The sequence below is a fragment of the Thiorhodovibrio winogradskyi genome, from assembly GCF_036208045.1.
Classification (GTDB): domain Bacteria; phylum Pseudomonadota; class Gammaproteobacteria; order Chromatiales; family Chromatiaceae; genus Thiorhodovibrio; species Thiorhodovibrio winogradskyi.
The window spans coordinates 3,615,461-3,668,616 of the sequence record NZ_CP121472.1 but is presented as its reverse complement, the minus strand read 5'-3'; the positions used below and the strand labels follow the sequence as shown (position 1 = coordinate 3,668,616).

Sequence of the window (53,156 nt, the reverse complement as noted above, 5' to 3'; positions counted from 1 at the left end):
CTGGAGGAGCGGCTCTATCCCAAAGCCAAGGCGCTGTGGTTGGCGACCGCCACGCCGATGCAAATCAATCGCGTCGAGGCGTTCGATTTGCTGCGGCTGATGCCTGCCGCCGGGGCGGTGCAATACTCGGAGGATCTTTGCGACCTGTTTTACCGGCTGCCCGACCGCCTGCTCGCCGGGGACAGTCTGCAACCGCATGAGGAGCAATGGTTGCAGCGCTATCTGCGCGAGGCGCGCGAATCAGCGCCAGAGCAGTGGCACTTTGCGCTGGAGCAGGTGTTGGGGCTGTTTGGGCAGATGGGGCTGAATGACTTTGTTGATCGTGGTCAGTCACCGCTCGGCGGATGGGGCGAGCTGCAACCGGCGCTGAGCTTGCTGGCGCCGCTCGGCCGGGCGATGCTGCGGCACAATCGCTCGCTGCTGCGTGCCTATCAACAGCAGGGCCTGCTCAACGCCAATCTGGCCAAGCGCGAGGTGCAGCCGTGCATCATTGCCATGACCGCGGACGAGCGCGAGGTGTATGACCAGCTCCAAGGCTACTGCGCCGAGCTGGCACAGCGCATCGGTGAGAACATGGACGAAGGCCGCCAGCGCGCGGCGATCGGCTTTTATTTGAGCTTTCTGCGCCTGCGCCTGGCATCGTCCTTTCAAGCGCTGCGCTGTTCTATGGAACGGCGGTTGGTCAAGATCGCGCAGACCCTGGCGCACAAGGCCGGATCGCTCGGGGTGGATGAATCCAACCGCGAGCTGCTCGAAGAACTCGACGAGACTCAGATCGAGGCCTTGGTGCTAAAACATCGCACCGAGAGCGATCTGACCTGGGAACAGACGGCGGTCGAGGACTTGCTTGCGGCCATCGCCCGTTTGTCGGGGCTACCGAGCAAGACGCGCCATCTGTTGCGGCAACTCGACGGGCGTCGCCTACCGGACAGCGACCGCCTGCGCCAGGTGGTGATTTTCACGCGCTACACGGATACGCTCGATGCCCTGCATGCCGAGCTGTGTGGCCGCCTGCCGGGTTGTCCCATTGGCACCTTCACTGGCGAGGGCGGGTGCCTGCGCGCGGCTGGCACGGCACGCACCAAGCCGCTGGACCGCACCGCGATTAAGCAGCAATTTGTCGCCGGCGAGATCGATCTGCTGCTGTGCACCGATGCCGCCGCCGAGGGCTTGAATCTGCAAAGCGCCGACTGGCTGATCAACTTCGATCTGCCCTGGAAGCCGATGATGCTGGAACAGCGCATCGGGCGCATTGATCGCATCGGGCAGCATCATACGCGGATTTTCGTGTTCAACTATCTGTATCAGGACAGCGTCGAGGAGGTGGTCTATGCGCGCCTGGTGCGCCGCTTTCGCGATGCGATCAGCGTGGCCGGGGAGTTGCAGTTCTCGCTGCTGCCAATTCAGAGCGAAGATTTCGAGGACTTTGCCAAGTCCGCACAGGAGCCGGGAGGGATCGACGAGGCGGGGCTGCTCGCGCGGGCCGAGGCCCATGCGCGCGAGATCGGCGAGCGCCAGCGGCTGACGGAGCTGCCCGCCGAGGCGCTGAAAGCCGCCTACGATGCGCTGGATAGCGCAGCCGCACTGGAGCCCCAGTCGGCGCGTCTTGAGACTGTCTGGCAGGTGTTGCGCCAGAGCGCTCAGCCGGGTGGCTATCTGCATGCGCTGGGTGTTCGGGTTGAAACCTTTCCGCCAGGCGAAGCGCTCGCGCTGCCGGTCCTGGGCGGCATGGAGGGGCCGGTGCGACTGACGCCGTCGCGACAGCTGTTCGAGCTGGGCATCGGACTGGATGATGGGCGCCGGCTGCATTTCGCGACCCATGGCGATCCGGTCTTCGAACAACTGCTCGATCTGGTGCTCAGGCCGGATCCAACCCTGTTCGACCGCATCCATCGTGCTTGGGAAGCACGCGAACCTCTGGCGGCCGTGCAGTTGGGGGAGCAGCGCCTGACCCGCCTTGACGACGGGCTGGTCGCGGCGTCTCTCAGCGCCGGCCCGCTTGCATTGCAGCCACGAACTGTGCCAGCAAACGCGCCTGCGTCCGACCGCATCGGGCGGGCTCAAGTCCGGGTGCTTGAGCGTGCCGCGGCCTATCTGGCGCAGTCCAAGCTCAAGGCGGAGCCGGCCACGGTTGCGCAACAGATGGCGGAATTTCAGCGTTTTCAGCAGGATGTTAGCCGGCGCGTGCCGCCGCTGGTGCGCTTTGGTTTCGGCGTGCCGGATCGCCAGGACATCCTGGCCTTGGCCGAGCGGCTGTTGTGGCCGCTAGCGGAGGATCCCGCCGGCGTTCGCATCGAGGGTGACCCGCTGCTGCTTGCCGCCATCGCCGACCTGCTCCAGCGCCAACTCAGCGAGATGAAGCCCAATCAGCGCACCGGGCAAGCCGTGGCGCGAGGCCTGCGCGCGGGTGCCGCACGGTTGTGACGCGGGATCTGTCTGGCGTGTTGGCGTTCAGCATCGCCCTCAACCGACCGATGGCGCATCCGCCTCGTCCCGCTGCCTTGCCAATTCCCGCGCCAGCCCCGCGCGCGCTCGGGTGCGCCGTGCGATCAGCCGATAGAGCACCGGCACCAAAAACAGCGTCAGCACCGTTGCGGCCAGGATGCCGCCGACAATGGTCAGGCCGATGATGCGTCGGCTCTCGGCGCCGGGGCCAACCGCGAGTGCCAAGGGCAGGGCGCCGAACAGGGTGGCGATGGAGGTCATCAGGATGGGCCGAAAGCGCACCCGCGCGGCTTGGGTCAGCGCCTGCTCCAGCGCCTCGCCACGGTCGCGCAGCTGATTGACGAACTCCACCAGCAAGATGGCATTCTTCGCCATCAGCCCGATGGCCAGAATGAAACCGATCTGCGCATAGAGATTGATCGAGCCGCCGCCCAGCCACAGCGCCATCAAGGCGCCGAGCAGCGCCAGCGGCACGCCGGCCAGCAACACCACGGGCTGAATGAAGCTCTCGAACTGCGCGGCCAGCACCAGGTAGACGATCCCCAGCGCCAGCGTGAAGGCCAGCAAGAAGGCCTGGGCCGAGCGCTGATAATCCTGACTGACCGACAGCCAGCGAATCTCGACATCGGCGGGCAGCAGCGGCTTGGCCCGGGCTTCCAGTTCATCGAGCACATCACCGAGCGCCGCGCCGCCGGCCAGGGACGCCTTGAGCGTCACCGCCGCGCGTCGGTCGATGCGCATGCGCTCGGCGGCGCGCCCGACCAATTCGGTGTCGATCAACCCGGACAGCCGTACCAGGGTGCCATCCTGCGCGCGCACCTCGATGCGCTCCAGATCCTCGGGCACGGCGCGATCAGCTTCACGCGCGCGCACCATCACCTCGTAGGTCTCGGCATCGATGGAGAAGTCGGTGATGTCCTCGCCGCCCATCAGAATTCGCAGGCTGCGCCCGATATCGGCCAGCGACACCCCCAGCGCGGCGGCGCGCTCGCGATCGACCTCAAGGCGCAACTGTGGATTGCTTGGCTGATAATCCAGGCGCGCCTGGGCGATGCGCGGCATCTCCCGCGCCTCGGCCAGCACCTGTTGGGCCAGGGCATGCACTTCCTCGAGATCTGCCCCGGTCAAGGCCATTTGCACCGGCGGCTCGAAACTGCCGCCCCCCAGACTGGGCGGGTTGATCGCGAAGGCCTGTGCCCCGGCCACGCTCGCCAGCTTGGGCTGCAGTTGCTCGGTGACCTCAAACTGACTGAGCGCGCGCTCATCCCAGTCCTTGAGCTTGAGAATGACAATGCCGGAATTGACCGGCCCCTGACCCTCGCTGCGCGGGGCGACCAGGGAAATCACATGCCGCCCCGGTCCGTCGGGGCCGAGCAGCGGCTGCGTCAATCCTTCGATCTCATCGAGCAGCGCGAGCATCCCGCTCAGGGTCGTCCCCTCGGGCGCGTTGACCGGGATGAAAATCGCCCCACGATCCTCGCGCGGGGACAGCTCGCGCGGCAGTTCGCGATAGAGTCCGACCAGGGCGATAAGCAGCCCGAGCGCCACCGCCAGCACCAGCCAGCGCGTCTTGAGCGTCGCGCCGAGGAGGCGCAGATAACCGTCGCCGAGCCGCTCGATCAGCCCGCCGACGCGCGCGCGCAGCGCACTGTCGGCGATGCGCTCGGCATCGATCAGCCGCGCCGCCACACTGACCCCGGCGGTCAGCGCCACCACGGAGGACAGCGCGAGCGCGCCACCCAATCCAGCGGCGAACTCGCCAAACAGCCGCCCGGCATCGCCGCCGAGAAAGCCGAGCGGGGCGATCACCGCCAGCAGCACCGTGGTGGTGGCGATGACCGCGAAGGCCACCTCGCCCGCGCCCAGATCCGCCGCCAGCAGCCGGGGTTTGCCTTGCTCGGAGAAACGAAACACATTCTCCCCGACCACGATGGCATCATCGACCAGCAGCCCGATGGCCAGAATCAGCGCCAGCAGCGTCAGCACATTGATCGAGAACCCCAGCGCCCACAGCAGGATGAAGGCGCCGACCACCGAGGCCGGCAGGGTCAGCGCCGGCACCAGGGTCGCGCGCCAGGAGCCGAGCGCGACAAAGACCACCGCGATGACCAGGCCGATGGTCAGCGCCAGGGTGTAGAGAATCTGGCGGATGGAGGCCTCGACGAAGGTCGCGGCATCGTAGGGAATATCCAGCGCCGCGGCCTCGGGCAGCCGTGCCTGAAGCTGCTCCAGCTTGGCGCGCACGCCATGGGAGACCGCCACCAGATTGGCGCCCGACTGGCGCACAATCCCCAGCCCAATGCCCGGCTCGCCATCCAGGCGCACGGCGGTGCGCTCGGTCTCGGGGCCGTATTCGATCTCGGCGACCTCGCCGAGGCGAATCAAGGCGCCATCGCGCTCGCTCAGGATCAGCTCGCGGAAGGCCTCTGGGCGTTTCAGTTCGGTGAGGGTGCGCAGGGTCATCTCGCGCCCCTCGGAGACCAGCCGCCCGGCCGGCAGTTCCAGATTGCGCGCGCGCAGGGCGCGTTCCACATCCAGCACCGTCAGCCCATGGGCGCTGAGCTTGGCGACATCCAGGTGAATGCGCAGCGCATAGCGGCGCTCGCCGCCAAAGAGCACCCGCGCCACGCCGGGGACGGTCGAGAGACTCTCGACCAGATGGCGCTCGGCCAGATCCGAGAGCTGCAGGCGATCGAGCGTCTCGCTGGTCAGCACCAGCCACATCACCACCTGGGCGTTCAGCGAGCGCTGGGTGATGCGTGGGGCATCGGCCTGATCGGGCAAGGTGTCGCGCACCGCGCCGACGCGCTCGCGTACATCAACGGCGGCCAAATCCAGGTCGCGATCCAGGGAGAATTCCACCTCGATGCGCGCGCGCCCATCGCGGGAACTGACGCGAATCTGGCGCACCCCATCAATGCCGCTGACCGCTTCCTCGATCGGCTTGCCGACTTCGCGCTCCACCACCGCCGCCGAGGCGCCGGGGTAGCGCACGGCGACGGTCACTGTGGGATCATCGACATTCGGATACTCACGCACCGGCAAATTGAGCACCGCCGCCGTGCCGATGAGCACAATCAGCAGCGACAGCACGCTGGCCGCCACCGGGCGGGTGACGGCGAAGGTGGTCAATCTCATGACTCGCCCTCCGCCGGGTTGGCGTGCTCGACCTCGGCGGACTTGATCCGCACCGCGCGTCCATCGCGCAGGCTTTGCAGCCCGGCAACCACGACACGCTCACCCGCGCTGACGCCGTCGCGGATTTCAACCCAGCCATCACGGCGCAGGCCAGTGCTGAGGGTGCGCCGTTCGACTTGGAAGCGCTGTGCTGAGCGCGATTCCTCGCTCTCTTGATCTGGTGGTGAAACCGAGCGAACAACAAACAGATGCTCGACCGGCCCGCGCGCGACCACCGCCTCCTCGGGGACTCGCAGAATCTCCTGCGTGCCGGTGATCAGCACCGCGCGCATGAACAGCCCCGGCTTCAGGCGCCGCTCGGGATTGGGAAGCCGCGCCTCGAGTCTCAGGGTGCGACTGATGTCGTCCACATGCGGGGCGATGAAGCGCAACTCCCCGTCGAAGTGCGCGTCGGGATAGGCGGGTGTGGTGGCGCGCACCTTGGCGCCGGGCGCGATTCGCCCGAGCGCGGTGCCCGGCACCTGCAACTGCAAGTCGAGCGGATCGAGCTGCTGCAAACGCGCGATGGGGGTGTTGGGCTCCAGTAACTCGCCGGGGCTGACCAGCCGCTCACCGATTACCCCGTCAAAGGGGGCGCTGAGGGTGCGGTCGTGCAGATCCTCGCGCGCCACGCGCAAGGCGGCCCGCGCTTGGGCGGCGGCCGCTGCCGCTTGTTCCAATTCCTGGGTGGAGACAAAATCGCGTCCGCTCAATTCCTGCAAGCGCGCGTGTTCGTTCTCGGCCTGGCTGAGCGCGGCGGCGGCCTCTTGCACCGCCGCCTCGGCGCGATCAGGCTCCAGGCGCAGCAGGGTATCGCCAGCCGCGACCGCCTCGCCTTCGCGAAAGCGCACCTCCGCCACCCGACCGCGTCCGCGCGACTTGAGCATCAGCTGCTCGGGCGCGCGCAGGGTGCCGGTGGCCTCGATGCGGCGTTCGACCCGCGCGCGCTCCACCGGAGCTACTTCAACCAAGGTGCGCGGGCGGTCGTTGGTTGAGTTGTCGCTCTGTTCAGAGGATTCGCTGGCCGGTAAAGCGGCCGGGGCGGTGACCAGGGCGGCGAGTAGGGCGGCGAGCACAACCGCCGGCGGCGCCAGGACCGGGACAAAAGCCGCGGCTTTCATCCAGTTGGTGCGGAAGACGGGTTGGGATTTGAATGACACGAATTTCGGACTCCTGCATGGCGCCGGCTCGGCGATGGCTCTCGGCATTGCCGAATGCAGGGATCGCACCAACTGTAAGAATCCGCGGCGCGGCGCGCACGGACAGGCTCGGGCTTGGCAGTGGCGGTGGATTTGCCCTAATCCTGGGGGAAATCCACCAGCGGGCTCTTTGGCAGAAAACCCAATCCGAAGGCGTTCAGCTGGAAGGAATTGCCCAGGAATACGAGATGCTCAAATGAGTAACAGATTGAGCGCCATGACCGCCATGCCGGCAACCAGTGGCTCCGGCAGTGGCGCTTCGGCTGAGATCAACCCACCGAGGATCATCCAGTGATCACCATGGGAGCCCTGCCGCAAGTGCTGGTCACCTGCCTGCGCTGGCCGGTGCTGGAACGATAGAAATAAACCGATGCGAAGCCCATAAAGCACAATAGTGCAACACCGCGCGGCAAGCACGCAAGCGACTCAATAATATTTCACTGGTTAATAATCCCGACCTATAATCTGCTTGCACGGTACGCTGAAGCCGGTGTCCGATTCATGGGTTTTAGGCCCGAGCTTTTACGCCAAGATAGCTGAAAACAAACCGACCCCGGGCGGCTAGTGGGTGGCTCCGTTCATTCATCGTGTTAGCCTAGACGAAGGTTTGGTCGGCGGAGTGGGTGAGGTGATCGCGAACACCCAAACCCCTAGAGTTGTACCCGTCACATGTTGTCTGCCAGCGGTGCCGGGCTATAACTCAAAATACATAGTAATGAATGCCAGCAATCCCGCCAAAAAACGCTGGAAGGTAAGCGATTCACACTCAGCCACAACCGTGAAAAAATGAACCAAGCCAGCACTTTTTACGACCACGGAGAACAAGTACGAATGGATGGGTCAAACCCTATCCGTGCACAGCTAAGACGAGAACTTCAAGAAATACCGGACGGCAAACTCGCCGAAATCCTGGATCTTCTCCACTATTTTCGATTGGGCCTCGAAACTGAACAGCGCGGTATCGCAACCAGCGAGGAACCACATCCCAAGACCGGGGACCAACCACTCCTCAGCGAACTGCACGCGATCATACGCAAGCCCAATCCTGCCCCGCTCGGGGTGTTTCGACTCAATTTAGAGAGATATCACTTTAATCGCGAGGAGGCAAATGAGCGCTGAATATTTCCTCGATACAAGCAGGCCGAGGCCGAGCAGGCTGTCTTTCATGGTCTCGTCGAACTCATCGGGGCCGCAGAGGTAGACCGGCTTATGGTCGTGCCCGTGCAGTTCGGCTTCCAGTCGGTTCGCGTCGAGGCGCTCACCTTCTTGGCCAGGAGGAGGTTTGCGGCTAAAGGCCAAATGCAGGCCATCACCGATGCTGACCGCCGTGCATCAACGCCTACGCGAGATTGACCAGCGCGTGGCCGAGGCGGCGGAGGAGCATAACGGGTATTTGCAGGAGTTGGGGTTGGCGGGGGTGTGAGAGCCGGAATTATTAAAAACAAACCGACCCTGGCCCCATACCTCACTGGCCTCATACCTCAATGAGTCCCTGCTCGCCTTAAAGACGACGCTTGAAATTTCGGTGTCAACCTGCGAATCTTCAAGCATGGAACGCGAACGATACCTTGCGAAAATTGCCGCCCGCTTCGAAGTCCAGCCGGTCGTCGCGCTGCTCGGCCCGCGTCAGTGTGGTAAGACCACATTAGCGCGCATGTACGCCGATCAATTGGCAGGCACCGAGGTCACGCGGTTCGATCTGGAGGACCCGACCGATCTTGCGGCCTTGGCGGAGCCAAAGCTGATCCTGCAAGACCGAAAAGGGCTTGTCATCATCGACGAGATCCAGCGTGTGCCGGAGCTGTTTCCGATCCTACGGGTGCTGGTGGACCGGCCAGCGAATCCAGCGCGCTTCCTGATTCTCGGTAGCGCCTCCCGCGACCTCATCCGGCAGTCGTCGGAAACCCTCGCGGGCCGCATCGGCCACCTCGAGCTGACACCCTTCCAACTGGGCGAGACGGGCGCCGAATCCATGCAGCGCCTCTGGATGCGAGGCGGCTTCCCGCGCGCCTTCCTTGCCGCGAGCGAGGATGCGAGTCGCCAATGGCGCAAGGACTATGCCGCGACCTTTCTTGACCGTGACCTCCCGGCGCTAGGAATCAGCATTCCACCACAGTCCCTGCGCCGCTTCTGGATGATGCTGGCGCATTATCATGGCCAGCTGCTCAATTTCTCCGAGCTTGGTCGGTCATTCGGCGCCGCGGACACGACCATACGCGGCTATCTCGACATACTCGAGGCGACATTCATGGTGCGCCTGCTGCAGCCTTGGCATGAGAACATCGGCAAACGCCAGGTGAAGGCACCGAAGCTGTTCCTGCGCGATTCCGGACTGCTACACACGATAATCGGCATCAGTGACTACGATGCGCTACTGCATCACCCCAAGCTCGGCGGATCCTGGGAGGGATTCGCACTGGAGGAGACTGTCCGCGGTCTCGAGCTTGACGCGCAAGATGTCTGGTTTTGGGCCACCCACGCAGGCGCGGAGCTGGACCTGCTGGTCATTCACGAGGGGCGTCGGATTGGTTACGAGATCAAATACACCGCAAGCCCACGCACGACCCGCTCAATGCGGGCGGCAATCGATACGCTCAAGCTCGATCAACTCATCGTGGTCTATCCTGGCGAGCGCCGCCTGCCGCTGGCCGAGAATATCGAGGCCATTGGGTTGGCCGAACTGGTCCGGCAAGGCGCGGCGCATTGATCGGTGCCCCCAAAATTGCTCGATACTGAACATTGACATCGAGATAAATGGAGATAAATGGGGCCATATATGGACCCTTTTTTCGTCGCTTTAGCCGTGCGATTCAGTGAAGGGGTTGAACACCCTCACTCCCGTCGGTTCGAAGTGGCAAAGATTTCGCGTGACCACGGTCGCGATAAATGGCGCGATAAATGGGTAGAGTAGAGGGCAGGTTGTCATAAAAAGAATTCGAGCCTGGACCCTTTTTCTACCGATCGATAAGATCTCTTTGCTGGGCAGGGCTCTGATCATCCAACCACTGCGTGATTGACGAGTTCCGTATACTGTCACCGGAATTCCCAGTGGGCGGCGCGATCAGGTCGCGAAAGCTCCAGGAACAGCAGGCCCAGTTCGCGCTGGGCCGGGGCGTCCCCGGCATCGGCGGCGGGGATCAGGGCGCGATCTTCGTCTTCCAGCGTCAGGCCGGCCCAGGCTAGGGCGCTGTCGAGGTCGATGCGGGTATGGCGGAGGCCCTTTGACTCACCCAGGGTTTCACTCGTGCCCGGATGATTCTTGATGCGTCGCCACAAGGTGGCACGGCTGAAACCAGTGATGGCCATCGCGGTTTTGAAGTGGATGGTTGGCATTATCCATCTCCACACCCTGGCCGAAAAAGAATTCGAGCCTGGAACCTTTTCCTTTGGAACCTTTTCCTTTTTTTCCTTTTGATTGGCGCGGGTCGGCTGGATTTGCCTTGTTATGCGTGATTTATATGTAAATTCTTGAATACCGAAGCTGGATCAGACTGCACCAGCCGCAAAAGCACTTTAGCCGGACCGGTTGGATGCCGGTGACCCTGCTCCCAATTTTGCAATGTACGCACATTTACGCCGATTAACGCTGCAAATTTTGACTGGGAGAAACCAATACCCTCTCTGATTGCTTTAACATCAGGTTCTGGAAACTCGAATGAACGAGAAGGCGTTGCCTCACCTCTTCGGATCTTCCCAGCTTCCTCAATGCTGGCTACTAACTCATTGAAATATTCATCTTTCATTTCCCGAACTCCGATTCGACAAGTTCTTTAAGCGCTGATAACTGTTCTTTTGTTAAATCCTCTTGCTCAGTTTTGGTATACGCGAAGAGCATAAATATTTGGTAATCACTTGTTGCCCAGTAATAGATAACCCGTACACCACCCCGCTTTCCTCGACCTTCAAGTTTCCATCGGACTTTTCTGAGTCCTCCACTTCCTTTGATAAGATCTCCCGCTTCAGGAGTTTCGATCAGATGGTTCTGAAGCTACCGGTATTCGTCATCTGGCATCAATGACCGAACGATTTTGGTGAAAACTGTCGTTTCGAGAATGACCATGAGAAATCATCATACGTCAATGACGTATCAAGTCAAGTCGGGACTGTAAGGCGCATAACGCCAAGCTCAGCTGCCGTGAGCGTAGCGAGCGGTCGACACTAGATGCCATCGTTAGGCGATTGATTGCGAGTTGATTCATTGCCTAGAAAACAATTCCATCCTGACCCGTTTGGTTTCTGACCCGTTTGGTTTAAACAGCGTGCAGTCGCGCATTCTTGACCTGAGCGAATTCCCAGCGAGCGTTTATCAAGAACTGTGTGTGGAATCCGATGATGCAGCCACTAAAATGAGCGAACCATGAGAAAAAACTCGAGCCTGGAACCTTTTCCCCGATCGCCATACCCTGCTGGTTAAACAGTTTGCCGCTGACAACGAGACCAAAGTGCGGACCTTGCATTTCACGACCAGACGATGGGTCGAAGTCCAGATGCACAATGTCGCCACGATTGGGCAGGTAGGGCATCAACCACGCTCCAAGCCAAGCGCTGGCATCTCGTCCCACCCTTCAACACGCGGCAACCCGTTGGGCATCTCAGCGAGCAACTCAGTGAGTTGATAGCGCGGACGCTCAGGTACTTTGATCGTCATGGTCGTGCCACGGACATAAAACTCAACCTGCGAGCCATCGTGGAGTTGGTTTTGATCGACAAACGCCTTGGGAACAGTCATCACCAGCGAGCCATCGGCGTTGCGCAGGGTTTGCAGCATGAAGCATCTCCTGTCTTGATAGAGCCAAACAACGGTGGATTGTACATCTCAGCCCCCTTGGCCTGAGCCAATTCTGAGCCGATTCTGACCCGGTCGGGTTCGCTAAAGCCCCAACTCCGCCACCTGCCGCTGCGCGATGCTGTGGCCACCCTCGGCGGCTTTTTCAATCCATGCAATGGCTTGTGCCTCATCCAGTTCCACACCCTCGCCGCGCGCATGGAGCTTGCCGAGCCACTGAATGGCATCGGCATCCGCTTACGCGGCGGCCAGGTGCAGCCAATGCGCGGCGCGCTCGGGTTGCCTAAGCGCCAGGAACAGCAGGCCCAGTTCGCGCTGGGCGGCGGCGTCCCCAGCATCGGCGGTGGGGATCAAGGCGCGATCTTCGTCTTCCAGCGCCAGCCCAGGCAAGGGCGCTATCGAGGTCGATGCGGGTATGGCGGAGGCCCTTTGATTCACCCAGGGTTTCACTCGTGCCCGGATGATCCTTGATGCGTCGCCACAAGGTGGCACGGCTAAAACTGGTGATGGCCATCGCGGTTTTGAAGTGGATGGTTGGCATTATCCAGCTCCACACCCTGGCCGAAAAAGAATTCGAGCCTGGAACCTTTTTCTTCCCAAAATTGCTCGATGTTGAGATAAATGGAGATAAATGGGGCCATATATGGACCCTTTTTCCGTCGCTTCAGCCGTGCGATTCAGTGAAGGGGTTGAACACCCTCACTCCCGTCGGTTCGAAGTGGCAAAGATTTCGCGTGACCACGGTGAGGCCCTGTTCCAGTGCCGTTGCCGCGATCAAGAGATCGGCTCCATCATGGCCAATCCTAGCCGAGAGCCTGCCCCAGCGCCGTGCCACCGAACGATCAATGGGCAAAATCCGGTCAGCGTAAAGGGAAAGCACCTGGTCGAGCCATTTTCCGAGTTCCAGCGCAAACACGGCATTGCGCTTTTGTTGCTGCATGATACCGCGTTCGATCTCGCCGATGGTCACCACACTGAGGAACAGGTCGGTTGAAGCCTGCGCTGAGATCCAGCCAACCACACCGGGGTTGCGTTGTTTGCGGCGCAATTCCGACAACACGACCGTATCGAGCAGATACATCAGAGTTCCACATCCCGTTGTTGAACGGATAATCGCTCAAACGCCTGGTCATCCTGCGGCAATTGCAGCAGCAGTGCAGAAAACGAGGTGGCGGTGGCCTGTTCGGACTGCCGTAATCGTTCGTAGGCCTCGACAGACAAGATGACACTGACGGGCTTGCCGCGTCGCGTGACCCACTGTGGTTGGCCAAGTAAAGCCGCGTCAATCACGGCACTAAAGCGATTTTTGGCATCTTGTAAAGACCATGTCGAGGTTGGCATTGCTCAATCCTGTTTAGCTGATTTGGCCTGTCTAGCTGATTTGGCTAGACTTTACGGTAGGCGACTGTTGCAAAGCAAATGTCCATCGCAACACCAAACTTCCAGAGCGACCCGTCCCAACGGCCCGCGTGTCTGACGCGAGTTCTCGGGCAAGCTCCTAGGACGGTGAGTCCCTGCTCGCCTTAAAGACGACGCTTGAAATTTCGGTGTCAACCTGCGAATCTTCAAGCATGGAACGCGAACGATACCTTGCGAAAATTGCCGCCCGCTTCAAGGTCCAGCCGGTCGTCGCGCTGCTCGGCCCGCGTCAGTGTGGTAAGACCACATTAGCGCGAATGTACGCCGATCAATTGGCAGGCACCGAGGTCACGCGGCGATAGGAATCAGCATTCCACCACAGTCCCTGCGCCGCTTCTGGATGATGCTGGCGCATTATCATGGCCAGCTGCTCAATGTCTCCGAGCTTCGTCGGTCATTCGGCGCCGCGGACACGACCATACGCGGCTACCGCGACATCCTCGAGGCGACATTCATGGTGCGCCTGCTTCAGCCTTGGCACGAGAACATCGGCAAACGCCAAGTGAAGGCACCGAATATACGCAGCGATGCTCGCGCGTGAGTCGCCGTGACCAGACATCAGAACCCAGATGTTTCAATGGCTCGGGTTTACCGATGCCGCGAGACGGATCGCGCAGGCAAGCATCCATGAAATCAAGCAGGCGCTTGGCCGTGCGCCGATCTTCAGCCACCCAGTGCCGCAAGTCATCAAGAAACTCAGGATGGCAGACCGCCAGACGCGTCATGTCATTCGCTGAGGCCGACATCAAAGCCGCACCTTATCCAGCGTGACCGGTTCCAATGTGACCGGTCTTGGGCTCTCGCGGCGGGCGCGCTCCAAAGCGCGCAACAAGCGTTCGGCATTGCGCGGGGAGCGCAACAGATGTGCCGTTTCCAGCAAACTGTCGAGTTCCTCGGCGGCAATCAGGTCCACATCCGCGCCATCCACACGACGAACCATCACGACCTCACGATTCGCGACCGCGCGTGCCATGAGTGCGGGGAATTGGGCCATCGCCTCGCGTTCGCTGATTTCAATGCTTATGGGTTAACCTCCGATTGAACCGCGGTTTTGAAGTGGATGTTTGGTGAGAAAAGCGTCAGGGATTGAAAACAATTCGAGCCTGGCACTTTTTTCTCCTTTTTTCTCAATGTGTCGATGTCCTCGGTGAGGCTGTCCGCGTCATCGCCGAGTCGGTCAGCGAGTTCGGCGATGGAGGCCGAACCCTGTTCACGCAAGACACGCAGCACCTGCCAGCGGCGCGGCGTCAGCACGGCCAGCAGATCGCCCATGTCCGCGAGGCCGATGCTGAAATAGGGCGTGACGGCGTCTCCGCGTTCGAGTGCCTCCATGGTCAGCGCTGCTCGGGCGAGGCTGTTGGTCACGGGTTGTCAGACATGCACATGCAGAATGGGGCCGGTCACGATATCAACTTCTCAGTCAAGGGATTGACCAGCGCCACCCCTGTCGGCTCAAAATGGCGGACATTTCTGATCACCACGGTTAAAAAACTCGAGCCTGAAAAAACTCGAGCCTGGAACCTTTTTCCTAGTAAGGAATATTGAATTGACAGTTTTATGATCTGATGCTGTCGTACCTTTTTCGCTTTTTCAATTTACCTGACCTGACGGGGAATGTTTCGTGACAATTTCTATCCAACTCTCCTCTCGCCTTCAAGCACAGCTTATTGCCTATTGTCATATACACCAACTTTCGGAAAATCAGGCGATCGAGCAAGCGCTGCTGCGACTCCTTGACGAATCAAGGAAACCTACAGCTTACGAACTTGGTGCGGATGGATTTGGCGCTGATCAAACCACGACCGGAGACATTGCTCGTAACAGCAAAGGTTTATTGCGGGAACATTTTCGTGGTTCATCTGCTTGTTGACACATGTTTTCTGGTCGCGCTATACATTCGCGCTGACCCTTTGCATCATGCTGCCGTCGATTTTTTGAAGCGCAACAGATCGCCACTCTTGACTGTCGCTCCGGTTATCGTAGAAACCTGTTTTTTCCTAAATGCCAAGGGGAAGACTGCACTCTTGGGTTGGGTGACCAATGGAGGACTGGACGTCGTCGATATACCGGTTAAAAGTTACCCTGTGCTCGCTGACTACATCTTCAAATACGCCGACCAAGATATCGACTTTGCCGACGCTGCACTTGTCTGGCTTGCGAATCAAATCGGTCAGCGTTGTATCTTAACGGTCGACGAGACCGCTTTTCGAATTTATCGTTTGGCGTCAGGGCAAGCTTTTGAATTAATTCGTTGGTACGAAAACCATTGATCAGTGTTGCCGACTAAAGTTTCTCTGGGGTCTTCGTGGCTGGAGAGCAAGTCTTTGTTTTAACGCGCTTCTTTGGATAAGCTCGAAATTAAAAGCGAATCTGGTGCATTTAATTTCTCAATTATTGCTTTGGAAAACCAATATGTCCATCGCTGCCGATTATGACCTTGATTTCCATGAGTGGATCACACTCAATGTCGAACTATTGCGCCGCGGGCGGCTGTCCGAGATTGATGCCGCGCATATTGCCGAGGAGCTGGAGAGTATGGGGAAACGCGATCTGCGACAGTTACGCAGCCGACTCCAGGTATTGGTGATGCATTTGCTGAAATGGCAATATCAGCCTGAGCGACAGGGAACAAGCTGGCTCAAAACAATCGACCATCAACGCGATGAAATTGAAGCGATCCTGCTCGATAGCCCCAGTTTGAGAGGGACGATGCCCGCTGCCTTGCAGCTCATTTATCCCAAAGCTGTTCGCAGTGCCTGTCATGAAACCGGACTGCCGGTTGCGACTTTTCCAGAAAGCTGCCCCTATCTGCTCGATGAGATTCTGGATGCCGCGTTCTTGCCTTCCGATTCCCGTTTCAATTGCTGATTCAGGCCCACATTGCGAGACTAACCAAAGTGGCGGATCGACAGCCATTGATACAGGTGTCAGAGTACCCAACTGTTTCGGCAGTTTTGTGTGCAACCTTGCAAGAACCTGTCGAAACACGCCCGGTCATTGATATTTTGAACCTGCTGGAACGCAATAATTATCTTCCATCAACAAGACGCTGGCAGGAGATTCGAGAGATTCGTCATCAAATCAGTCATGAATATTGTTTATCCACTGCTGAATTGATTGTCACGCTGCAAGTTGCCTTTACGATGGTTACTGAAATGGCCGATGTGGTATCCGCACTCAAAAGCAAAGCGCAGCCAAGCTGAATTGCAGTTAATGTATCCCAAAGCCGTTCGCAGTGTCTGTCATGAAACTGATGAGGTCACACTGCTGAACGCGGCACGCCGGGAAGGCCACAAGAAGGCGCTATCGAAAGCACCCGCCGCACGCTGCCGCGCCTAATCCGCCGTCGCTTTGGCGAGGCCGCCGCCGAACAAAGCAAGCCGCTGCTTGAACGTATCACCAATGTGGAACGGCTCGAGCAGCTTACCGACGATGTTGTGCTGTGCGCTGACGCCTACGCCTGGTTGGCTGCCGTACCGCCGCCGTGCAGTAAGCCGGGCATGCATCTCACCGTACTTCCGGCACCTTCAAGCGCCGCATCGCCACCAGCATGGTCACCGGCTCTGCTCATTGCCAAGGATGCGCCGCTCGGGTTTGAATGGCTGGACCACCCACTCAAGGTCGACTGGGCCGATCACCGGGAATGCCACATCGGCGGTGACTTCCTACTGATCTATTAGGTCGAGGGCCAGGTCGAGGGCAAGACCATCAACTTCGTTCGCGCCGGAACCCACGCCGATCTATTTGAAATTTGTGTTGGTGCAGGAAATTAAATCCACCCTGGCCCCATTTAGCTACTCTGGCCCCATTTAGCTAATCGGGGGCTTGCAGCCGAATTAAAGCGAACCTGGAACCTTTTCCGAACCACAACGGGACCAGGACGGTATCGAGATAATCCCTTGCTCGCTCGGCATCCAGCGGGATATGCGCTTTCCGCAACCCTGCACTCAAACACTCCTGAACGACCTGATAGCTGGTGCAGGCATTCCCGGTGTCGATCGCCTCGCGGATCAAACGCGCCGCGATGTCATGCTTGCGAAGGTCGGAATCGTCGAGGTGATAGAGAAAGACGTTAGGTGTCGAGGAACGTCTCAACGCTCATTCAGCTCTTCCCGCGTCAGTTTGCGTCCGATGCGGACCTTACCACGCAAATCGCGCATGAGCCGATCATAGAGATCCATCTTTTGCTGATGCTCGATAGCGTCGTCGTCGAGGGGTTGCACGATGTCACCCAAGAGTCGGCCCTTACCGGCAATCGAGGCAGGCGTATTCCGACGGGGTCGGATCGAACCGCGTTCTTCGAGAATGGTGACGATAATGCGTGCCTTGAGGACCTCCGGGCGCTCGCCCTGCCATTCGATGTGACCATGATCCAGGGTTGCTTCATAGCTCTTCAGCATGTCTCATGCCTCTCGGTCTGCTGTTAATTGCTCCGCGCCGAGCACCGCACGAAAAAGCCTCCTCGGGTCAAACCATCGGGGGCTGGAAGGTAAAGACTGGGTTCAGGCAGGATCAGATGGGGATGGGTCGCTTTCGGTTGGATGACTCAGGAATTAAAGCGAACCTGGCCCCATTTAGCTATAATGCGCGTAGAACTGAACAGCTTGCTCGTGTAGCGCATGCACAAGTAGCGCACGCACGCCGATATTTTCAGCCACCGAAATGGCACGTTGCACTGCGTCTTGCAGCAAGGCGCCCCCGATTCGCTGTCCCTGGAAGCCTTGGTCAACGGCCAGTCGTGCGAGCACCAAAACCGGCACGGGGTCTGGCATGTTTCGCCGTATCTTCCCCGGCGCGTCCTGATGCGACACAGCGCCAGCGGCCAGGGCGTAATAGGCGATAACCTGCCCGGTGACAGTTGTCACCACAAAGGTTCGGGTTGCTCCCAGGGTCTGGTTTGACTGCGCCCGGCGTCGCAGCCACTCATCAAGTAACGACTCACCGCAGGAGAAATCCGCAAGGTGGTGATTGACCGATAATGGCTGAGGCGGCAGGAGGCGATGGGTCATTGGGACTCGTCAGCCCAAGGTGCCTTGATGGCCATCAGGCGTTCCATGCCTGGATTCGATGCGGGCGGGGCATCGATCAAAGTAAGGAATTGCTCGAATTTGTCCGTATCCAGACGGAAAAATACTTGGTCAAGTAACACGGATTGAGCGCGCTCACAGGCGGCTTCCAGCATGAAGTCCGAGCGGTTTTTTCCCAGTGCCGCAGCCGCCTGATCAATAAGATCTCTTTGCTGGGGCAGGGTTCTGAGGTTGATTGCGGCATCACGCATGACGGCATTCCTGTATATCGTTTAGATATACGCACTATCGACACTTCTTGCCGCGGATGTCAAGAGGAAAAACCGCCAAGAACCACAATGATGCCTTTCATCCCGAGTGGATAGGCCACGAATCCATCTGGGTGTTGTTCGACAATCAGCTTGATTGCTTGATTGCTTGATTCATCGGAAAGTATCTCCGTTGTTTCACCATGGGCGCCAACGCCAAGGATACCTCGTCGCCGCTGCCGTCAGCCGAGATTCAATCAACTTGTGAAATGAATCGTCGGTATCGCAAGCCCCGCCCCGCCTGATCTGAATCGATACTGACCCGGTCGAATGTGCTAAAGACCCAACTCCGCCACCTGCCGCTGCGCGATAATATGGCCACCCTCGGCGGCTTTTTTAATCCATGCAATGGCTTGTGCCTCGTCCAGTTCCACGCCATCACCGCGCGCACAGAGCTTGCCAAGCCACTGCATGGCATCGGCATCCCCTTGCGCGGCGGCCAGGTGCAGCCAATGCGCGGCGCGCTCGGGTAGCGAAAGCTCCAGAAACAGCATGCCCAGTTCGCGCTGGGCGGCGGCGTCCCCGGCATCGGCGGCGGTGATCAGGGCGCGGTCCGCGTCATTGAGCGTCAGACCGGCCCAGGTTAGGGCGCTGTCGAGGTCAATGCGGGTGCGCTTGTGGCCCTTGGCAGGGACAACGGTCTCGCTGGAATCCGGGGTGGTGCTGATGCGCCGCCAGAGGCTGGTGCGACCGAGGCCGGTGATGGCCATGGCGGTGTCGAAGTGGATGGTCGGCATCCCTGGTTCCTGGTTTTGGCGTTGTGCATGTCAGGGGTGGGTAAGATGACTTGGCATCACCACAGATTCAAGTCGGGATTTGTGCCAGCTATTTCAGACGGTTTAAGTCGGGATTGTTTTTTCGATCCCTTATTATTTAGTCGGGATTGTTTATTTAATCCCGACTTATTATTATGGTTTTTTCTGAATCATGCCGACGCCGCGCGTGTCGCGGACCGCTGGGATAAAAAACCGAGCAACGGCAAGCTTTCTCGAGCGACTTGCGGCGGACTTTGCGATGGTTTCTTGGGTTGGCATGGTCTCTGCATCCTGCCTCGCGAGCCAGCACGAAGCCCGATTCCTGGACCTGGCTCGGTCACTCATCAGTAATTTGGGTTTCTTTTTTTCAACGTTGAATGAAGAGGTTATTCTCATGCGTAAGCAAATCCAACAAGGCTTTACCCTAATCGAACTCATGATCGTGGTGGCGATCATTGGTATTTTGGCAGCGATTGCTATCCCTGCTTATCAAGACTACACGATCCGCGCTAAGTTCAGTGAGGTGATGGTCATCGCAAGCGCTGCCCGCACAAGCATTGCTGAATATTACCTTTCCACCGGTAACATGCCAGCATCTACGAGCGAAGCTGGCATCAACACAAGAGCAGAACAGAGCGATTACATTAAAGCTATCGCATTTGCTACGAGTTCAAATGGTTCAACATTGACCTATACTCTTGATGATTTTGGACCAGATACTGAAGACAAAACATTTATTTATCTCGTCAGTGGCGACAATGATGGCGTTTCAGTCGACTGCAAAGGAGGCGACTTGGCAGCTAAATATCGGCCCGCCAATTGTCGTTAATAATTCCCGAATCTTCTGGAATCTAAATAAAGCCAGCCCGAAAAGCTGGCTTTATTATTAGTTGTAGGTGTGAAGCGGAGCGAATCAATTCGATGTTTCGAAACGAGAGCAAAATAAAAGCACACCTGTATCTCCACCAGCTGTTTGTGGCTGTTATTTTTGTAGGAATTTTAGGGGTAGTCTGGGTGACTTACCAGCCAGCCATACCAGGCGCGTTCATGCTCGATGATTTCGATAATTTAGGCGCATTAGGCAAGTCTCCTGTTGAAAGTTGGTCTTCACTGCTGACCTATCTTGCTATCGGTAACGCTGGACCACTCGGAAGACCGCTGTCAAAACTATCCTTTCTCATCAATGACAATGCCTGGCCATCACATCCAGCCAGCTTCAAGCAGACAAATCTTTTTATTCATTTACTCATTGGCGTATTGGTTTTTGCCATTTCACGGCTATTGCTTAAGCCGTTTGTTGCTCAGAATGCTGGGGACTGGATTGCGATTGTCGCGACATCCCTATGGCTGCTTCACCCCTTACAAGTTTCCACCGTTATGTATGTCGTGCAACGCATGACTCAACTCGCCACGCTTTTTGTCTTGGCGGGCGTTGCAGGGCATGTCATGATCCGCACTCAAATCAATAATATTGAAACCCGCTATCTATTACTGCTCACTCTATCAGTCATTGTTTTTACAATACTGGCGATGCTGAGCAAAGAGTCTGGTGTCTTACTCCCACTGTATCTCTTTGTTATCGAGTTTACATTGCTTTCCAGTTTGGCGGTTAATGCCAATTTTGTTTGGTGGAGACGCATTTTTCTCCTAGTTCCGACCATCGCCTTAATCGGCTATCTCGCCTACTTGCCACGGTGGCTTTCAGGCTATGCGTCGAGAGATTTTTCCCTTGAACAGCGTTTGTTAACAGAGCCTGTCGTACTCATGGACTACCTTTATCACTTGATCAGTATGAGAGTGGTGGGATTAGGTTTATTCCAAGATGACTTTCCAATATACACTAGTATTTTTACAATGCCGGTATTGTTTGCCTCACTCGCCTTAGCATTTATCATAATTTTTTCAATCGCATTTCACAAACGTTTCCCACTTGTTAGTTTTGCAGTACTTTGGTTTTTAGGCGGACATCTGCTGGAATCAACAACGATCGGGTTAGAGCTCTATTTTGAACACCGCAACTACCTGCCGATTCTCGGCCCCTTACTTAGCCTGTCGGCTGGCGTCTATTTGGGACTAAAGCGTGTTAAAGAGCTAAGTCGCTTCTTGGCACCCGCAGTCGGGGTCTGCTTAATATTGATAGCTTCATTCGTCACCCGGGGATACGCCAGGGAATGGGGTGCCCTTGAACAACTTTACTCGCTTTGGGCTATTGAGCATCCAGAATCTCCCCGTGCACAGCGAACCTTGGCGACCGTGTTTGTAGCCATGGGAGATATCACGACCGCATTACGCGTATTAGACGATGGGTATGCTCAGTTTCCTGATGACTTGACTTTTCCAATCATGTCACTTGACATTGCATGCCGGTTTGACAGACCTGTCCAATATAATATTGATGATCTTATTAACCGTATCAATCAACATCGCTGGACAGATGGTTTGCGCCCAGCACTTAGCCAGTTATTTGATGGAATTGACGAAACGCAATGTCGAGAAATGATTTCTGAAATACACAGATTGACTCCTGCGCTTGCCAATTTGTCAGGGGTTGAGAAGCGCAGTCGGCTTCTTGCCGGCTTCTATGTCATGGATGGGGAGCTAGCTATGCGCCAAGAGAATTGGAACAAAGCTTTAGATTCTTTTCTGAAAGTCGAGGAGCTTGCACCTTCAGCCGACTCCGCATTGCGTATCGCTGGCTTTTTCATGCGAGCACGCGAATTCAAGTTAGCAAGAGTCGCTTTAGAGGATGCGGCAATGAGGGCAAACAATAGACGCCGTTGGTACAGCCCAAATCTTGAAGATCAATATCGCGACCAGATGGATAAACTTGACATACTGATAGAAGCAACAAATTCAGCTCCTGAACAATAAAATGGACTTTGCGCTAAATTGTCGGGTAGCCGGGCAGCGTTGCCGCTGACCCAGCCCCCTAAGAACCGTGCATGAAAGTTTCCCCTCACACGGCTCGAGCCTTGATGAACCCTTGTTACAGAGCCGACAGTTTTCGCTGCCAACGATACGCACCTGTAGCCACTTGACCGCTACAGCGGCCGGAGCTGTGGCTAAATGGGGCCATATATGGTCCGCCCCGCGATACAAGAGGAAAATCGCTGATCAGCAGAAGGAAACGTTGCAGCCATATATCAGGCATCGATATCGGGATCCCCGTGGTCCCCGTGCCCTGATGGAATGCGCGTACCTCGCCGTCCTCAATGGTAACAAATGGGGCCAGGCTCTGTTTAATTCCCGAACCACCCCAGCCGCGCCAAACCTATTCCCAATCTGGCGCAGCTAACCCCTCGGGCACGGATGCCCGAAGCCCCAGACAACCCCGCTCCCGAGTCATCGGGGCAGGGTTTCTGCTGTGGTGGGGTGGCGGCCAACATCACGAGCTTGATTCCGGGAGTTTATTGAGCCTGCAGCCAGTCGGCGAATTCTGCGACGGTCAGGATGGGAATTTGAAATTGCGCCTTGACTGCCTGAATATCGCCGTCGCCACTGACCAGTGCATCGGCCTTGGCTACAGCTGCGAGCACCAGAAAGATGACATCCTCGGCATCACGAATCTTCGGTAGATCTCCAGGCCTTGTCTCGATACTGACGGTTTCTACGAACGGCAGGAATTCGGCCAACAGCGTTTCTTGCTCATCGTGACTCAGCTTGAACTTGGGATAGGCGAGAACGCGCAGCAGTTCGCTCACCGTGTCGCGACTGGCCAAGGCGACAAAACGTTTAGCCTGCCAGGCTTCCCGTAGCCACGCAAATTGGTCGCGCGAGAAAATTAGGGCAGAAACCAGGCAGTTGGTGTCGATGACGACCCGAGGCTTGCTCATGCGCGCTTTCTTGCCCAAGAGATTGCCTCACCCACATCAGCTTGCGTGATGCCCAGTTCTACCAGCTTGGCCCTTACTGCGTCTGCCTGCCGCAGTCGAACCGGCGATAGTACGATCTTGCCGTCCTGAACCGTGACATCGTAGTAGTCGGCCTCACCCACCGTCTGGACGATGGCTTTGGGCAAGGTGACCTGGTTCTTGCTTGTGCGCTTGGTGAGCATGACGACCTCAAAAAGTAATGAAGTAAGAAATGCAATTGTAACCGTTCACCCCCCTGCCTGCCAGGGAGCGATTTTTCGCCCAGCCCTGACGCACGACTTTCCAGAACGAGGCGCTTAGCGAGGGGTAGCGAGAGTTTTTGCGCCGACACAGGCAATTAATGGATAGAGTAGAGAGCAGGTTGCCATTACTTTAGTCCCGGCTTATCTGTTTCCGCCCCTTTCGTCTGGCGGTGCCTAAATAGCCGAGGCATGGCGCTGACAACCAGCCCTCCCTCATCAAACCGTTCTAATTCCGGGGACATAAATGGTCCGCCCCGCGATGCAAGAGGAAAATCGCTGTTTGGTAGAAGGAAACGTTGCGGCCATATATCCGGCATCGTTGAGAGGGATCATTATCGAAGTCGATCCCCGTGCCCTAATGGAATTCGCGTACCTCGTCGTCCTCAATCAGTATATCAGTCTCAGCTCATGCTGGCTGCTGTCCCCGTCAGGTTTTCGGCGAGGCGGTCGTACCTTTCATGCCATTACAGTGACTTTCTCTCTTCGCAACTCGTGGTGTGGAACTCGGTTGATGCCCGATCAGGGCGGGTTAATCGGAATGGTTCGTGGCCGATAGGCGTTACGCAGTAACAGCCGTAGGCTTTACTAACGCGCCGTGCGCTGCATCGAAGGCCTTTCCGGTGGTCATCACCGCCCAGGCGATGCGCACGAGCATGTTGGCCATCGCAACCACGGCGACATTGGCATGACGACGCTGCTTGAGACCGCGTGCCCAATGACTGAGAGCGTCGTCTTTGTTCTCAACCCAGCGCCCATTGTTCAGATCAGGGGCACGCGCCCCGTTGATTAGCAGTTTGCGCATATACACATCACCGCGCTTACTGATGCCGAGCAAGCGTGGTTTCCCACCGGTGGAGTGCTGTCGCGGTACCAGCCCCAGCCAGGCGGCCAGCGCGCGGCCATTGTTGAACAGTCCCCAATTGTCGCCCAAGGTAGCGATCAAGGCGGTGGCCACCAGCGGACCGATGCCGGGGATCGACATCAGCAGCTGTGCTGAGGCATTGGTCTCGGCCTCCGTTTTGATCTGTGCATCGTAGTGAGCGATCCGCGTATCCATGTGACGCAACTCCTCAAGGAGACCGTTCAATTCAGCGCGAAACCGCTCACTGAGTCCATTCTCGGCGTCTTCAAGGATCTCCGGCAGACGGCGCATGAGTTCAGAGCGTCCCTGCGCAATCACAATCCCAAATTCGGCCAACAATCCCCGGATCTGATTGACCAGTGCCGTGCGCTGATCAATGACCATTGAGCGGATGCGGTGGACACCCTGGACATCTTGCTGTTCAACGCTTTTAATGGGGACGAATAACTGACGCGGGCGGCGCGCCGCTTCGCAAATCGCCTCGGCATCGACGGCGTCGTTCTTGTTGGTCTTCACAAATGGCTTCACATGCTGCGGGGCAATCAGCACCACCTCATGGCCGAACCCCTGGAAGGTGCGCGCCCAGTGGTGGGCGCCACTACAGGCTTCCATGGCGATGCGACAGGTCGGCTGTTGGGCGATGAATTGACTCAACGCTTTTCGTGCCAGCTTGCGGCTGAACACCACTTCACCCTCGGCGTCGACACCAAACACATGTACGCTGTTCTTGGCTAAATCAATACCAATAGTGACGACCGGTTCTTTGCTAAACGTCTTTACGGATTTTTTCTTCGCTTTTTTCATGGCTCTTCTCTGCTGTCTTCGGTTGACGATTAGATGGTTGTCGATAGCCTATTTTGCTTGATTCAGCGGGTTTGTAGGAGCGGGGCGGACCATCCCATTAGTATACTTAATTCTCTCTACTGCACCACAACCGCGCCAAGCCTAAGCGCAACCCGGCGCGGCTGACCCCTCGGGCATGGATGCCCACCGCCCAAGACAACCTCGCTCCCGAGTCATCGGGGCGGGGTTTTTGCTGTGGTGGGGTGCGACGGCGGATTTGCCTGAGATCGCGGCGACCTCTAAACTGACCGCTTATGGAGATTGAATTTGATCCTAGAAAAGCCGCTGCCAACCCACTCAATCACGATGGCGTGACCTTCGAGGAAGGCCGTCATGTGTTGCTTGATCCTTACGCGCTGACGCGTGAAGACATCGACGCAAGCGGCGAACAGCGATGGGTCACCCTGGGTATGGGTGGCTTGGGGCGTATCCTCGTGGTGGTATGGACGCTGCGCGGGAAACGGATTCGGCTTATTTCTTCCTGGAAAGCAAACCAACCAAAAGGCGCCGTTATGAACAACAATTCTGATCCAATGTTTGATCGCTATGCAAATTTGGATTTCGCTGATGCCAAGCCTGTTTCAGAAATCCCTGCCTTGGCGCAATTGCAATACGAACGAGGAACAGAATCGCAAATCACGATGCGGATTGATAACCGAATTTTAGCGGCTTTTAAAGCGCGTGCGGAAATATTAGACACGAATTATCAAGTGCTTATTAACGATGCGTTGCGGCATTTTGTCGAGCATCAAATCAGGAGTTAATGGGAATTAATGGGCAGAATTAATGGATGTTAATGGTAAGAGACACCGGGGCGGGGTTCATGTTTTGTCGGTAAGGCAGGGCGCGCTGCTTACCCACCTCCAAATTGACTAAACGCACCTCCCATGCCCCCGGCAGATCGACTAAACTCCGGCCATGCATCGCGACCAACGCATCCCCTGGCACAAACTCCTTAGGCCTTGCCCTGGCCGATGCGCTGATCGGGCTGCCCTATCAGGTCAGCACTGAAGAAGAACTCGCCCTTGATATCAAATTGGGCGCAGCCAGCGCCTGGATGTGCTCATCATCGAGCAGGGGCAATCCCCGCAGGCAACCAGCAGACCCGCCGACGACGGCCCGGATGGACTGGAAGACCTGACCAAGCACAACCTGCTGAGCTTCAAAGCCGCCGACGAACCCTTCAGCGCCTGGTTTGCCGAAGAACTGCTCAGTCATTCTGTCACCTACCGCAAAGTCGCCTCCCTGCGCGCTCTGCGCGAGCGCCCGTCAGACAAGGACCAACCCCTCGAAGAACCCAAAGAGCACTACCGGCTGTTACCGGCTGAGGACTTCCGCTGCTACGCCATCGCCACCCGCTTTCCGCTCGAACTGGTCAAACAACTGCGACCGGGCAGTTGTCACAAGACCGAGAAAGCGGGAATCTATCACTTACGCTTTGGCACCCGCGACATGCGCCTGGTGGTGATCAACCAACTCGAACCCCACCCGCGCAACGCCCCCTGGGGCCTGTTCGCCACCGAGGAAGCACACTGGCGCTCGGCCTATGCCAGTTATCGCTCGCACAGCGACATCGGGATTCACCTGCACAATCTCATTGGGTATTTTCGCCTAGGAGAAGGATACATGGCCTACACACAAGAAGACATGCACCGCGAGGCCCGCGAATGGCTCAAGGGCTTTCTGCCGGATCTTGATCCAGAGGACCGGCTGCGCGGGCTTGCTGCCGAGGACCGGCTGCGGGGGCTTGATGCTGACCTGGTGCTTAGCCATTACGACCCAGAGGACCGGCTGCGCGGGCTTGACCCCGAGGACCGGTTGCAAGGCATCGATCCCAAGTTTATCCAAGCTTGGCTGGCCAAGCAGCGCTGGGATCACTAACGAATTCCCGAGTGGGGAAAAGGGACAGACCACATGTCCTCTAGCCACAGATATTTTGATCTCCGAACTGCCCCTGTCTAGCGGCCCGCCAACCTCAGCTACAGCGGAAACTCCGAATGAAAAGCCTCTCAATCATCCTGCCCGCCAAGAACGAATCAGCTGCCTTGGCAGGGCTGCTGCCACGCATCCGCCAACACTGTCCCGACGCCGAGCTGATTCTAGTCGATGACGGCTCGGAGGACGACACGCCCATGGTTGCCCAGGCACAGGGCGCGCGTGTGATCTCCCATCCCTACAGCATGGGCAATGGCGCGGCGGTGAAGACCGGCGCGCGCGCGGCGCTCGGAGATGTGCTGGTGTTCATGGATGCCGATGGTCAGCACGACCCGGCGGATATCCCGCGTTTGCTCGCCCGACTGGAGCAAGGCTATGACATGGTGGTTGGCGCACGCCGTCATGAATCCCAAGCGAACTGGGGGCGGGGCCTGGCAAATCGGCTTTACAACCGTCTTGCCAGTTACATGACCAATCACCGGGTCGAGGATCTGACATCCGGCTTTCGGGCAGTGAGCGCGAGCAAATTCCGCGCCTTTCTCTATCTGTTGCCGAACGGCTTTTCGTATCCCACTACCATCACCATGGCCCTCTTCCGCGCCGGTCATGCGGTGGCCTATGAGCCAATCACCGCTGGTCCGCGCATCGGCAAAAGCCATATCCGGCTACTGTCAGATGGCGTGCGCTTTCTGCTGATTATCTTTCGCGTCGGGACACTGTACTCGCCACTGAAACTGTTTTTTCCCCTCGCAGCCCTGCATGTGCTCCTTGGTTTGGGCTACTATGGCTACACCTTTTTCACCGCGCACCGACTGTCCCTGGCGACGCTCTTCTTGCTAACATCAGCGGTTACCATTTTTCTCATCGGCCTGGTCTCGGAGCAAATCACCCAGCTCATTTATAAAGACAGCAACTAAAAGGTTTTTGAAAGACTGCCTGATGAAAACCGACATTTCCATCGACGATTTCCTGGCCCTTGGTCCCGAGGCCTTTCGGATCCTGACCGCGCCACCGCGAACGCTTGAGCGCACTGCTTGAATACTGGTTCATCGAGCGCTTCCGCACGCTATCGATCAAGGAGATTCGCGACATGTTTCAGATGCTCACCCCGCTGCAAGAAACCCGCGCCTATCAGGAGATTTTCTCTGAAGGAGAAATTGAGGGCGAGATCAAAGGCAAAACCGACTAACCGAGCTGCTACCAGGTTGCAGTGGAAAACAACGGTGGTCCGTCTCCTGAATATTGCTGCTATATTCATGCTTACGCTGAAAAAACCGATCCAACCCATGCCTTTATTGAGTTTTTTCTAGCCCATGGATCAGCAAACCAGGCAAGCAGCCACCCTTTTTTTACAGCGCCTTAGCGCCCGTCGACCTTTTTCCGTCGCCTGGCTGTTTGGCAGTAGGGCGCGGGTTACCCAGGGGTTGGAAAAAGATATCGCGCAGTCCGACGCGGACATTGCCATTGTGCTTGCGGGAACCCCCCAAGGGCGGGTTGATCTGGCTGTTGAAATGGCGGCCTTGGCCTTCGATGTCATGCTTGAGACAGGCGTATTGATTGACCCACTACCCTTGTGGGAGGACGAATGGCGGCATCCTGAAGTGTTTGCCAATCCACGGCTACTTGCCAACATTCGTCAGGATGGACTTCGGCTGTGAGTCCGGGCCATTACATGACCAAGGCCAGACGCGCGCTTGCCTCAGCGCAACTCCTGCTCGAGAACGGGGATACCGAAGGGGCTTGTAACCACAGACGAGCAGGCCAATTGGACGTTGAATTATGCAACAGTTTTTATCGAACATGTTCAGCAAATACATGACGCAAAATAACTCGGCAAAAGCCTATGTCAACATGGTCGAGTCAGGGGAAGCCGTGTGGGTATTGCGAAACGGCAAGCCCATGGCAGACATTGTACCCATCATCGCCAGTTTGCCTTCCTGGAAACAACGCAAGGTGCAGCCGCTGGTCATCGGCGGAGTTTCCGTAAGCCAGATGATTCTTGAAGAGCGCGCTTTTGAAAAGTGAGGACGATTGAGTACACGTTTTTTTGACAGTTTAGCCTTCGTTAAACGCAATATCAGCGAGAGATGACAATAAAGTACGCTTTTTAACAGTTTGGCAATTTTTAATCATTGCTCTGGAAAAACTAACATGTCCATCGCCGCCGATTATGATCTTGATTTCCATGAGTGGATCACACTCAATGTCGAACTATTGCGCCACGGGCGGCTGTCCGAGATTGATGCCGAGCACATTTCCGAGGAGCTGGAGAGCATTGGTAAACGCGATCTGCGACAGTTACGCAGCCGACTCCAGGTATTGGTGATGCATTTGCTGAAATGGCAATATCAGCCTGAGCGACAGGGAACAAGCTGGCTCAAAACAATCGACCATCAACGCGATGAAATTGAGGCAATCCTGCTCGACAGTCCCAGTTTGAGAGGGACGATGCCCGCTGCCTTGCAGCTCATCTATCCCAAAGCTGTTCGCAGTGCCTGTCATGAAACTGAATTGCCGGTTGCGACTTTTCCAGAAAGCTGCCCCTATCTGCTCGATGAAATTCTGGATGCCGCGTTCTTGCCTTCCGGTTCTAGTTTCCAGTGCTGATTCAGGCTCGCATTGCGAGACTGGCCCAAGTGGCGGATCGGCAGCCATTGATACAGGTGTCATCAGAGACAACCCGATTAACACGATGCGATTAACCGAACAACAACGCCATATTATCCGTGAGGCCGATTTGCGTCATTTTGGCGTGATCCCGCGTGTGTTTGGATCGCGGCTAAATGACATGCAACGCGGTGGAGATATTGATTTATTTATTCCCGGCCCGTGGTCTGCCGAAGAATCCGTTCCCCGGCGAATGCGATTTTGTGCCGAACTGCGGCGGGAACTGGGCGATCAGAAATTCGATGTATTAGTGGAACTGCCGACGCCTACGGCGATTCAAGAACAGGCGCAAAAGAACTGTGAACCGGCATGAGACACCTAGTCGATCTATTTGATGAGTGCGACCGCCATCTCCAGGCGTTGGGTGAAGCGATGCAGCGCTGTCCACAACCTTTGACAGATGCGCACTTCATCCCGCGTGATCCGAATTTAATCGCAACACTGGATCAGTTCGCCTATCGCTTTGCGAAATTGCAGGATGCCATGAGTACCCAACTGTTTCGGCGATTTTGTGTGCAGACCTTGCAAGAACCTGTTGAAACACGCCCGTTCATTGATATTTTGAACCTGCTGGAGCGCTATAATTATCTGCCATCAACAAAACGCTGGCAGGAGATTCGAGAGATTCGTCATCAAATCAGTCATGAATATTGTTTATCCACTGCTTAATTGATCGTAACGCTGGAAATTGCCTATACGATGGTTACTGAAATGGCGGATATGATGGCGGCCTTTAAACATAGCGCACAGCATATATTTTGCATGAATACTTAATGCAGGGTACATGGCAATTTTTTTTCTGCAATTCACTGCTTTCACCACAATGTTGGTGGTTACGAAATAGATGAGTTAATTGTGGCTCCCAATGATTCAAAAAATTGTCCCGGCCCGTCTCGGAATATTTGCCTAACTGATCTTGCCACTGAGGCACCACATCAGTTCTTTGCCGAGCCGTTGCATGTGGGCCGCCCGAATATTGCTGATCGTGCCGCCTTCATGCGTCAGGTTGAGCGCGTTCTCGACAATCAGTGGCTGACCAATAATGGTCCACTGGTGCAGGAATTTGAACAGCGCGTGGCTGAACGATTAGGCGTCAAGCACTGCGTGGCGATGTGCAATGGCACCATTGCTCTGGAAATTGCGATTCGAGCATTGGGCTTGAGCGGCGAAGTTATCATTCCTTCGTGGACTTTTGTGGCGACGGCGCATGCTTTGTACTGGCAAAGCATCACCCCAGTGTTTGCTGACATTGACCCGGCCACGCACAACCTTGATCCAGTCGCTGTGTGCAAGATGATCACACCGCGCACCAGCGGCATTATCGGCGTACATTTGTGGGGCCGTGCTGCGCCCGTTGATGAATTGCAGCAGATTGCCGATGAACATGGTATGAAATTAATGTTCGATGCTGCACATGCCTTTGGAAGCAGTTACCAAGGTCAAAGCATTGGTTGTTTTGGGGCCTGTGAAGTGTTCAGTTTTCACGCCACCAAGGCCTTCAACACCATGGAAGGCGGCGCCGTGGCCACTAACGACGATGAGCTGGCCGAAAAGCTTCGCCTGATGCGCAACTTTGGTTTCAAAGGGTATGACAACGTCATCCATCCCGGCACCAACGGCAAGATGATCGAGGTCTGCGCGGCCATGGGGTTGGCCAATCTGGACAGCTTTGAAACCATTGTTGAAAAGAACCGCCGCAACCATGCTATCTATGCTCATGCACTGGCCGACATCCCCGGCATTTCTCTGCTGGATTACGATCCATCCGAATGCAACAGTCACCACTACATCGTGCTGGAGGTGGAGGAACGCTGCCCCGCCAGCCGCGACGAGATCATTGAAGGCCTCCATGCCCAGAACGTGCTGGCGCGCAAATATTTCTGGCCGGGCGCGCACCGCATGCAACCCTACCGCGACCTTTTTCCGCATGCCGGATTGATGCTGCCGCAGACCTGCAGTGTGGCAGAGAGGGTGGTGGTGCTGCCGAATGGGCTGTCATTGACCGAGCGCGATATTCTAACTGTCGCCGACATTTTGCGCGTTGCTTCGGGGTGAATCCAGATGATCGTTGCGATCATGCAGCCTTATTTTTTTCCCTATATTGGCTATTTCCAGTTGATGCAGGCGGTCGATACATTCGTATTCTTCGATGATGTGCAGTACATCGACCGAGGATGGGTGAACCGTAATCAAATCCCTATCAATGGAAATCCGGTATGGTTGACGATGCCAATTCGCAAAGCTAGCCGTAGGTTACCTATCAATAAGCGAGAATATCTGCTTGCAGAAGGTGCGCTAGCGATCAAAAGGAAACTAAGGTCGGCTTATCGAACGACCAACGGAATCTCGCTGCTCGACTCCATCGAGGGATTGCTTGATTTCAATGACGCCAATGTGGCGCGTTTTAATGCCAACTTGTTGCGCATCATCGCCGGCTGGCTGGAAATAAAGTGCTGTTTTGTTTGCGCATCAGAACTAATGACCGAAGATGAGAGCCTGCGCGGGGAGGCGCGAGTCATCGAACTGTGCAAGCGTCTGGGAGCGCGACAATACATCAACCTGATCGGTGGTGTCAGGCTCTATGAACCCACTCATTTTTCCGATTCCGGGATAAAATTATCATTTCTGCGCACAACCGTACCTCCATTGCAAACAGCAGACGGGCCAAAACATTTTTCCATCATTGACCAGTTGCTTAACCTGGAACTCAAAGAGATCAGTCACCTTCTTCAAAAATTCGAGACCCAACCGCTAATGGGAAACCAAAATTATTCATGAGCAAATCTCAAAGTTATTGATGGATTGCTCTAAATTCCATGGTGTGAACTACTCGAAAATATCAGGTGACTCCACAGGGCAATCGCATCAAGCATCTATTATATTCTGAATTTCTAATGTCTTTTGATTCATGGGGTTATCTCTGCCATGTGGTCGGACCTCGATTCCAGCAAACAGAAACGCCGCTGGATTCCTCTACAGACCCGCTACGACGAGTGTCTCTGAGCGTCGATTGCTGGCAATGACTTTGAACCCTTGCTCTATCAACGCTCAGAAATTCGGACTCTGCGTGCTGCATCATGCTGATTTCAAAAGTATATAAATGATTCATAATATTACCATTCCTTGATGCGATTGCCCTGGGTGACTCCATGCTTCATTTGGGCTAGATTATTTGTATGCTCTAAATTTTTTAGGTTCAAAACAGAGGGAAGTAATAATGAGGTTTGCGCTGCTTTCTTCAACCAACGCATCCGTAGTCCGCAAAGTTTTTGCGCTTACAAACCGTAATGAATTTAATATTGATTTGGTGATTTCTGATAGAAATTGCGGTGCACTCGAATTAGCAAAAGAAAATGGTATTGATTTTTTTGTTACAGAGAGCATATCAGGAATTTTTCTTTCTAACGAAATACTTAAGGAGTTAGATCATAAAGAGATAGATTATGTTTATGTTTTTTTTACAAAAATTCTTTGCGGAAATTTGATTAATAATTATAAAGAGAAACTTATAAATTTTCACCCATCAATTCTTCCGGCTTGCCCTGGCTTGAACGGATTTGAGAACACCATTTCGAGTGGAGCGCTTATTGCCGGAAGTACGGTTCACTTTATTGACTCAGGCGTTGATACAGGAAAAATAATTCTACAAACTATCACATCGACTCTCGGAAAAACAAAATCTCAAATCAGACATGAAATATTCGCTCAGCAATGTGCTTCTCTCCTTGATGTTCACATGCGATTATTGAACGATTCTCTATTGTTCGGGAATGCTCAGCCACAAAAAACGATAAACAATGGTTTTATTCCAGGCATTAGCGAAAAGGCGTTAAAGATACATGGGCAGGTGGCAAGTTGTGCCCCACCTGTTGAGCATGCCTATACCCAATAATCTCACCCAAAACAGCATCCACGCAACATGGTGGAGTGCTGTTGAAATTAGTATCCGTTACAGCATGCAATTCGCCGTGACGATGGTCCTAGCACGGCTACTGACCCCGGCTGACTTCGGCCTGTTGGCCATGCTTCTGGTGTTTATTGGCTTTGCCGCAGTGCTGGTTGAAGGTGGATTGGGCACTGCGCTAGTGCAAAAGCAAGTCACCAACGCCAACGATGAAACCACTGTGTTTCTCATCAATCTAGGCGTGGCCTTTGCCTTGGCGGGGCTGTTGTGGCTAATGGCCCCGGTCATTGCAATGTTTTATAACCAACTTTTGCTTATTCCCTTGCTTCAAGCGATGTTGTGGTTGCTGCCGCTGGGGGCCTTGGTCACGGTACCGAATGCATTGCTGAGTCAGCGGCTGGAATTTCGCAAGCGGGCCATGGCGGAACTCGTTGCATCCACGGGGTCGGCTCTACTGGCCTTGTGGCTGGCATGGCGTGGCTGGGGAGTGTGGAGCCTGGTGTGGCAGGCGCTGACCGGGGCTGTGCTGCGTGCAGCGCTGCTGTGGTGGGTGTCCGGCTGGCGGCCACAGGGCCGTTTCAACGGGGCGGCGTTCGCTGAGCTGTTTCGCTTCGCTGGCCCTCTGCTGCTTGCGAATGCCATGAATGTGGCCTCCGTGCGTTTGCAAGCGTTGATGATTGGCAAGCTATTCGATGCACGCGCCCTTGGGTTTTATGGCCTGGCGCAGGATACCCAGCAGGCCCCCGCGCAGTTCATGAACGCGCTCATCAACCGTGTGGGGTTGCCCGTATTCTCCAAAGTGGCAAGAGAACAACCCGGCCAAATGGCTGGCGCGCTCCGACTGGCCTTGCGCCTGTCCATGTTCGTGTTCGCCCCCTGCATGGGCGGCATTGCCGTATTGGCTTCGCCTTTGGTGCTCGTGTTGTACGGTCCGCAATGGGCAGAGGTGGCGCCGATTCTCAGCATCCTGGCGCTGGCGGCTATATTCTGGCCGCTGCATGTGTTGAATCTTGCCGCATTGAGCGCCTTGGGTCGTGCGGATCTGGTGCTACGCATGGAAATCATCAAGGCGTTAACCATGATTCCGCTGGTGCTGGTCGCAAGTTTCTTCGGCGTAATTATGGTGGCGTGGGCGGTGCTGGGCTCCAGCTTGGTGTGCGTTGTCATCAATACCTGGCATTCGCGCCGCTTGCTGGGTTGCGGCCTGAGCACACAAATTCGGGACTTGCTGCCGGGTTTTTTGTTAACGCTGGCTGCGGTTTGCATGTCAGGACTCGTGGCGGGATGGGTAGAACAGAGGTTGTTGAGCTTGGGAATGGCAATAGGGGTGGCGATGTTTATCTATTTGGGCGGCGCCACAGTGCTTCGCTTGCGGGCTTGGGGCGACCTGTTGAAATTTATAAATACTTTGTGCGGCGTGCATTCACCGACATCAGGGGCATCGCTTACATGAGTCAACCGCATATCTGTGTTTGCGTCGTAACTTACAATCAGCAGGCATTCATCGAAACCTGCTTGCGCAGCATTCTCGATCAGCAAGTCGAGGCCGATGTGCGGGTGCTGGTGGGCGATGACGCCTCGACTGATGACACGGGAGACATCGTGCAGGCGCTGACGGCCGAATATGGTGAGCGGTTGCTGTATCTGCGGCGTCAACCAAACCTTGGTGCTTTTGCCAATATGCGGGATTTGCTGCTCCGTGCCAAAGGCGACTATGTGGCACGGGTGGATGGTGACGATTACTGGCTTCCCGGCAAGCTGGCTCGACAGTTGGCGTATTTAGAGGCACATCCCACATGCAGCGCGGTCTATACCAATGCGATTACGGTTGACGAGGCGGGGTCGAAAATCGGATTGTTTAATGACCTGGGAGATGTGCGGCTTGATCTTGCGACGCTGCTGCGTCGAGGTAATGTACTCAACAACAGCTCGGTCTTGTTTCGCGCCGCCAATACCACAGGTTGGATAAATGGTGACCAGATCGACTACCAAGTCCATCTATGGCAGGCTCGTCACGGCTGGCTGGGGCATATCGGTAGGCCTTTGGCTGCCTATCGTGTGAATACTCAGGGGTCTTTGGTGCTCAGTGCCAACAAGTATGTGCGCGAATTGTATTGGCAGGCCATTCAGAGCGTTCCGCGAGAGTTGGTAAGCGATGATGATTACGCGAACGGTATTGCAGATTTTCTGCGCCAGGTGTGCTTCCGTGCTGTTCGCACGCGTGATCTTGCACTGCTACGCCATTGGGTCAGAATCGTGTATGCGGCATCTCCTTACGGCCGGTTGCGCACCACAGCCCTGTCGCTGGCCAAAATCCTCCGCATGGCAGCCAAACTGTCAGTACTCCGGTTAACCGCGCTGATTGGTCGTAAACAACCTCCTTTTTTGTACCTTCACTAAGTCGCTGAATCCATGGCCTTGGATCCGAAAAATCTTGTTCCGTATTTTCTGGCTGGCTGGTTACCGGGTGGTCGCAAGCGATGCATCATTTGCGGACATCGGGTGTGGCGTTTCATGCCCTACCGCCAAGGTTCACGGAGTGTTTCGCCGTTAATGCACGCGCTAGAAGTGATTGGCAGCGATGTGGATCATTTTGAATGCCCGCAGTGTGGTGCCCATGACCGTGAACGTCATATGTTGATGTATCTGCGTGCTTCAGGTTTACTGAAACACATGTCGAATTGGTCGATCCTGCATTTTGCGCCGGAAAAGCGTTTATCCCAGTGTATTGCTGCGCAAAAACCTCTACGATATATGCGCTGCGATCTGTATCCGAGTTCCGAGGACATTGAACGCGTAGATATACAGCACATGCCTTTCGAAACCAACACCTTCGATTTATTGCTGGCCAATCATGTGCTTGAACATGTCGATGCACCGGTCATGGCATTGACAGAGATTCAGCGCGTAATCAAACCTGGCGGTCATGCCATTTTGCAAACGCCCTACAGCCCTAAATTGCACCACACATGGGAGGATCCCGGTATCGACACTGATCAGGCTCGACGAGAGGCGCATGGTCAAGAGGATCATGTCCGACTTTACGGAAAAGATATTTTCGAGCGATTTTGTTCCACCGGATTAACTTCTAAGATCGCAAGTCATGCCGAGTTGCTTTCTGATATTGATCCTGTCCGGTATGGAGTAAATCCGGCAGAACCACTATTTCTTTTCCAGAAAGCGTTATGAATTCAGCGCAGATGGGGTAATCCATGCCGCGCCAGCATCCGAAATTTATACGGCATCCAATCAAACATCGCATAAAATTCAGCCCGCGTCACTTGGCGATTTTTTTGCACGATTCTCCGCAACGCCCACCATTCCTTGCGATATTTGATGAGCGCACCAAAGACCGGCAGGTAAATTTCCCGCAAATAGCGGCTATCTAATTTCAGCAGCGATAGCAATAGACCTTCAAGCAACAGTAGTAACAGATGCAGCGGCAGCATGATTTGCATCAACGGCGATGGATAAGTAATCGCCATCACAAAAGTTTTATTGCGCTCGGAAAGAGCGCGGCGGCGGAAAGTGGAGCGCAACTGATTGGCTTTGACACGATTTCCACCAAAGCTTGCCCCCTGGTGGTGGCGATAATAACTGGTTTGGGTAACCTGAACGGGGAACCCTTGTAGTCGGGCACGGCAGGACAGATATAAATCTTCTGATATAGAGCCAAACCATTCAGGAAAACCGCCTAAATTATTCCAGAGTGTTCGAGGTAACCATAGGCATGCACCTATAACCATTCCTACTTCTGATACATGATCATCTAAATTGGGAGTTGTATTACAAAATGGGTCAAGGAGGCATCCTTTATCGACTACTTTTCCTGTTTCCCAATCCAATTGTGGAAGAGATAGTATACCTTGTGGTGCTTGCAACTGAGCTGCTGAAAGTAGCGTTACCAATGCATCTGAAGCCAATTCAGCGTCATTGTTTAGTAAGAGAATATATTGACCCTTAGCCTCTTTAGCCATTCGGTTATTACTGATACAGAAACCAACATTTTTATGGCTTTTAAGTACATAAATATTAGAGAATTTATCCTTTGGATATAAGGAATGCATGAGTTCCAAGGATGCATCTGTTGATGCATCATCATGTATGATAATCTCGATTTCTATGTCACCTTCTTGCCGAAGCACCGAATCAACGCAGTTTTGCAAGAATTTCTCGCCATTGAAGTTAGCGATCAGCACCGAAACCTGCGGCATAACTGAGGTGGACCCCATGTCAAGGACAGTTTTCCCCCGAATTTAAGTTAGCGCGCCCAGTTCAGTCGCAGCGGATTGGCGCTGCCCCAGTTCTTCGCCAGCGGAGTCGTCGGCGGAGCGTAGCGGAGCCGACGACTCCGCTGGCGGGTGATCGCCAAAGTGATCAGCAACCACGACACCACCTCCTTTGCCGCTCACATGCACATCGTCCGGCGTTCGGTAGCCAAGCCCCTGGTGAGGGCGTTCACCGTTGTAGAAGGGGAAATACGCCGAGAGGCCCATGAACAGCTCTGTGAGCGTCTCATAGCCCTTGGGGTAAATGTCCTCCCATTTGACGCTGCGCCACAGACGCTCGACGAAGACGTTGTCCAGGGCTCTGCCGCGCCCATCCATGCTGATGGCCACCTCGGCGTCACGCAACACCTGGGTGAAGGCGAGGCTGGTAAACTGCGCGCCCTGGTCGGTGTTGAAGATCTCCGGGCGCCCATGGTGGCGCAGCGCATCCTCCAAGCAATCGATGCAAAAGCCCGTGTCCATTGTGTTCGACAATCTCCAAGAAAGGACTCGTCGTGAGTACCAGTCGATGATGGCCACCAGGTAGGCAAATCCATGCGCGAGTCGCACATAGGTGATGTCACTGCTCCAGACGTGGTTGGGCCGTACAATGGCCAGCCCACGCAACAAGTAGGGGTAGATTTTGTGCTCAGGATGCGGCTTGCTTGTATGAGGCCCAGGCAACATGCCGGCTAAACCTAAAACGCCCATGAGACGCTGAACGCGTTTGCGACTGACCGCATAGCCTTGTGCGCGCAGCATCACAACCATGCGTCGACTCCCATAAAATGGTCTCTTGGTGTATTCCGCATCAATCAGCCGCAACAACTTTTGATCCAGTTCGCTCGGCTCGGCAATACGATCATGGCGGTGTGCATACACTCCAGAGCGATGTACGCCAAGCAGCGCACATTGGCGACTGACCGCTAACCCGCCATCATCAAGGCCGCCCATGTCGATCCACCCGCGACGCACGCTCACAGGCTCACCCCGGACTTTTTTTTCAGCCAGTCCAGCTCCATTTTCAACCGCCCGATCTCGCTGTAGAGTCGCTCTTCGTCGCCACTGTCGTCCACTTTCTTGCGCCCGCGCCGGCCTTCGAACAGCTTGCCGGCGTCCGCCACGATGGCTTTCTTCCACTGGCCTACTTGGACCGGATGAACCCCGTGATCCTGCGCAATCTCGTTAGTCGTCTTCACTCCGCGTACCGCTTCCAAGCCTACTTTGGCCTTGAAAGCGGCACTGAAGGTCTTGCGTTGTCTCTCACTCATCTGCTCTCTCCAAGTCTTTACAAGTCTCTTCAGATGAGGCAAAACTAACTTAATTTAGTGTCCTAAAATTGGGGTCCACTATAAACGGCATTATCGTTACTGTATGTTTTATCAGTTTCTGGCATGAATATTTCGCTAATGTAAGCTTAATGTGTTAAACGATTTTAGTGTTTCATTTAGATATAAGGATATAGCCCATAATTGACGGCTGTTGTCTCTTAGGCCATGGCGATGCTCTGATAACAGATGCTGCGCACAAACTACCTTAATGCGGCCATTATTCCCAGTTAGGTTTGCTTCGAGTTGCTCACCCATTCCGCTTCGAAACCACTGATGAACTGGCACACCAAAGCCTTGCTTTCGGCGCTGCCAAGTGGTCGTTGGTAAGTGATTATAAAAAACACGGCGCAGCCAACGCTTTCCCTTACCAAGTTTTAGATGTTGGCTGGCATTTCGCGCAAACGCCAATTCCACCACCTTATGATCAAGAAATGGAGCGCGGACTTCCAGACTCGCGGCCATGCTAGCGCGATCCACCTTGACCAGAATGTCTTGTGGCAGATAGATCAAGGCATCGCTGGTCAACATCTGTTGCAGGTCATCAAGGTCGGTCTGTTCAGGCAAACCGTGAGGACAATGCCCCCTGCCAACCAGATCAGGAAATAACTGGGCGTATTCTTGTGGAAACATCAGCGGGGCAATATAGGGTTTTTCGGCATGCTGGCGTTGAGCAATATCCATAAATAAATGGGCTTTTTTGATCAAGCTGCGGCTGTGATGTGCAGTGGGTTCGGGCAGGCTCCGAATAGCGCCTTCAGCCAGTTTGCGCAGGCCAGATGGCAAGCGACTGTACCAGCGCAAGATTAAGCGTGCCTGGTAACGCTGATAACCGCCGAACAGCTCGTCGGCGCCATCGCCGGAAAGGGCGACTTTGACCTCCCGTGCTGCGACCTGACTGACTAGAGTGGTGGGGAGTAGTGAGGCATCCGCGAAAGGTTGACCGACATGATTGCGCAGCAGGTTTTCCAATAGCGTTGCGTCCCAGTCCTGGAACAGTTCGCAATGATGATGAGTGCCCAGATGAGCAGCCACCTGGGCGGCATAGGCGCTTTCGTCAAAGGCGGCTTCTGTAAAGCCAATGGTGTAGGTCTTGAGCGGACGCACCATCTGTTGTTGAGCCAGGGCGCACACTAGTGATGAATCGATACCGCCAGAGAGAAAGGCTCCCACCTCTACATCAGCGACTAGTCGTCTGGCAACCGCATCGGTAAGCACTTGGCGCAGATCGTCATCATGCACAATGGGGCTGTCTGGGCCGGGCGTGGGAAGTTGCCAGTAGGCGTGATGTTTGATGGGGCTGTCGGGTTGCCAGCGCAGCCAGTGGCCGGGTAGCACTTCGTAGACACCCTGCCAAGCTGTGTAGCCAGGCAAACAGAACCCATAGCGAAAGTAATCGGCGGTGGCATCGAGGTCTTCGCTCCACGGTGACAGCGCCAATTCACGGAGCGCCGGTAGTTCGGAGGCACAGGCAAAGCAGCCGGGCTGCTGAAAGTAATACAGCGGCTTCTTGCCCATGCGATCGCGTGAAAGGAGCAGCGTTTCAGTCTGAGTATCCCAAAGAGCAAAAGCCCACATGCCTTCAAGCCGCTGCAAGAAGCGTTCACCTTCCAGCACGAGACCGGCTAGCAATACCTCGGTATCGCCTTCAGTGGTAAACACCCATTGAGCCGTCAGCGTTTGACGCAATGCTCGGTAATTATAAATTTCCCCGTTAAAACTCAGCAGGTAGCGGTGCTGGGCATCCCACATCGGTTGCGGGCTGCCGGCAAGGTCGATAATCGAAAGACGGCGATGGCCAATAGCCCAAGCCTGGCCAGAGTACAACCCTTGTCCATCCGGGCCTCGGTGCGCCAAGCGCGCCATCGCTTTGCGCATCCGCTCGCGCAGATCAGTGTTACTGGCACCGTCCTGATAACAGAAGGCGAGTCCGCACATTAGTTTTTTCCGTACTCCACCAGCGCCTGCCGGTACAGCTCGGCATAGCGCTCGCCGGCAGCCGTCCAACTCAGACCGCTTTGCTCAATGCGCTGTCGGGCATGAGAACCCAGACGCAAGGCAAAAGCTGGATTTGCATGTAAATGAGCGAGACCATCTGCAAGTGCGGCAACCTCACCGACGGGGTACAGGCAACCCGCATCGGGTTCAAGCAACTCGGTGACCCCAGGAATATCGGTTGCCATAATCGGCAAACCCGCAGCCATGGCTTCCAAAATCACATTCGGTCGCCCTTCTGATTCGCTTGCAAAAACAAAGGTATCCGCCCATTGGAGCTGTGCGGCGACCTGTTCGGGTGCCAGGCTGCCAACAAAGTCCACTCGCGCACTGATGCCCAATTCAGCAGCTAATTGCTCAAGTGCTCTCCGATCTGGCCCATCGCCAATGATGCGTAATTGGCTATCTTGTGGGGCGGCTGAATGGGCGAGTGCATTCAAAATCGTCTCCAGGCGTTTGCGGGGGATCAGGCTGCCGACAGTCACGAGCCGGTAAGGATGATGCCATTGTGTGCGCGAGCAATGATCGGGGACGGCGACTCCGTTAGGGATGAACGCGATTTTCTTGGCATAGTGAGCAAACTGGTTTTGGAGTTGCTGATGCATGGCTTGGCTGACGACGACAATTTTTATATTCCAGGCCAGGCACGCCCGTAGCATAATCTGAAATAGCCAGGAATCTTGTGCCCGGTTGATATCGGCTCCTCGCAGTGTCGCTATTGCGGGTTTGCCGCGCAGACGCGCCGCAATGGCGGCAATCAGCGACGGTAAAGACCAGTTGCCATGCAGGAGATCGACCTGACCGGCAAGGCGCAAGCAGCCGATAAACAGTGCGGGTAAGAAGAGCGGCAGCAGCAACAGCGCCGGATCGCGTCGCCGCCAAGCCTCGGGCAAACCGCCGGGACGGTGAGCAAGGCGCTGCCAGGTGCGCGGGCCGTAGCGAAAACAGTTTAGCTGATAGGCGGTTGGGTTATCTGAAGAGATGGGGACATCGGCGCAAGGGATCAGCACCTGCACGCGAATATCAGCGGGTAAATGCGCAACCAAGCGTTCGACAAACACGCCAGATGCAGGGTGACTTGGAACGGGGAATGAGGTCGTGACGACGCCTAGGGTTAGGGTGTTGTTGGGAGGATTGGGCATTTTTGTTGCCTATTTGCCGTCACCGACGGTGCGCGGGTTGGAGGTAGTAACCGGCAGAGAAAACTGGGGCGGGGTCCTGTTTTTCACTTGGCGGCTTGGTTTGAGGGATATCAGTGCGTTGCACGGCCATCTGCGAGTTCTTGCACCTCGGTTTCGCTGAGGTCGGTGTAACGGGCAATGGTGGCGACATCCAGTTGCCCGCCCTGCAGCATGGCCAGTGCAGTTTGCTGGCGAGCGTGTTGGTCGCCTTTCTCAAACCCCTGATCATGCGCATCACCAAGCAGCGTTGCCTCATCACGCATTGCTTTCTCGCGTGCTTCAGCCCAGTAGCGGGCTTCTTCATCGGCGCTCATCACACGCAGCTTCGCGCGTGCCTGCTGGATGGGGGGGTGGGCCAGGTTGTTCATGACAGCGTCCTCGTTCCAGTGCTCAAAGTAGGCGATCCAGGCGGACAGGCGCTCGGGCAGTTGCTGCATCTTGTCGGCCTTGCGCAGTTCGACAATGTGGATCTGCAATTCGCGCCCGAGACACACCTCACAGCATTCGCTATCGCGCAGCGCGAAGTTCCACAGCACCTTGTCAGCGTACTTGGGCTGATCGAACAGTGTGAAGTCGAGCAGGTGAATGCCAATCACAGGCTTGATCGCGCGGTAGCTGCTGCCAACAATGGGTTGCTCGCTGAGCATGCGCGCGGCATAGAGCGTGCCGCGCGCGCCCCAGGCGCCGAAACTGGGAGAAAACCGGGACGGGTCCAGTTTTTCACGCAGTTTTTCACGAAACTACAACGACTGAGCTGGCTCATTCGGATTGAAAATGGGTAAGCCATCTTGATCCGTAATAAATTGCAACCGCCGATACAGATCTTGTATCAATTTTGCAACCGTCACTGGTGGATAGCTTTTAATTGAGCGATTGATTTTCCAGTAACGACCATGAGCCAACCAATGTCTCAGCGCTAAAGTATCTTTCAACTTACCCAAACAGTCGATTGCTCGTCGCTTCTCCAGCTCGGCTGCCGTTGAATGCCATTTGATGTGATAACGCCAAGCATCTAAAATGCCTTTTTCTTTCAGCGGAACCTTCCAATCCAAATCAACTCGCTCATAAAGTTCGCTCAAACGTTTGGACAAAGGATCATGAGCAACTTTAATACGCGCCTTCGCATCGACCCGAAGACGTGCCTCCGCACTGGCGATCAGTATAAAGACTGTCGATAACTCAAGCTCTTCACGAGCCGAGTCAAAATAAGCATCAACCTCCTCAAGCGAGGCATAATTTAATTCGCTGGGCATGTCTTCAGGAGGGCGTTGACCGACAAGCCGAAAGCGCATCACCTCCTCGCGAACAGTCCGCAGCCCCAAAATCATGACGGCGTACCAACCGAGTACCACGCCGACCTTGAGTGTCGCCGGCGAATCGAACAACATACGTTAATCGCCCACGCCAAGCAAATCGACTATAAGCTGTCTAAACGAACTTTCATCGAGTTCAAATAACTTAAGCCGCTGTTCCGGATAAGAGATAAACCATCGCGCATGCTCTTGCTTGAAAGATGGGGACGACTCCGCATCATCGGCGGTCAGAATCAACATCGCTTTTCCTTCAGGACCAGCGATATCGACCCGCCCAAGAGCTCCAATAATCACAGAACCAACAGGCGTCACGCTGAGAGACGATAAACCAAAACAGAACTCCAGAGCCGGTAACTCATAATCGCCTAGCCGATCCTCGTTGATTCTAACGCTCTTTTGCCGAACGGAAATCGTTTCATCCGTGATGAGCGGTTCCAGCCATTGTTTCATTTGGGTCGTCAAGGCATCGACTTTACTGCGCCACCAATTCAACCGTTGTTCCCGGTCAAGGGCATGCTCGCCATGCTCTTCGGCCTGCGTCTTGACGTGCTGGCGAATCTGCTCGACAAAATCCAGTGTAGGCATCTTGAATCCACCTTCTTGATACTGTACCCGACCTGCATTAGCCGTGACGATACGCTGTTGCTCGGCGTCCGGCGCCTCTCAGTCTTGATCGTCAGTCCTGGACCGAGACTATACCCTGTTCGAGCCGGTAGATCTCTCCCGTGGCCGGACTGGTCGCCGTCGTGTTCCCGGTCAACGGCAGGTCGAGCCGCTCGCCATGCCGGCTCATCCAGCCGATCTGACGCGCCGGAACACCCGCCATGAGCGCATAGGGCTTGACGTCTCTCGTGATGACGGCCCCGACCCCAATGAAGCAGTACTCACCCAGGGTCACGCCGCAGACGATGGTGGCATTGGCCCCGATGGTCGCGCCCCGCTTGACCAGGGTGCGCCGGTACTCGTCCTTGCGCACCACCGCCGAGCGCGGGTTATGGACATTGGGGAGAAAACCGGGACGGGTCCATTTTTTCACATTGGTGCTCAATATCAGCCGCTTTGCATTTGGCGGCTTGGTTTGAGGGACATCAGTGTTTTGCGCGGCCATCTGCGAGTTCTTGCACCTCGGTTTCGCTGAGGTCGGTGTAACGGGCAATGGTGGCGACATCCAGTTGCCCGCCCTGCAGCATGGCCAGTGCTGTTTTATTCCGTTCTTCCTGGCGGCCTTCGTCGCGGCCTTCCTGACGGCCTTCCTTGCGGCCTTGCTCAACCCCCTGATCATGGGCATCACCGATCAGCGTTGCCTCATCGCGCAGCGCCTTCTCGCGTGCTTCAGCCCAGTAACGGGCTTCTTCATCCGCGCTCATCACACGCAGCTTCGCGCGTGCCTGCTGGATGGGGGGATGGGCCAGGTTGTTCATGACAGCGTCCTCGTTCCAATGCTCAAAGTAGGCGATCTAGGCTTACAAGCGCTCGGGCAGTTGCTGCACCTTGTCAGCCTTGCGCAGTTCGACAATGTGGATCTGCAATTCGCGCCCGAGACACACCTCACAGCATTCGCCATCGCGCAGCGCGAAGTTCCACAGTGCCTTGTTGGCGTACTTGGGCTGATCAAACAGTGTGAAGTCGAGCAGGTGAATGCCGATGACGGGTTTGATCGCGCGGTAGCTGGCCAATGTGGAAACCCTGTGGAAACCCGGGACGGGTCTTGTTTATACCAGACCACAGCGGCCTGAGACCAGACTTCTCTGAGCCGGCAAGTGCGGCAGGCTGAGCCTCATCAGCAAAAATGGGTGTAAACCCTAGCGTGTTCTTTGGAAATAAAGGGGGACATCAATGAGGTCAGGACGTCGCGATGCGCCCATCGACCAGCCGATAGCGTTGCCCGGTTGCGAAACACCGGGCTTGTCCCTCACCCTCAAGCGGCAAGTCGAGCCGTTCCCCATGAGCGCTCATCCAGCCAATCTGACGCGCCGGGACGCCGGCCATGAGCGCATAGGGCTTGACATCCCGGGTAATGACGGCGCCCGCCCCAATGAAGCAGTACTCACCCAGGGTCATGCCGCAGAGGATCGTCGCATTCGCCCCGATGGTCGCACCTTGCTTGACCAGCGTGCGGCGGTATTCCTCCTTGCGGTTGTCGGCTGAGCGCGGGTTGATGACATTGGTGAAGACCATGCTGGGACCGCAAAAGACATCGTCTTCGAGGGTGACGCTGTATGGGGTAGACACGGGTGCTCTCATTCGGTAAGCAAGCTGGTTTGTTCCATGCGGGCAAAGGATGGTTGTGCGATTTATTCGATGGCCTCTATATCATCTTTGTAGACGCGAACCAGTCTGTTGGATGCGCTCAATTCCACCGCTGTCGGCCATGTGCGGGAAACGCAATAATGGAAGTCGCGCATTCGCAGATTACCGATAAAAATGTGTATGCAAAGCGTGACGGGAGATTGACATCGATCAGAAAGCGTGGCATCAGGCGACTTTTCGCAGACTGAAGCGACGCGCCATCAGGTCTGCGGCAAAGCGTAGGCAGGCATCAATGTCTGCCGGTTCCTAAAGATGGGTATTGGCGCAAAATTTCCGCTGGTGATTCTCCCGCGCTCAGGAAGCCGAGCACGGCCTCGGCTGTAATACGCATGCCGCGAATGGTTGGGTGGCCGTTGCAGATGTCAGGATGCACAGTGATGCGACCATCAAGGTAGGTGGCTGATGTTTGGATCGTGGTCATGTTTTGCGTTTACCTGCTCTGTCGGTGGTCCGTCAAGCGGCGGTCAATTGGCTTGAGCGCACAAGGGATGATAGTCGCCCTGTAAGTCCTGGGGTGAGGCGTTGCGGATATGATAGACAGCACCCCAGCCGGGCCAAGCCTAACCGCCACCCGGCACGGCTGACCCCTCGGGCTCGGATGCCCACAGCCCAAGACAACCCCGCTCCCGAGTCATCGGGGCGGGGTTTTTGCTGTGGTGGGGTGCGGCTGCGGATTTGCCTGAGATCGCGACGGTCTCTAAACTATCCGCTTATGGAGATTGAGTTTGATCCCGACAAAGACCGCCGCAACATGGCCAAGCATGGCGTGTCTTTGGGGTTAGCCGCTGATCTTGAATGGAGCTTAGCCTGGGTGCGCGAAGACACCCGGGAGGCTTACGAGGAAAGACGCTGGATCGGTTTTGCGCCGATTGGGAATCGCATTTATTGCGTCGTGTTCACAGAAGAAAACGATGTCTACCGTATCATCAGTTTGCGCCAAGCAGAGAATCATGAAAAACGAACCTACATTCATCACCTCTAAGTCTGGTCGCGTCTTTCTGCTCAATACTGAAGAAGAAGAAGCTCGCATCCAAGCGGGTATCGCGGCTGATCCAGATGCCCGCGAGCTAACCGACGAGGAAATGGCCGATCTGCGTCCATGGTCTGAGGTGCGCGCGCAGACCAAGAAGGTCAAGCAGACCATTTCAATCCGACTTTCCACCGAAGTCCTCGAACACTTCAAGGCCGATGGCCCAGGCTGGCAAACCCGCATTGATGGGGTACTGCGCGAATATATCGCAGCGCACTCAAGCCACACCTATGAATAAATTGAAGGAATTCTGGGGACATATACTTAATTCTCTCTACTGCGCCCCAGCCGGCCACAATTGTGGGGACAGTGGTTTGGTGAAATCAAAGGAATTGCTTGATGGCCCGAGGTAGAATCGGGCAGTCGGCTGAAAGTTACCAATCGATCAACAAGGGGATGCGCGCTCCATGACTAACCTCGCCCGACAGTTTCATCTGAGCGTCGATGACTACCTTGCTTCCGAGGATCGGTTTTGGAGAAATCCGCGCCCTTGAACAAGAGCGGCTCTTGGAGCTTCTTCGCGAGCGCGTAGGAAAAACAATCACCGAAGTTCAGGCCGGCTGGATGACGCCCCTTGCCGTATTGCAGCCAGGCGTGATAAGCGATGCGCGCCAGTTCGGCATCGACGGGCTGGATGTCGATCATGGCTAGCACGAGCAATTCCTCAAGGCTTTGCCGACCCAGCTCGCCACGTCGCGCGCTGATGATGGGCATGGTTTCAAGCCAGGTGGCGGCCGACATGACATTGGGCGAATCCATCTCGCTCAAACGGCGGGCGTGGCGCTCGGCTTCGGGCTCGTCCAGCAGGATGCACACAAGCGATGAGGTATCGATGACCATGTGGGTGTCACTTATCTCGGCAGTCCATTTGCATCGTAGCCGATGATTTCATCCGCGCCGCGCGGATCGAGTTCTGGAGCTGCCGCGCAGCGTCGGCTGATGTCCAGGATAGCGGATAGCCGCTGACTCGCGTCCCGCGGGGGCGAGTGAGGCGTCTCGTAGTCCACCAGAACGATGACTTTTACGGGACGGTCTTCCCGCCAACGCCGGTCAGTAGCCGGTAGGCAAATAACGCCGTCTTTTAGATGAGCCTCAAATTCGATGGCAGAGAAAACCGGCAGAGAAAACCGGGACGGGTCCGGTTTTTCACTCGGTTTTTCACTTGGCGGCTTGGTTTGAGGGATATCAGTGCTTTGCACGGCTATCTGCGAGTTCTTGCACCTCGGTTTCGCTGAGGTCGGTGTAACTGGCGATGGTGGCGACATCCAGTTGCTCGCCCTGCAGCATGGCCAGTGCGGTTTTGTGCCGCTCTTCTTGGCGGCCTTCGTCTCGACCTTTCTCAAACCCCTGATCATGCGCATCGCCGATTAACGTTGCCTCATCGCGCAGCGCCTTCTCGCGTGCTTCAGCCCAGTAGCGGGCTTCTTCATCCGCGCTCATCACACGCAGCTTGGCGCGGGCCTGCTGGATGGGGGGATGGGCCAGGTTGTTCATGACAGCGTCCTCGTTCCAGTGCTCAAAGTAGGCGACCCAGGCTGACAGGCACTCGGGCAGTTGCCGAATCTTGTCGGCCTTGCGCAGTTCGACAATGTGAATCTGCAATTCGCGCCCGAGACTCATCTCACAGCATTCGCTATCGCGCAGCGCGAAGTTCCACAGTGCCTTGTTGGCGTACTTTGGCTGATCAAACAGCGTGAAGTCGAGCAGGTGAATGCCGATGACGGGCTTGATCGCGCGGTAGCTGCTGCCCGCATGGGGTTGCTCGCTGAGCATCCGCGCTGCGTAGAGCGTGCCGCGCGCCCCCCAGGCGCCGAAACTGCGCACCTGCATTTCAATATTGTAGCGCTGCCCATGCTCGTCGATGGCCTTCAGGTCTAAAACCAGGCGCTTGCCCTGGATGCGCTCAGGTGTGAGGCGCGCATCGAGCAGCGTGATCTCGGTGATCGGTGGCTGGTCTGCACGCACGGCGTTGATCAGATCGATCAGCAGCTCCGGCTCTTCGGAGAAGAGGCGGAAGAAGACATAGTCATTCTTTGGATCAAGTAGGTTGTGCGTGTTCTCAGCCATGGTGTCGGTCGCGACCCGAGTGAAAAAGTGCTTGTGTTTGTCGATGCCCACAAGGTGGGCTTTTCCAGCGATGGGGCAGGCATTGTGGAAACCCGGGACGGGTCTTGTTTATACCAGACCACAGCGGCCTGAAACCAGACTTCTCTCAGCCGGCAAGTTCGGCAGGTTGAACCGCATCAGCAAAAATGGGTGTCATCCTAGAGTGTCCTTTGGACATAAAGGGGGGACATCAATGAGGTCAGGACGTCGCGATGCGCCCATCGACCAGCCGATAGCGTTGCCCGGTTGCGAAACACCGGGCTTGTCCCTCACCCTCAAGCGGCAAGTCGAGGCGTTCGCCATGGGCGCTCATCCAGCCGATCTGACGCGCCGGAACGCCAGCCATGAGCGCATAGGGCTTGACATCCTTGGTGATGACGGCACCGGCACCGATGAAGCAGTACTGCCCCAGGGTCACGCCGCAGAGGATTGTCGCATTCGCCCCAATGGTCGCACCTTGCTTGACCAGGGTGTGGCGGTATTCCTCCTTGCGGTTGATGGCTGAGCGCGGGTTGATGACATTGGTGAAGACCATTCTGGGACCACAGAAAACATCATCTTCGAGCGTCACGGCATCGTAAATTGCAGGCGTTGTTCTGCACCTTGCAGTTGTTGCCGAGGGAGAAAACCGGAGAAAACCGGGACGGAGAAAACCGGGACGGGTCAGATTTTTCACTTGGCGGCTTGGTTTGAGGGATATCAGTGTTTTGCACGGCTATCTGCGAGTTCTTGCACCTCGGTTTCGCTGAGGTCGGTGTAACGGGCAATGGTGGCGACATCCAGTTGCCCGCCCTGCAGCATGGCCAGTGCTGTTTGCTGGCGTGCCTGCCGGTCGCCTTCCTTGTGTCCTTCCTCAAACCCCTGATCATGCGCATCACCGATCAGCGTTGCCTCATCGCGCATGGCTTTCTCGCGCGCTTCAGCCCAGTAACGGGCTTCTTCATCGGCGCTCATCACACGCAGCTTCGTGCGTGCCTGCTGGATGGGGGGATGGGCCAAGTTGTTCATGACAGCGTCCTCGTTCCAGTGCTCAAAGTAGGCGATCCAGGCTGACAATCGCTCGGGTAGTTGCCGAATCTTGTCGGCCTTGCGCAGTTCGACAATGTGAATCTGCAATTCGCGCCCGAGACTCACCTCACAGCATTCACTATCGCGCAGCGCGAAGTTCCACAGCGCCTTGTTGGCGTACTTGGGCTGATCAAACAGCGTGAAGTCGAGCAGGTGAATGCCGATAACGGGCTTGATCGCGCGGTAGCTGCTACCAACAATGGGTTGCTCGCTGAGCATGAATTAAAGGTTCCAGGCTCGAATTCATTTCCGACCCATTCTAGCTGGGCCAAACCTAAGCCCAATCCGGCGCGGCTGACCCCTCGGGCACGGATGCCCAAAACCGCAGACAACCCCGCTCCCGAGTCATCGGGATTCAAGCGCAACCATCGGGTGGGATACCCGCATTTCCAATCAAACGGTATCCGCTTCCCAGTCTTCGTATCGCAAGCCCCGAACTCGCCTGAATTCGTCGATATTGTGCGTCACCAGTGTGAAATCATGGGATAAGGCAATCGCCGCGATCTGAAGATCATAAGGACCGATCGGCGTACCGACACGCTGGAGTTCGGCGCGAATTCGACCAAACTCACGCGCCGCACCGCCATCGAACGGCACGGAATAAAAGTGCTGAAACAGGTCTTCCAATACAGCCAGATTCGCCTCCATGCGCTGACTTTTGTAAGCGCCGAAGACTAGCTCGGCCTTCACGATATCGCAGAGATGAATCTCCGCTGCCGGATGAACGCGCATCGCCTGCTTGACCACTGATGGTCGCGGATTCAGATAAGCAATCCAGACATTGGTATCCGGGAGCCACATCACTCTATCTCCCGACGTTGCTCGTACTCTCCCTGTGGCTCACGGAACAACTCGCCTTGCCAGGCACCAGACGTGCGCTCATACAAACCCGCCGGCCAGTCAACGCTCGCGGCAACGCCCGGCACATTATTGTCTTCGAGCTCCAGAAACACAACCTCAACGTGCCGACGGCGTAAATCCAACGGAATTTCAATCATTGGCGGTAAGCTGTCATAGATTTGTCGTAATGCGCGCATCAGGAACCTCGCTCATCGTAAAAATAAGACAAAAGGGACCATATATGGTCCGCCCCGCGATGCAAGAGGAAAATCGCTGATCAGCAGAAGGAAACGTTGCAGCCATATATCCGGCATCGATATCGGGATCCCCGTGATCCCCGTGCCCTGATGGAATGCGCGTACCTCGCCGTCCTCAATCAGGCTCCCAGTCTCAGCAGATGCTGGCTTCGGCCTAGGTAGTTCAATTTGACCTGATTCATGCACTTTCTCGACCCGCACGATTTATGCCCAGAATAAGGCGTAAGTTATTGTAATAATTTACAAAAAACCGGGGTCGTGACGTCGAAAAAACTGCATGAGCTGGAAGACAGGGAATCCTGCCAAATTGAACTACCTAGCTTCGGCCCCTTCCAGGTTTTCTGCGAGGCGGTCGTCCCTTTCATGCCATCACAGTGAAATTCACTCTTCGCAACTCGTGGTGTGGAACTCGGTTGATGCCCTGGTCAGGGCAGTTAATCGATAAAGGTCATGGCCGATGCGGCGTTAGGCCGTCACGGGCGCTGGCTTCGCGAGCGCCCCGCGCGCGGCATCGAAGCGCTTGCCGGTGGTCATCACCGCCCAAGCTATGCGCGCGAGCTTATTGGCCATGGCGACAATGGCGACGTTGGCATGACGGCGCTGCTTGAGATCACGCGCCCAGTGACTGAAAGCGTTCTCCTTTTTCTCGACCCAGCGCCCCCTGTTCCGATCAGGTGCCCGCGCACCATGGATAGAGAAAACCCGGACGGGTCTGGTTTTTTTACTTGGCGGCTTGATTTGATGGATATCAGTGTTTTGCGCGGCCATCTGCGAGTTCTTGCACCTCGGTTTCGCTGAGGTCGGTGTAACGGGCAATGGTGGCGACATCCAGTTGCCCGCCCTGCAGCATGACCAGTGCTGTTTTATTCCGTTCTTCCTGGCGGCCTTCGTCGCGGCCTTCCTTGCGGCCTTGCTCAAACCCCTGATCATGGGAAAAATCAGGGACGGGCCACATTTTCTTGGGTTCCGTTATCTGCACGGGGTTGGTTCAAGTGCGGGATTAAGCAGCCCTTCTGCTGCGGCCTCGGCGATGATTTGCTCTAGCTCCGCTCTGAGTTTGTCGTATTCGGCGCGCTTGCGCTGGACGAAGCGCGCGGTGATGCGGGCTTTGGTTTCGAGCCCTGGGGGGTAACCGGCATCGGCGCGAGTCGTGGCTTGAGGGGTGACATATGAAATGAATCAATGTGTGCCGGCCCCCTTGGATTTGGTCAGTGGAAGATGGTCTCAGGACTGTCGGCGCTAAGGATGCGGCCCAGCCAGGTGTCGAGTTGCTCAAGTTCGGCTTGTTCAATGCGCTCGCGGTGCATTTGGACGACCTCCGGACCGAATTTTTGATCAAGCAAGCGCAGGATTGTCCTGGCTTCGCCCTGCTGCACTCCTAGCTCCATCCCCTGCTGCACACCCAGCTCCATCCCCAGAATCTTCCCCTTCTCAATCCCGGCTTGTTCCACCGTAGTGACATAAGGCATGTGGTATTGCTCCTCTAATTCATAGAGTTCTTGGCGAAATTCGGCTTCCAGCTTCTCGGGCAGGCGCACCATCCAGTCGATGATGCGGAAGAGCTCTTCAATCAGCACCCGCTCATAGCCGCGCTCATACATCAGGCGCATCAAACGGAATTTCCAGCGTTTCAGTGTCTCGGCATCGTCAGTCACTTTGGCCCGAATCTGCGCCATCACCACCAAGGCGAAGACATTATCGCTCGCTTCCAGCTCGGCCCAGCGCTCAGGTTCAGCGTAGTCGAGCAGTTTGACCATGGGGAAGCGAAAGACGATCCCGCAGCCCCAGCGGGCGTGGCGAAATGACTTGGGGCGAAAGCTAGGGCTGGTGTCGGTTAAGACCGCGAGGCTGACGACATCGATCGTGTAACGATCACGCAGGCGGGTCTGATACAGAAACATCCGTGCGCTAAAGTCGCTTTCAGCATCGCCTTGGACTTCGACATGGATCAGCACATACAGATCGCTGCCGTCTTTGGCGCGCACCCGAACCAGTTTATCGGCATAGCGGCGACCGCGC

71 protein-coding genes and 4 pseudogenes (2 of these 75 running past the window's edge) are annotated in these 53,156 nt (G+C 56.0%); 29 read left to right on the top strand and 46 right to left on the bottom strand.

The features are described from left to right. Positions 1 to 2,424, top strand: the 3' portion of a protein-coding gene (locus Thiowin_RS16775; protein WP_328984116.1) for a helicase-related protein. Its footprint begins 1,398 nt before the window's first position; the window shows 2,424 of its 3,822 coding nt (coding positions 1,399–3,822); the start codon falls outside the window, past its left edge; it ends in the stop codon at positions 2,422 to 2,424. A gap of 39 nt (positions 2,425 to 2,463) precedes the next feature. On the opposite strand, the gene Thiowin_RS16770 is transcribed toward Thiowin_RS16775, so the two are convergent. From Thiowin_RS16770 to Thiowin_RS16760, 3 genes are all read right to left on the bottom strand, one after another. Continuing rightward, a complete protein-coding gene (locus Thiowin_RS16770) occupies positions 2,464 to 5,583 on the bottom strand; it encodes an efflux RND transporter permease subunit (RefSeq protein ID WP_328984115.1) in 3,120 nt (1,039 codons plus the stop codon). Next, positions 5,580 to 6,782 carry an efflux RND transporter periplasmic adaptor subunit gene (locus tag Thiowin_RS16765; RefSeq protein WP_328984114.1) on the bottom strand — a complete coding sequence of 401 codons (1,203 nt, stop codon included), beginning with the start codon at positions 6,780 to 6,782 and terminating at the stop codon, positions 5,580 to 5,582. Before Thiowin_RS16765 ends, Thiowin_RS16770 begins: the two co-directional genes overlap by 4 nt. 231 nt (positions 6,783 to 7,013) lie before the next feature. Further along, positions 7,014 to 7,139: a hypothetical protein gene (locus tag Thiowin_RS16760; RefSeq protein ID WP_328984113.1), complete on the bottom strand. Its 126-nt coding sequence runs from the start codon at positions 7,137 to 7,139 to the stop codon at positions 7,014 to 7,016. A 468-nt stretch (positions 7,140 to 7,607) separates the two neighbouring features. Here Thiowin_RS16760 and Thiowin_RS16755 point away from each other — a divergent pair, with 468 nt between their 5' ends. Together Thiowin_RS16755 and Thiowin_RS16750 are read left to right on the top strand one after the other, a co-directional pair. Next, a complete protein-coding gene (locus tag Thiowin_RS16755; RefSeq protein ID WP_328984112.1) occupies positions 7,608 to 7,940 on the top strand; it encodes a hypothetical protein in 333 nt (110 codons plus the stop codon). A 430-nt stretch (positions 7,941 to 8,370) separates the two neighbouring features. After that, positions 8,371 to 9,528, top strand: a complete 1,158-nt coding sequence (locus Thiowin_RS16750) for an ATP-binding protein (protein ID WP_328984111.1) — start codon at positions 8,371 to 8,373, stop codon at positions 9,526 to 9,528. A gap of 326 nt (positions 9,529 to 9,854) precedes the next feature. Here the strand turns inward: Thiowin_RS16750 and Thiowin_RS16745 are convergent, their stop codons facing one another. From Thiowin_RS16745 to Thiowin_RS16705, 10 genes are all read right to left on the bottom strand, one after another. Beyond that, complete coding sequence (locus Thiowin_RS16745; RefSeq protein ID WP_328984110.1) at positions 9,855 to 10,154, bottom strand: hypothetical protein; 300 nt, start codon at positions 10,152 to 10,154, stop codon at positions 9,855 to 9,857. Positions 10,155 to 10,264: 110 nt separating this feature from the next. Further along, positions 10,265 to 10,564: a NadS family protein gene (nadS, locus tag Thiowin_RS16740; protein ID WP_328984109.1), complete on the bottom strand. Its 300-nt coding sequence runs from the start codon at positions 10,562 to 10,564 to the stop codon at positions 10,265 to 10,267. Continuing rightward, positions 10,561 to 10,767, bottom strand: a complete 207-nt coding sequence (locus Thiowin_RS16735; protein ID WP_328988109.1) for a type II toxin-antitoxin system RelE/ParE family toxin — start codon at positions 10,765 to 10,767, stop codon at positions 10,561 to 10,563. Before Thiowin_RS16735 ends, nadS begins: the two co-directional genes overlap by 4 nt. 304 nt (positions 10,768 to 11,071) lie before the next feature. Continuing rightward, positions 11,072 to 11,344: a type II toxin-antitoxin system PemK/MazF family toxin gene (locus Thiowin_RS16730; RefSeq protein ID WP_328984108.1), complete on the bottom strand. Its 273-nt coding sequence runs from the start codon at positions 11,342 to 11,344 to the stop codon at positions 11,072 to 11,074. Further along, the gene (locus tag Thiowin_RS16725; protein ID WP_328984107.1) at positions 11,344 to 11,589 is read right to left on the bottom strand and encodes an AbrB/MazE/SpoVT family DNA-binding domain-containing protein; all 246 of its coding nucleotides are present in this window, start codon (positions 11,587 to 11,589) and stop codon (positions 11,344 to 11,346) included. Before Thiowin_RS16725 ends, Thiowin_RS16730 begins: the two co-directional genes overlap by 1 nt. A gap of 102 nt (positions 11,590 to 11,691) precedes the next feature. Then, on the bottom strand, positions 11,692 to 11,790 hold the full coding sequence (locus tag Thiowin_RS25400) for a hypothetical protein (RefSeq protein ID WP_408034096.1): 99 nt from the start codon (positions 11,788 to 11,790) through the stop codon (positions 11,692 to 11,694). A gap of 54 nt (positions 11,791 to 11,844) precedes the next feature. Beyond that, positions 11,845 to 12,045: a hypothetical protein gene (locus tag Thiowin_RS16720; protein ID WP_328984106.1), complete on the bottom strand. Its 201-nt coding sequence runs from the start codon at positions 12,043 to 12,045 to the stop codon at positions 11,845 to 11,847. 56 nt (positions 12,046 to 12,101) lie between these two features. After that, complete coding sequence (locus Thiowin_RS16715; RefSeq protein WP_328984105.1) at positions 12,102 to 12,248, bottom strand: hypothetical protein; 147 nt, start codon at positions 12,246 to 12,248, stop codon at positions 12,102 to 12,104. A 23-nt stretch (positions 12,249 to 12,271) separates the two neighbouring features. Beyond that, positions 12,272 to 12,688, bottom strand: a complete 417-nt coding sequence (locus Thiowin_RS16710) for a type II toxin-antitoxin system VapC family toxin (protein WP_328984104.1) — start codon at positions 12,686 to 12,688, stop codon at positions 12,272 to 12,274. Beyond that, the gene (locus Thiowin_RS16705; RefSeq protein ID WP_328984103.1) at positions 12,688 to 12,948 is read right to left on the bottom strand and encodes a type II toxin-antitoxin system Phd/YefM family antitoxin; all 261 of its coding nucleotides are present in this window, start codon (positions 12,946 to 12,948) and stop codon (positions 12,688 to 12,690) included. Before Thiowin_RS16705 ends, Thiowin_RS16710 begins: the two co-directional genes overlap by 1 nt. Positions 12,949 to 13,366: 418 nt before the next feature. Between Thiowin_RS16705 and Thiowin_RS16700 the strand changes: the two genes are divergently transcribed. Further along, positions 13,367 to 13,567 (top strand): DUF4143 domain-containing protein, encoded by a 201-nt coding sequence (locus Thiowin_RS16700; protein WP_328988199.1) that lies wholly within the window; start codon positions 13,367 to 13,369, stop codon positions 13,565 to 13,567. Here Thiowin_RS16700 and Thiowin_RS16695 read toward each other — a convergent pair. After that, positions 13,479 to 13,667, bottom strand: a complete 189-nt coding sequence (locus tag Thiowin_RS16695) for a Txe/YoeB family addiction module toxin (protein ID WP_328988108.1) — start codon at positions 13,665 to 13,667, stop codon at positions 13,479 to 13,481. The two genes, Thiowin_RS16700 and Thiowin_RS16695, sit on opposite strands and share 89 nt — an antisense overlap. Between Thiowin_RS16695 and Thiowin_RS16690 the strand changes: the two genes are divergently transcribed. Continuing rightward, positions 13,596 to 13,763: a hypothetical protein gene (locus tag Thiowin_RS16690; RefSeq protein WP_328988198.1), complete on the top strand. Its 168-nt coding sequence runs from the start codon at positions 13,596 to 13,598 to the stop codon at positions 13,761 to 13,763. The genes Thiowin_RS16695 and Thiowin_RS16690 overlap by 72 nt on opposite strands. 8 nt (positions 13,764 to 13,771) lie before the next feature. Here Thiowin_RS16690 and Thiowin_RS16685 read toward each other — a convergent pair whose 3' ends face one another. Beyond that, on the bottom strand, positions 13,772 to 14,020 hold the full coding sequence (locus tag Thiowin_RS16685) for a type II toxin-antitoxin system Phd/YefM family antitoxin (RefSeq protein WP_408034095.1): 249 nt from the start codon (positions 14,018 to 14,020) through the stop codon (positions 13,772 to 13,774). Positions 14,021 to 14,046: 26 nt separating this feature from the next. Further along, positions 14,047 to 14,391, bottom strand: a complete 345-nt coding sequence (locus Thiowin_RS16680; protein WP_328984102.1) for an HVO_A0114 family putative DNA-binding protein — start codon at positions 14,389 to 14,391, stop codon at positions 14,047 to 14,049. A 256-nt stretch (positions 14,392 to 14,647) separates the two neighbouring features. Here Thiowin_RS16680 and Thiowin_RS16675 point away from each other — a divergent pair, with 256 nt between their 5' ends. From Thiowin_RS16675 to Thiowin_RS16655, 5 genes are all read left to right on the top strand, one after another. After that, positions 14,648 to 14,896 (top strand): hypothetical protein, encoded by a 249-nt coding sequence (locus Thiowin_RS16675; protein WP_328984101.1) that lies wholly within the window; start codon positions 14,648 to 14,650, stop codon positions 14,894 to 14,896. Continuing rightward, a complete protein-coding gene (locus Thiowin_RS16670; RefSeq protein WP_328984100.1) occupies positions 14,877 to 15,296 on the top strand; it encodes a type II toxin-antitoxin system VapC family toxin in 420 nt (139 codons plus the stop codon). The genes Thiowin_RS16675 and Thiowin_RS16670 overlap by 20 nt, the downstream gene beginning before the upstream one ends. Before the next feature lie 103 nt (positions 15,297 to 15,399). Beyond that, positions 15,400 to 15,894, top strand: coding sequence for a DUF29 domain-containing protein (locus Thiowin_RS16665; protein WP_328984099.1), 495 nt, complete (start codon positions 15,400 to 15,402; stop codon positions 15,892 to 15,894). Continuing rightward, entirely contained in the window at positions 15,888 to 16,229 is a 342-nt protein-coding gene (locus Thiowin_RS16660) for a hypothetical protein (protein ID WP_328984098.1), read from the top strand. The genes Thiowin_RS16665 and Thiowin_RS16660 overlap by 7 nt, the downstream gene beginning before the upstream one ends. Before the next feature lie 297 nt (positions 16,230 to 16,526). Beyond that, a complete protein-coding gene (locus Thiowin_RS16655) occupies positions 16,527 to 16,706 on the top strand; it encodes a type II toxin-antitoxin system mRNA interferase toxin, RelE/StbE family (protein WP_328984097.1) in 180 nt (59 codons plus the stop codon). Between the two features lie 133 nt (positions 16,707 to 16,839). Here Thiowin_RS16655 and Thiowin_RS16650 read toward each other — a convergent pair whose 3' ends face one another. The 5 genes from Thiowin_RS16650 to Thiowin_RS16630 form a co-directional block, all read right to left on the bottom strand. Then, positions 16,840 to 17,121 carry a hypothetical protein gene (locus tag Thiowin_RS16650; protein ID WP_328984096.1) on the bottom strand — a complete coding sequence of 94 codons (282 nt, stop codon included), beginning with the start codon at positions 17,119 to 17,121 and terminating at the stop codon, positions 16,840 to 16,842. Continuing rightward, positions 17,118 to 17,426, bottom strand: coding sequence for a hypothetical protein (locus Thiowin_RS16645; RefSeq protein WP_328984095.1), 309 nt, complete (start codon positions 17,424 to 17,426; stop codon positions 17,118 to 17,120). Before Thiowin_RS16645 ends, Thiowin_RS16650 begins: the two co-directional genes overlap by 4 nt. Before the next feature lie 174 nt (positions 17,427 to 17,600). Beyond that, a complete protein-coding gene (locus Thiowin_RS16640) occupies positions 17,601 to 18,035 on the bottom strand; it encodes a GNAT family N-acetyltransferase (protein WP_328984094.1) in 435 nt (144 codons plus the stop codon). Further along, positions 18,032 to 18,304 (bottom strand): type II toxin-antitoxin system TacA family antitoxin, encoded by a 273-nt coding sequence (locus tag Thiowin_RS16635; protein ID WP_328984093.1) that lies wholly within the window; start codon positions 18,302 to 18,304, stop codon positions 18,032 to 18,034. Before Thiowin_RS16635 ends, Thiowin_RS16640 begins: the two co-directional genes overlap by 4 nt. Positions 18,305 to 18,636: 332 nt before the next feature. Beyond that, positions 18,637 to 19,098, bottom strand: a complete 462-nt coding sequence (locus tag Thiowin_RS16630; protein ID WP_328984092.1) for a tetratricopeptide repeat protein — start codon at positions 19,096 to 19,098, stop codon at positions 18,637 to 18,639. Between the two features lie 190 nt (positions 19,099 to 19,288). Between Thiowin_RS16630 and Thiowin_RS16625 the strand changes: the two genes are divergently transcribed. Both Thiowin_RS16625 and Thiowin_RS16620 read left to right on the top strand, forming a co-directional pair. After that, positions 19,289 to 19,945 carry a pilin gene (locus tag Thiowin_RS16625; RefSeq protein WP_328984091.1) on the top strand — a complete coding sequence of 219 codons (657 nt, stop codon included), beginning with the start codon at positions 19,289 to 19,291 and terminating at the stop codon, positions 19,943 to 19,945. Between the two features lie 92 nt (positions 19,946 to 20,037). Further along, entirely contained in the window at positions 20,038 to 21,987 is a 1,950-nt protein-coding gene (locus tag Thiowin_RS16620) for a tetratricopeptide repeat protein (RefSeq protein WP_328984090.1), read from the top strand. A 536-nt stretch (positions 21,988 to 22,523) separates the two neighbouring features. Here Thiowin_RS16620 and Thiowin_RS16615 read toward each other — a convergent pair. From Thiowin_RS16615 to Thiowin_RS16605, 3 genes are all read right to left on the bottom strand, one after another. Beyond that, positions 22,524 to 22,967, bottom strand: coding sequence for a putative toxin-antitoxin system toxin component, PIN family (locus tag Thiowin_RS16615; RefSeq protein ID WP_328984089.1), 444 nt, complete (start codon positions 22,965 to 22,967; stop codon positions 22,524 to 22,526). Beyond that, a complete protein-coding gene (locus Thiowin_RS16610) occupies positions 22,946 to 23,170 on the bottom strand; it encodes an AbrB/MazE/SpoVT family DNA-binding domain-containing protein (RefSeq protein ID WP_328984088.1) in 225 nt (74 codons plus the stop codon). Before Thiowin_RS16610 ends, Thiowin_RS16615 begins: the two co-directional genes overlap by 22 nt. A gap of 619 nt (positions 23,171 to 23,789) precedes the next feature. Beyond that, complete coding sequence (locus Thiowin_RS16605) at positions 23,790 to 24,896, bottom strand: IS110 family RNA-guided transposase (RefSeq protein ID WP_328984087.1); 1,107 nt, start codon at positions 24,894 to 24,896, stop codon at positions 23,790 to 23,792. A gap of 293 nt (positions 24,897 to 25,189) precedes the next feature. On the opposite strand from Thiowin_RS16605, the gene Thiowin_RS16600 reads away from it, so the two are divergent. The 15 genes from Thiowin_RS16600 (at position 25,190) to Thiowin_RS16530 (ending at position 36,630) form a co-directional block, all read left to right on the top strand. Then, positions 25,190 to 25,699 (top strand): BrnT family toxin, encoded by a 510-nt coding sequence (locus Thiowin_RS16600; RefSeq protein WP_328984086.1) that lies wholly within the window; start codon positions 25,190 to 25,192, stop codon positions 25,697 to 25,699. 295 nt (positions 25,700 to 25,994) lie between these two features. Continuing rightward, complete coding sequence (locus Thiowin_RS16595) at positions 25,995 to 26,816, top strand: hypothetical protein (protein ID WP_328984085.1); 822 nt, start codon at positions 25,995 to 25,997, stop codon at positions 26,814 to 26,816. A gap of 116 nt (positions 26,817 to 26,932) precedes the next feature. After that, on the top strand, positions 26,933 to 27,787 hold the full coding sequence (locus Thiowin_RS16590; protein ID WP_328984084.1) for a glycosyltransferase family 2 protein: 855 nt from the start codon (positions 26,933 to 26,935) through the stop codon (positions 27,785 to 27,787). A 104-nt stretch (positions 27,788 to 27,891) separates the two neighbouring features. Next, a complete protein-coding gene (locus Thiowin_RS16585; RefSeq protein WP_328984083.1) occupies positions 27,892 to 28,059 on the top strand; it encodes a hypothetical protein in 168 nt (55 codons plus the stop codon). Between the two features lie 124 nt (positions 28,060 to 28,183). Continuing rightward, positions 28,184 to 28,528, top strand: a complete 345-nt coding sequence (locus Thiowin_RS16580; RefSeq protein ID WP_328984082.1) for a nucleotidyltransferase domain-containing protein — start codon at positions 28,184 to 28,186, stop codon at positions 28,526 to 28,528. Between the two features lie 121 nt (positions 28,529 to 28,649). After that, on the top strand, positions 28,650 to 28,895 hold the full coding sequence (locus tag Thiowin_RS16575) for a type II toxin-antitoxin system Phd/YefM family antitoxin (RefSeq protein ID WP_328984081.1): 246 nt from the start codon (positions 28,650 to 28,652) through the stop codon (positions 28,893 to 28,895). Positions 28,896 to 29,021: 126 nt separating this feature from the next. Then, the gene (locus Thiowin_RS16570) at positions 29,022 to 29,477 is read left to right on the top strand and encodes a DUF29 domain-containing protein (RefSeq protein WP_328984080.1); all 456 of its coding nucleotides are present in this window, start codon (positions 29,022 to 29,024) and stop codon (positions 29,475 to 29,477) included. Between the two features lie 85 nt (positions 29,478 to 29,562). After that, entirely contained in the window at positions 29,563 to 29,850 is a 288-nt protein-coding gene (locus Thiowin_RS16565; RefSeq protein WP_328984079.1) for a nucleotidyltransferase domain-containing protein, read from the top strand. After that, positions 29,847 to 30,206, top strand: coding sequence for a hypothetical protein (locus tag Thiowin_RS16560; protein WP_328984078.1), 360 nt, complete (start codon positions 29,847 to 29,849; stop codon positions 30,204 to 30,206). Before Thiowin_RS16565 ends, Thiowin_RS16560 begins: the two co-directional genes overlap by 4 nt. 186 nt (positions 30,207 to 30,392) lie before the next feature. Beyond that, positions 30,393 to 31,592 carry a DegT/DnrJ/EryC1/StrS family aminotransferase gene (locus Thiowin_RS16555; RefSeq protein WP_328984077.1) on the top strand — a complete coding sequence of 400 codons (1,200 nt, stop codon included), beginning with the start codon at positions 30,393 to 30,395 and terminating at the stop codon, positions 31,590 to 31,592. A gap of 6 nt (positions 31,593 to 31,598) precedes the next feature. Further along, positions 31,599 to 32,315: a WbqC family protein gene (locus Thiowin_RS16550; RefSeq protein WP_328984076.1), complete on the top strand. Its 717-nt coding sequence runs from the start codon at positions 31,599 to 31,601 to the stop codon at positions 32,313 to 32,315. Positions 32,316 to 32,754: 439 nt separating this feature from the next. Further along, on the top strand, positions 32,755 to 33,429 hold the full coding sequence (locus Thiowin_RS16545; protein ID WP_328984075.1) for a formyltransferase family protein: 675 nt from the start codon (positions 32,755 to 32,757) through the stop codon (positions 33,427 to 33,429). A 64-nt stretch (positions 33,430 to 33,493) separates the two neighbouring features. Beyond that, positions 33,494 to 34,894, top strand: a complete 1,401-nt coding sequence (locus Thiowin_RS16540; RefSeq protein ID WP_408034094.1) for a lipopolysaccharide biosynthesis protein — start codon at positions 33,494 to 33,496, stop codon at positions 34,892 to 34,894. Continuing rightward, on the top strand, positions 34,891 to 35,841 hold the full coding sequence (locus Thiowin_RS16535) for a glycosyltransferase (protein ID WP_328984073.1): 951 nt from the start codon (positions 34,891 to 34,893) through the stop codon (positions 35,839 to 35,841). Before Thiowin_RS16540 ends, Thiowin_RS16535 begins: the two co-directional genes overlap by 4 nt. 18 nt (positions 35,842 to 35,859) lie before the next feature. Next, entirely contained in the window at positions 35,860 to 36,630 is a 771-nt protein-coding gene (locus Thiowin_RS16530) for a class I SAM-dependent methyltransferase (RefSeq protein ID WP_328984072.1), read from the top strand. A 2-nt stretch (positions 36,631 to 36,632) separates the two neighbouring features. On the opposite strand, the gene Thiowin_RS16525 is transcribed toward Thiowin_RS16530, so the two are convergent. The 12 genes and pseudogenes from Thiowin_RS16525 to Thiowin_RS16470 all read right to left on the bottom strand — a co-directional run bounded on the left by Thiowin_RS16525 (position 36,633) and on the right by Thiowin_RS16470 (position 46,257). After that, a complete protein-coding gene (locus Thiowin_RS16525; protein ID WP_328984071.1) occupies positions 36,633 to 37,655 on the bottom strand; it encodes a glycosyltransferase family 2 protein in 1,023 nt (340 codons plus the stop codon). Between the two features lie 153 nt (positions 37,656 to 37,808). Continuing rightward, positions 37,809 to 38,980 (bottom strand): annotated as a pseudogene (locus Thiowin_RS16520) (IS3 family transposase); the annotation flags it as partial. 135 nt (positions 38,981 to 39,115) lie between these two features. Continuing rightward, complete coding sequence (gene asnB, locus Thiowin_RS16515; RefSeq protein ID WP_328984070.1) at positions 39,116 to 40,975, bottom strand: asparagine synthase (glutamine-hydrolyzing); 1,860 nt, start codon at positions 40,973 to 40,975, stop codon at positions 39,116 to 39,118. After that, on the bottom strand, positions 40,975 to 42,174 hold the full coding sequence (locus Thiowin_RS16510) for a glycosyltransferase (protein WP_328984069.1): 1,200 nt from the start codon (positions 42,172 to 42,174) through the stop codon (positions 40,975 to 40,977). The genes asnB and Thiowin_RS16510 overlap by 1 nt, the downstream gene beginning before the upstream one ends. 110 nt (positions 42,175 to 42,284) lie before the next feature. After that, complete coding sequence (locus tag Thiowin_RS16505) at positions 42,285 to 42,860, bottom strand: Rpn family recombination-promoting nuclease/putative transposase (protein WP_408034093.1); 576 nt, start codon at positions 42,858 to 42,860, stop codon at positions 42,285 to 42,287. 93 nt (positions 42,861 to 42,953) lie between these two features. Beyond that, on the bottom strand, positions 42,954 to 43,601 hold the full coding sequence (locus Thiowin_RS16500; RefSeq protein WP_328984068.1) for a hypothetical protein: 648 nt from the start codon (positions 43,599 to 43,601) through the stop codon (positions 42,954 to 42,956). Between the two features lie 3 nt (positions 43,602 to 43,604). After that, a complete protein-coding gene (locus Thiowin_RS16495; RefSeq protein ID WP_328984067.1) occupies positions 43,605 to 44,111 on the bottom strand; it encodes a hypothetical protein in 507 nt (168 codons plus the stop codon). Between the two features lie 91 nt (positions 44,112 to 44,202). Next, positions 44,203 to 44,529 (bottom strand): annotated as a pseudogene (locus tag Thiowin_RS16490) (acyltransferase); the annotation flags it as partial. 85 nt (positions 44,530 to 44,614) lie between these two features. After that, the gene (locus Thiowin_RS16485; protein ID WP_328984066.1) at positions 44,615 to 44,947 is read right to left on the bottom strand and encodes a hypothetical protein; all 333 of its coding nucleotides are present in this window, start codon (positions 44,945 to 44,947) and stop codon (positions 44,615 to 44,617) included. Between the two features lie 42 nt (positions 44,948 to 44,989). Then, positions 44,990 to 45,202, bottom strand: a complete 213-nt coding sequence (locus Thiowin_RS16480) for a hypothetical protein (protein WP_328984065.1) — start codon at positions 45,200 to 45,202, stop codon at positions 44,990 to 44,992. A 166-nt stretch (positions 45,203 to 45,368) separates the two neighbouring features. Further along, positions 45,369 to 45,758, bottom strand: a pseudogene (locus Thiowin_RS16475) (acyltransferase); the annotation flags it as partial. Positions 45,759 to 46,065: 307 nt separating this feature from the next. Further along, positions 46,066 to 46,257 (bottom strand): DUF433 domain-containing protein, encoded by a 192-nt coding sequence (locus Thiowin_RS16470; RefSeq protein ID WP_328984064.1) that lies wholly within the window; start codon positions 46,255 to 46,257, stop codon positions 46,066 to 46,068. Between the two features lie 291 nt (positions 46,258 to 46,548). Here Thiowin_RS16470 and Thiowin_RS16465 point away from each other — a divergent pair, with 291 nt between their 5' ends. Both Thiowin_RS16465 and Thiowin_RS16460 read left to right on the top strand, forming a co-directional pair. Next, the gene (locus Thiowin_RS16465) at positions 46,549 to 46,818 is read left to right on the top strand and encodes a BrnT family toxin (RefSeq protein WP_328984063.1); all 270 of its coding nucleotides are present in this window, start codon (positions 46,549 to 46,551) and stop codon (positions 46,816 to 46,818) included. Continuing rightward, on the top strand, positions 46,787 to 47,104 hold the full coding sequence (locus tag Thiowin_RS16460) for a BrnA antitoxin family protein (RefSeq protein WP_328984062.1): 318 nt from the start codon (positions 46,787 to 46,789) through the stop codon (positions 47,102 to 47,104). Before Thiowin_RS16465 ends, Thiowin_RS16460 begins: the two co-directional genes overlap by 32 nt. Positions 47,105 to 47,277: 173 nt before the next feature. Here the strand turns inward: Thiowin_RS16460 and Thiowin_RS16455 are convergent, their stop codons facing one another. The 10 genes and pseudogenes from Thiowin_RS16455 to Thiowin_RS16410 form a co-directional block, all read right to left on the bottom strand. Then, complete coding sequence (locus tag Thiowin_RS16455) at positions 47,278 to 47,706, bottom strand: type II toxin-antitoxin system VapC family toxin (protein ID WP_328984061.1); 429 nt, start codon at positions 47,704 to 47,706, stop codon at positions 47,278 to 47,280. 11 nt (positions 47,707 to 47,717) lie between these two features. Then, a complete protein-coding gene (locus Thiowin_RS16450; protein ID WP_328984060.1) occupies positions 47,718 to 48,065 on the bottom strand; it encodes a hypothetical protein in 348 nt (115 codons plus the stop codon). Then, a complete protein-coding gene (locus Thiowin_RS16445) occupies positions 48,052 to 48,984 on the bottom strand; it encodes an Rpn family recombination-promoting nuclease/putative transposase (protein ID WP_328984050.1) in 933 nt (310 codons plus the stop codon). Before Thiowin_RS16445 ends, Thiowin_RS16450 begins: the two co-directional genes overlap by 14 nt. 187 nt (positions 48,985 to 49,171) lie before the next feature. After that, positions 49,172 to 49,592, bottom strand: a pseudogene (locus Thiowin_RS16440) (acyltransferase); the annotation flags it as partial. 79 nt (positions 49,593 to 49,671) lie between these two features. Continuing rightward, positions 49,672 to 50,259 (bottom strand): Rpn family recombination-promoting nuclease/putative transposase, encoded by a 588-nt coding sequence (locus Thiowin_RS16435; protein WP_328984059.1) that lies wholly within the window; start codon positions 50,257 to 50,259, stop codon positions 49,672 to 49,674. Positions 50,260 to 50,433: 174 nt separating this feature from the next. After that, positions 50,434 to 50,841, bottom strand: coding sequence for a type II toxin-antitoxin system VapC family toxin (locus tag Thiowin_RS16430; RefSeq protein WP_328984058.1), 408 nt, complete (start codon positions 50,839 to 50,841; stop codon positions 50,434 to 50,436). Continuing rightward, positions 50,841 to 51,077 (bottom strand): hypothetical protein, encoded by a 237-nt coding sequence (locus Thiowin_RS16425; protein ID WP_328984057.1) that lies wholly within the window; start codon positions 51,075 to 51,077, stop codon positions 50,841 to 50,843. Before Thiowin_RS16425 ends, Thiowin_RS16430 begins: the two co-directional genes overlap by 1 nt. 525 nt (positions 51,078 to 51,602) lie before the next feature. Further along, the gene (locus Thiowin_RS25395; protein WP_408034092.1) at positions 51,603 to 51,905 is read right to left on the bottom strand and encodes a hypothetical protein; all 303 of its coding nucleotides are present in this window, start codon (positions 51,903 to 51,905) and stop codon (positions 51,603 to 51,605) included. Beyond that, positions 51,886 to 52,092, bottom strand: a complete 207-nt coding sequence (locus Thiowin_RS16415; protein ID WP_328984056.1) for a hypothetical protein — start codon at positions 52,090 to 52,092, stop codon at positions 51,886 to 51,888. Before Thiowin_RS16415 ends, Thiowin_RS25395 begins: the two co-directional genes overlap by 20 nt. 253 nt (positions 52,093 to 52,345) lie before the next feature. Next, on the bottom strand, positions 52,346 to 53,156 hold the 3' portion of the coding sequence (locus Thiowin_RS16410; RefSeq protein ID WP_328984055.1) for an RpnC/YadD family protein. It continues 191 nt past the right edge of the window; only the last 811 of its 1,002 coding nucleotides appear in the window; its start codon lies off the right edge, out of view — the gene reads right to left on this strand; the stop codon is at positions 52,346 to 52,348.

Coding starts and splice junctions, on each gene's coding strand:
- Thiowin_RS16575 (WP_328984081.1), top strand. CDS start 28,650: ATGCAACAGTTTTTATCGAACATGTTCAGCAAATACATGACGCAAAAT.
- Thiowin_RS16625 (WP_328984091.1), top strand. CDS start 19,289: ATGCCGACGCCGCGCGTGTCGCGGACCGCTGGGATAAAAAACCGAGCA.
- Thiowin_RS16525 (WP_328984071.1), bottom strand. CDS start 37,655: ATGCCGCAGGTTTCGGTGCTGATCGCTAACTTCAATGGCGAGAAATTC.
- Thiowin_RS16600 (WP_328984086.1), top strand. CDS start 25,190: ATGGAGATTGAATTTGATCCTAGAAAAGCCGCTGCCAACCCACTCAAT.
- Thiowin_RS16415 (WP_328984056.1), bottom strand. CDS start 52,092: ATGTGGCCCGTCCCTGATTTTTCCCATGATCAGGGGTTTGAGCAAGGC.
- Thiowin_RS16685 (WP_408034095.1), bottom strand. CDS start 14,020: ATGGCCCAATTCCCCGCACTCATGGCACGCGCGGTCGCGAATCGTGAG.
- Thiowin_RS16710 (WP_328984104.1), bottom strand. CDS start 12,688: ATGTATCTGCTCGATACGGTCGTGTTGTCGGAATTGCGCCGCAAACAA.
- Thiowin_RS16460 (WP_328984062.1), top strand. CDS start 46,787: ATGAAAAACGAACCTACATTCATCACCTCTAAGTCTGGTCGCGTCTTT.
- Thiowin_RS16700 (WP_328988199.1), top strand. CDS start 13,367: ATGATGCTGGCGCATTATCATGGCCAGCTGCTCAATGTCTCCGAGCTT.
- Thiowin_RS16565 (WP_328984079.1), top strand. CDS start 29,563: ATGCGATTAACCGAACAACAACGCCATATTATCCGTGAGGCCGATTTG.
- Thiowin_RS16705 (WP_328984103.1), bottom strand. CDS start 12,948: ATGCCAACCTCGACATGGTCTTTACAAGATGCCAAAAATCGCTTTAGT.
- Thiowin_RS16630 (WP_328984092.1), bottom strand. CDS start 19,098: ATGCCGACCATCCACTTCGACACCGCCATGGCCATCACCGGCCTCGGT.
- Thiowin_RS16485 (WP_328984066.1), bottom strand. CDS start 44,947: ATGAACAACCTGGCCCATCCCCCCATCCAGCAGGCACGCGCGAAGCTG.
- Thiowin_RS16430 (WP_328984058.1), bottom strand. CDS start 50,841: ATGTGGCTCCCGGATACCAATGTCTGGATTGCTTATCTGAATCCGCGA.
- Thiowin_RS16640 (WP_328984094.1), bottom strand. CDS start 18,035: ATGACCCATCGCCTCCTGCCGCCTCAGCCATTATCGGTCAATCACCAC.
- Thiowin_RS16570 (WP_328984080.1), top strand. CDS start 29,022: ATGTCCATCGCCGCCGATTATGATCTTGATTTCCATGAGTGGATCACA.
- Thiowin_RS16635 (WP_328984093.1), bottom strand. CDS start 18,304: ATGCGTGATGCCGCAATCAACCTCAGAACCCTGCCCCAGCAAAGAGAT.
- Thiowin_RS16540 (WP_408034094.1), top strand. CDS start 33,494: ATGCAATTCGCCGTGACGATGGTCCTAGCACGGCTACTGACCCCGGCT.
- Thiowin_RS16690 (WP_328988198.1), top strand. CDS start 13,596: ATGTTTCAATGGCTCGGGTTTACCGATGCCGCGAGACGGATCGCGCAG.
- Thiowin_RS25395 (WP_408034092.1), bottom strand. CDS start 51,905: ATGGCCGCGCAAAACACTGATATCCATCAAATCAAGCCGCCAAGTAAA.
- Thiowin_RS16645 (WP_328984095.1), bottom strand. CDS start 17,426: ATGCTGAAGAGCTATGAAGCAACCCTGGATCATGGTCACATCGAATGG.
- asnB (WP_328984070.1), bottom strand. CDS start 40,975: ATGTGCGGACTCGCCTTCTGTTATCAGGACGGTGCCAGTAACACTGAT.
- Thiowin_RS16605 (WP_328984087.1), bottom strand. CDS start 24,896: ATGAAAAAAGCGAAGAAAAAATCCGTAAAGACGTTTAGCAAAGAACCG.
- Thiowin_RS16755 (WP_328984112.1), top strand. CDS start 7,608: ATGAACCAAGCCAGCACTTTTTACGACCACGGAGAACAAGTACGAATG.
- Thiowin_RS16465 (WP_328984063.1), top strand. CDS start 46,549: ATGGAGATTGAGTTTGATCCCGACAAAGACCGCCGCAACATGGCCAAG.
- Thiowin_RS16535 (WP_328984073.1), top strand. CDS start 34,891: ATGAGTCAACCGCATATCTGTGTTTGCGTCGTAACTTACAATCAGCAG.
- Thiowin_RS16730 (WP_328984108.1), bottom strand. CDS start 11,344: ATGCCCTACCTGCCCAATCGTGGCGACATTGTGCATCTGGACTTCGAC.
- Thiowin_RS16590 (WP_328984084.1), top strand. CDS start 26,933: ATGAAAAGCCTCTCAATCATCCTGCCCGCCAAGAACGAATCAGCTGCC.
- Thiowin_RS16435 (WP_328984059.1), bottom strand. CDS start 50,259: ATGCTCAGCGAGCAACCCATTGTTGGTAGCAGCTACCGCGCGATCAAG.
- Thiowin_RS16470 (WP_328984064.1), bottom strand. CDS start 46,257: ATGACCACGATCCAAACATCAGCCACCTACCTTGATGGTCGCATCACT.
- Thiowin_RS16715 (WP_328984105.1), bottom strand. CDS start 12,248: ATGGCCCCATTTATCTCCATTTATCTCAACATCGAGCAATTTTGGGAA.
- Thiowin_RS16770 (WP_328984115.1), bottom strand. CDS start 5,583: ATGAGATTGACCACCTTCGCCGTCACCCGCCCGGTGGCGGCCAGCGTG.
- Thiowin_RS16750 (WP_328984111.1), top strand. CDS start 8,371: ATGGAACGCGAACGATACCTTGCGAAAATTGCCGCCCGCTTCGAAGTC.
- Thiowin_RS16505 (WP_408034093.1), bottom strand. CDS start 42,860: ATGCTCAGCGAGCAACCCATTGTTGGCAGCAGCTACCGCGCGATCAAG.
- Thiowin_RS16610 (WP_328984088.1), bottom strand. CDS start 23,170: ATGCTCACCAAGCGCACAAGCAAGAACCAGGTCACCTTGCCCAAAGCC.
- Thiowin_RS16495 (WP_328984067.1), bottom strand. CDS start 44,111: ATGCCTACACTGGATTTTGTCGAGCAGATTCGCCAGCACGTCAAGACG.
- Thiowin_RS16580 (WP_328984082.1), top strand. CDS start 28,184: ATGGATCAGCAAACCAGGCAAGCAGCCACCCTTTTTTTACAGCGCCTT.
- Thiowin_RS16425 (WP_328984057.1), bottom strand. CDS start 51,077: ATGCGCGCATTACGACAAATCTATGACAGCTTACCGCCAATGATTGAA.
- Thiowin_RS16455 (WP_328984061.1), bottom strand. CDS start 47,706: ATGGTCATCGATACCTCATCGCTTGTGTGCATCCTGCTGGACGAGCCC.
- Thiowin_RS16510 (WP_328984069.1), bottom strand. CDS start 42,174: ATGCCCAATCCTCCCAACAACACCCTAACCCTAGGCGTCGTCACGACC.
- Thiowin_RS16620 (WP_328984090.1), top strand. CDS start 20,038: ATGTTTCGAAACGAGAGCAAAATAAAAGCACACCTGTATCTCCACCAG.
- Thiowin_RS16500 (WP_328984068.1), bottom strand. CDS start 43,601: ATGTTGTTCGATTCGCCGGCGACACTCAAGGTCGGCGTGGTACTCGGT.
- Thiowin_RS16560 (WP_328984078.1), top strand. CDS start 29,847: ATGAGACACCTAGTCGATCTATTTGATGAGTGCGACCGCCATCTCCAG.
- Thiowin_RS16745 (WP_328984110.1), bottom strand. CDS start 10,154: ATGCCAACCATCCACTTCAAAACCGCGATGGCCATCACTGGTTTCAGC.
- Thiowin_RS16725 (WP_328984107.1), bottom strand. CDS start 11,589: ATGCTGCAAACCCTGCGCAACGCCGATGGCTCGCTGGTGATGACTGTT.
- Thiowin_RS16550 (WP_328984076.1), top strand. CDS start 31,599: ATGATCGTTGCGATCATGCAGCCTTATTTTTTTCCCTATATTGGCTAT.
- Thiowin_RS16545 (WP_328984075.1), top strand. CDS start 32,755: ATGAGGTTTGCGCTGCTTTCTTCAACCAACGCATCCGTAGTCCGCAAA.
- Thiowin_RS16655 (WP_328984097.1), top strand. CDS start 16,527: ATGCATCTCACCGTACTTCCGGCACCTTCAAGCGCCGCATCGCCACCA.
- nadS (WP_328984109.1), bottom strand. CDS start 10,564: ATGAAAGATGAATATTTCAATGAGTTAGTAGCCAGCATTGAGGAAGCT.